Annotated in this window: 52 protein-coding genes (2 of these 52 cut by a window edge); 24 read left to right on the top strand and 28 right to left on the bottom strand. The window is 66.0% G+C overall.

Annotated features, from left to right (window positions below; all coding sequences use genetic code 11):
• A protein-coding gene (locus J8F10_RS00525; protein WP_210651563.1) for a hypothetical protein crosses the window boundary here: on the bottom strand, positions 1-923 show its 5' portion. The gene continues 442 nt to the left of window position 1, outside the view; the window shows 923 of its 1,365 coding nt (coding positions 1-923); its start codon is at positions 921-923; its stop codon lies beyond the left edge, outside the window.
• A 236-nt stretch (positions 924-1,159) separates the two neighbouring features.
• Between J8F10_RS00525 and surE the strand changes: the two genes are divergently transcribed.
• Positions 1,160-1,930, top strand: a complete 771-nt coding sequence (gene surE, locus J8F10_RS00520) for a 5'/3'-nucleotidase SurE (protein ID WP_210651561.1) — start codon at positions 1,160-1,162, stop codon at positions 1,928-1,930.
• Positions 1,931-2,004: 74 nt separating this feature from the next.
• Positions 2,005-2,520 (top strand): hypothetical protein, encoded by a 516-nt coding sequence (locus J8F10_RS00515; protein ID WP_210651560.1) that lies wholly within the window; start codon positions 2,005-2,007, stop codon positions 2,518-2,520.
• A gap of 132 nt (positions 2,521-2,652) precedes the next feature.
• Here the strand turns inward: J8F10_RS00515 and J8F10_RS00510 are convergent, their stop codons facing one another.
• From J8F10_RS00510 to J8F10_RS00455, 12 genes are all read right to left on the bottom strand, one after another.
• The gene (locus J8F10_RS00510) at positions 2,653-4,029 is read right to left on the bottom strand and encodes a sulfatase family protein (protein ID WP_210651559.1); all 1,377 of its coding nucleotides are present in this window, start codon (positions 4,027-4,029) and stop codon (positions 2,653-2,655) included.
• Positions 4,030-4,055: 26 nt separating this feature from the next.
• Positions 4,056-5,114: a selenide, water dikinase SelD gene (gene selD / locus J8F10_RS00505; protein WP_210651558.1), complete on the bottom strand. Its 1,059-nt coding sequence runs from the start codon at positions 5,112-5,114 to the stop codon at positions 4,056-4,058.
• A 46-nt stretch (positions 5,115-5,160) separates the two neighbouring features.
• Entirely contained in the window at positions 5,161-5,769 is a 609-nt protein-coding gene (locus J8F10_RS00500) for an SMI1/KNR4 family protein (protein ID WP_210651556.1), read from the bottom strand.
• A 57-nt stretch (positions 5,770-5,826) separates the two neighbouring features.
• Entirely contained in the window at positions 5,827-8,781 is a 2,955-nt protein-coding gene (locus tag J8F10_RS00495; RefSeq protein ID WP_210651547.1) for an Rne/Rng family ribonuclease, read from the bottom strand.
• A gap of 28 nt (positions 8,782-8,809) precedes the next feature.
• A complete protein-coding gene (locus J8F10_RS00490) occupies positions 8,810-9,661 on the bottom strand; it encodes a TIGR03936 family radical SAM-associated protein (RefSeq protein ID WP_210651546.1) in 852 nt (283 codons plus the stop codon).
• A gap of 365 nt (positions 9,662-10,026) precedes the next feature.
• Positions 10,027-11,817, bottom strand: a complete 1,791-nt coding sequence (gene ptsP, locus J8F10_RS00485) for a phosphoenolpyruvate--protein phosphotransferase (protein WP_210651545.1) — start codon at positions 11,815-11,817, stop codon at positions 10,027-10,029.
• Between the two features lie 82 nt (positions 11,818-11,899).
• Complete coding sequence (locus tag J8F10_RS00480; protein ID WP_210651543.1) at positions 11,900-12,193, bottom strand: HPr family phosphocarrier protein; 294 nt, start codon at positions 12,191-12,193, stop codon at positions 11,900-11,902.
• Positions 12,194-12,356: 163 nt separating this feature from the next.
• Positions 12,357-12,884 carry a PTS sugar transporter subunit IIA gene (locus J8F10_RS00475; RefSeq protein WP_210651541.1) on the bottom strand — a complete coding sequence of 176 codons (528 nt, stop codon included), beginning with the start codon at positions 12,882-12,884 and terminating at the stop codon, positions 12,357-12,359.
• A gap of 79 nt (positions 12,885-12,963) precedes the next feature.
• On the bottom strand, positions 12,964-13,308 hold the full coding sequence (hpf, locus tag J8F10_RS00470) for a ribosome hibernation-promoting factor, HPF/YfiA family (protein WP_210651539.1): 345 nt from the start codon (positions 13,306-13,308) through the stop codon (positions 12,964-12,966).
• Between the two features lie 193 nt (positions 13,309-13,501).
• The gene (locus tag J8F10_RS00465) at positions 13,502-14,554 is read right to left on the bottom strand and encodes an HlyD family secretion protein (RefSeq protein WP_210651537.1); all 1,053 of its coding nucleotides are present in this window, start codon (positions 14,552-14,554) and stop codon (positions 13,502-13,504) included.
• 118 nt (positions 14,555-14,672) lie between these two features.
• Positions 14,673-15,932, bottom strand: a complete 1,260-nt coding sequence (locus J8F10_RS00460; protein WP_210651535.1) for a hypothetical protein — start codon at positions 15,930-15,932, stop codon at positions 14,673-14,675.
• A gap of 144 nt (positions 15,933-16,076) precedes the next feature.
• Positions 16,077-16,346: a hypothetical protein gene (locus J8F10_RS00455; RefSeq protein ID WP_210651532.1), complete on the bottom strand. Its 270-nt coding sequence runs from the start codon at positions 16,344-16,346 to the stop codon at positions 16,077-16,079.
• Positions 16,347-16,473: 127 nt separating this feature from the next.
• Here J8F10_RS00455 and trmB point away from each other — a divergent pair, with 127 nt between their 5' ends.
• Together trmB and J8F10_RS00445 are read left to right on the top strand one after the other, a co-directional pair.
• The gene (gene trmB, locus J8F10_RS00450) at positions 16,474-17,229 is read left to right on the top strand and encodes a tRNA (guanine(46)-N(7))-methyltransferase TrmB (RefSeq protein WP_210651531.1); all 756 of its coding nucleotides are present in this window, start codon (positions 16,474-16,476) and stop codon (positions 17,227-17,229) included.
• Between the two features lie 82 nt (positions 17,230-17,311).
• A complete protein-coding gene (locus J8F10_RS00445) occupies positions 17,312-19,024 on the top strand; it encodes an ABC1 kinase family protein (protein ID WP_315854053.1) in 1,713 nt (570 codons plus the stop codon).
• A gap of 211 nt (positions 19,025-19,235) precedes the next feature.
• Here the strand turns inward: J8F10_RS00445 and J8F10_RS00440 are convergent, their stop codons facing one another.
• Both J8F10_RS00440 and J8F10_RS00435 read right to left on the bottom strand, forming a co-directional pair.
• Positions 19,236-19,748, bottom strand: coding sequence for a hypothetical protein (locus tag J8F10_RS00440; RefSeq protein WP_210651530.1), 513 nt, complete (start codon positions 19,746-19,748; stop codon positions 19,236-19,238).
• Between the two features lie 120 nt (positions 19,749-19,868).
• Positions 19,869-20,090: a hypothetical protein gene (locus tag J8F10_RS00435; RefSeq protein WP_210651527.1), complete on the bottom strand. Its 222-nt coding sequence runs from the start codon at positions 20,088-20,090 to the stop codon at positions 19,869-19,871.
• 66 nt (positions 20,091-20,156) lie between these two features.
• Between J8F10_RS00435 and J8F10_RS00430 the strand changes: the two genes are divergently transcribed.
• Entirely contained in the window at positions 20,157-21,842 is a 1,686-nt protein-coding gene (locus tag J8F10_RS00430; RefSeq protein ID WP_210651525.1) for a recombinase family protein, read from the top strand.
• 238 nt (positions 21,843-22,080) lie between these two features.
• Here J8F10_RS00430 and J8F10_RS00425 read toward each other — a convergent pair whose 3' ends face one another.
• A complete protein-coding gene (locus tag J8F10_RS00425; RefSeq protein ID WP_210651521.1) occupies positions 22,081-22,596 on the bottom strand; it encodes a hypothetical protein in 516 nt (171 codons plus the stop codon).
• Between the two features lie 443 nt (positions 22,597-23,039).
• On the opposite strand from J8F10_RS00425, the gene J8F10_RS00420 reads away from it, so the two are divergent.
• The 8 genes from J8F10_RS00420 (at position 23,040) to J8F10_RS00385 (ending at position 31,204) form a co-directional block, all read left to right on the top strand.
• Positions 23,040-23,624 carry an ECF-type sigma factor gene (locus J8F10_RS00420; RefSeq protein ID WP_210661690.1) on the top strand — a complete coding sequence of 195 codons (585 nt, stop codon included), beginning with the start codon at positions 23,040-23,042 and terminating at the stop codon, positions 23,622-23,624.
• A 100-nt stretch (positions 23,625-23,724) separates the two neighbouring features.
• Complete coding sequence (locus J8F10_RS39680; RefSeq protein WP_210651520.1) at positions 23,725-24,438, top strand: calcium-binding protein; 714 nt, start codon at positions 23,725-23,727, stop codon at positions 24,436-24,438.
• A 249-nt stretch (positions 24,439-24,687) separates the two neighbouring features.
• A complete protein-coding gene (locus J8F10_RS00410) occupies positions 24,688-24,927 on the top strand; it encodes a hypothetical protein (protein WP_210651519.1) in 240 nt (79 codons plus the stop codon).
• 16 nt (positions 24,928-24,943) lie between these two features.
• Positions 24,944-25,789, top strand: a complete 846-nt coding sequence (locus tag J8F10_RS00405; RefSeq protein WP_210651518.1) for a tetratricopeptide repeat protein — start codon at positions 24,944-24,946, stop codon at positions 25,787-25,789.
• Positions 25,790-25,887: 98 nt separating this feature from the next.
• A complete protein-coding gene (locus J8F10_RS40165) occupies positions 25,888-26,721 on the top strand; it encodes a calcium-binding protein (protein ID WP_210651517.1) in 834 nt (277 codons plus the stop codon).
• Positions 26,722-26,884: 163 nt separating this feature from the next.
• Positions 26,885-27,568: a calcium-binding protein gene (locus J8F10_RS40160; RefSeq protein WP_315854051.1), complete on the top strand. Its 684-nt coding sequence runs from the start codon at positions 26,885-26,887 to the stop codon at positions 27,566-27,568.
• 225 nt (positions 27,569-27,793) lie between these two features.
• Positions 27,794-28,183: a hypothetical protein gene (locus J8F10_RS00390; protein WP_210651514.1), complete on the top strand. Its 390-nt coding sequence runs from the start codon at positions 27,794-27,796 to the stop codon at positions 28,181-28,183.
• A 105-nt stretch (positions 28,184-28,288) separates the two neighbouring features.
• Positions 28,289-31,204, top strand: a complete 2,916-nt coding sequence (locus J8F10_RS00385) for a serine/threonine-protein kinase (RefSeq protein ID WP_210651512.1) — start codon at positions 28,289-28,291, stop codon at positions 31,202-31,204.
• A gap of 67 nt (positions 31,205-31,271) precedes the next feature.
• Here the strand turns inward: J8F10_RS00385 and J8F10_RS00380 are convergent, their stop codons facing one another.
• The 5 genes from J8F10_RS00380 to J8F10_RS38185 all read right to left on the bottom strand — a co-directional run bounded on the left by J8F10_RS00380 (position 31,272) and on the right by J8F10_RS38185 (position 36,547).
• Positions 31,272-32,813, bottom strand: a complete 1,542-nt coding sequence (locus J8F10_RS00380) for a serine hydrolase domain-containing protein (RefSeq protein WP_210651510.1) — start codon at positions 32,811-32,813, stop codon at positions 31,272-31,274.
• A gap of 252 nt (positions 32,814-33,065) precedes the next feature.
• Complete coding sequence (locus J8F10_RS00375) at positions 33,066-34,307, bottom strand: hypothetical protein (RefSeq protein ID WP_210651506.1); 1,242 nt, start codon at positions 34,305-34,307, stop codon at positions 33,066-33,068.
• 571 nt (positions 34,308-34,878) lie between these two features.
• Complete coding sequence (locus tag J8F10_RS00370; protein WP_210651504.1) at positions 34,879-35,412, bottom strand: imm11 family protein; 534 nt, start codon at positions 35,410-35,412, stop codon at positions 34,879-34,881.
• Between the two features lie 22 nt (positions 35,413-35,434).
• Positions 35,435-35,725 (bottom strand): hypothetical protein, encoded by a 291-nt coding sequence (locus tag J8F10_RS00365; RefSeq protein WP_210651502.1) that lies wholly within the window; start codon positions 35,723-35,725, stop codon positions 35,435-35,437.
• A gap of 360 nt (positions 35,726-36,085) precedes the next feature.
• Positions 36,086-36,547 (bottom strand): hypothetical protein, encoded by a 462-nt coding sequence (locus J8F10_RS38185; RefSeq protein WP_315854050.1) that lies wholly within the window; start codon positions 36,545-36,547, stop codon positions 36,086-36,088.
• A gap of 1,197 nt (positions 36,548-37,744) precedes the next feature.
• Here J8F10_RS38185 and J8F10_RS00355 point away from each other — a divergent pair.
• From J8F10_RS00355 to J8F10_RS00340, 4 genes are all read left to right on the top strand, one after another.
• Positions 37,745-38,608 carry a helix-turn-helix transcriptional regulator gene (locus J8F10_RS00355; protein ID WP_210651499.1) on the top strand — a complete coding sequence of 288 codons (864 nt, stop codon included), beginning with the start codon at positions 37,745-37,747 and terminating at the stop codon, positions 38,606-38,608.
• A 145-nt stretch (positions 38,609-38,753) separates the two neighbouring features.
• Entirely contained in the window at positions 38,754-40,868 is a 2,115-nt protein-coding gene (locus tag J8F10_RS00350; protein WP_210651497.1) for a G8 domain-containing protein, read from the top strand.
• Positions 40,869-40,919: 51 nt separating this feature from the next.
• Positions 40,920-41,834 carry a DUF1559 domain-containing protein gene (locus J8F10_RS00345; RefSeq protein WP_210651496.1) on the top strand — a complete coding sequence of 305 codons (915 nt, stop codon included), beginning with the start codon at positions 40,920-40,922 and terminating at the stop codon, positions 41,832-41,834.
• A 20-nt stretch (positions 41,835-41,854) separates the two neighbouring features.
• Positions 41,855-42,301: a hypothetical protein gene (locus J8F10_RS00340; RefSeq protein ID WP_210651494.1), complete on the top strand. Its 447-nt coding sequence runs from the start codon at positions 41,855-41,857 to the stop codon at positions 42,299-42,301.
• Positions 42,302-42,477: 176 nt separating this feature from the next.
• Here J8F10_RS00340 and J8F10_RS00335 read toward each other — a convergent pair whose 3' ends face one another.
• Positions 42,478-43,620 carry a CHASE3 domain-containing protein gene (locus J8F10_RS00335; protein ID WP_210651493.1) on the bottom strand — a complete coding sequence of 381 codons (1,143 nt, stop codon included), beginning with the start codon at positions 43,618-43,620 and terminating at the stop codon, positions 42,478-42,480.
• A 726-nt stretch (positions 43,621-44,346) separates the two neighbouring features.
• On the opposite strand from J8F10_RS00335, the gene J8F10_RS00330 reads away from it, so the two are divergent.
• The 6 genes from J8F10_RS00330 to J8F10_RS00305 all read left to right on the top strand — a co-directional run bounded on the left by J8F10_RS00330 (position 44,347) and on the right by J8F10_RS00305 (position 53,078).
• Positions 44,347-45,366 (top strand): DUF1559 domain-containing protein, encoded by a 1,020-nt coding sequence (locus tag J8F10_RS00330; protein ID WP_210661686.1) that lies wholly within the window; start codon positions 44,347-44,349, stop codon positions 45,364-45,366.
• 127 nt (positions 45,367-45,493) lie between these two features.
• Positions 45,494-46,465 (top strand): DUF1559 family PulG-like putative transporter, encoded by a 972-nt coding sequence (locus tag J8F10_RS00325; protein WP_210651489.1) that lies wholly within the window; start codon positions 45,494-45,496, stop codon positions 46,463-46,465.
• Positions 46,449-47,978: a DUF1549 and DUF1553 domain-containing protein gene (locus J8F10_RS00320; protein ID WP_210651487.1), complete on the top strand. Its 1,530-nt coding sequence runs from the start codon at positions 46,449-46,451 to the stop codon at positions 47,976-47,978. Before J8F10_RS00325 ends, J8F10_RS00320 begins: the two co-directional genes overlap by 17 nt.
• Positions 47,979-47,993: 15 nt before the next feature.
• Positions 47,994-49,277, top strand: a complete 1,284-nt coding sequence (locus tag J8F10_RS00315; protein WP_210651485.1) for a DUF1501 domain-containing protein — start codon at positions 47,994-47,996, stop codon at positions 49,275-49,277.
• Complete coding sequence (locus J8F10_RS00310; protein ID WP_210651484.1) at positions 49,274-50,836, top strand: EF-hand domain-containing protein; 1,563 nt, start codon at positions 49,274-49,276, stop codon at positions 50,834-50,836. Before J8F10_RS00315 ends, J8F10_RS00310 begins: the two co-directional genes overlap by 4 nt.
• 1,171 nt (positions 50,837-52,007) lie before the next feature.
• On the top strand, positions 52,008-53,078 hold the full coding sequence (locus J8F10_RS00305; protein ID WP_210651482.1) for a sigma 54-interacting transcriptional regulator: 1,071 nt from the start codon (positions 52,008-52,010) through the stop codon (positions 53,076-53,078).
• Between the two features lie 324 nt (positions 53,079-53,402).
• On the opposite strand, the gene J8F10_RS00300 is transcribed toward J8F10_RS00305, so the two are convergent.
• The 4 genes from J8F10_RS00300 to J8F10_RS00285 form a co-directional block, all read right to left on the bottom strand.
• On the bottom strand, positions 53,403-53,540 hold the full coding sequence (locus J8F10_RS00300; RefSeq protein WP_210651481.1) for a hypothetical protein: 138 nt from the start codon (positions 53,538-53,540) through the stop codon (positions 53,403-53,405).
• Positions 53,528-53,917 carry an IS1 family transposase gene (locus tag J8F10_RS00295; RefSeq protein ID WP_210651479.1) on the bottom strand — a complete coding sequence of 130 codons (390 nt, stop codon included), beginning with the start codon at positions 53,915-53,917 and terminating at the stop codon, positions 53,528-53,530. Before J8F10_RS00295 ends, J8F10_RS00300 begins: the two co-directional genes overlap by 13 nt.
• A gap of 14 nt (positions 53,918-53,931) precedes the next feature.
• A complete protein-coding gene (locus J8F10_RS00290) occupies positions 53,932-54,267 on the bottom strand; it encodes an IS1/IS1595 family N-terminal zinc-binding domain-containing protein (RefSeq protein WP_246522721.1) in 336 nt (111 codons plus the stop codon).
• Between the two features lie 110 nt (positions 54,268-54,377).
• Complete coding sequence (locus J8F10_RS00285) at positions 54,378-55,106, bottom strand: hypothetical protein (RefSeq protein WP_210651475.1); 729 nt, start codon at positions 55,104-55,106, stop codon at positions 54,378-54,380.
• 77 nt (positions 55,107-55,183) lie between these two features.
• On the opposite strand from J8F10_RS00285, the gene J8F10_RS00280 reads away from it, so the two are divergent.
• The gene (locus J8F10_RS00280) at positions 55,184-55,327 is read left to right on the top strand and encodes a hypothetical protein (protein ID WP_210651473.1); all 144 of its coding nucleotides are present in this window, start codon (positions 55,184-55,186) and stop codon (positions 55,325-55,327) included.
• A gap of 621 nt (positions 55,328-55,948) precedes the next feature.
• Here J8F10_RS00280 and J8F10_RS00275 read toward each other — a convergent pair.
• Together J8F10_RS00275 and J8F10_RS00270 are read right to left on the bottom strand one after the other, a co-directional pair.
• Positions 55,949-57,109: a LysR family transcriptional regulator gene (locus J8F10_RS00275; RefSeq protein ID WP_210661683.1), complete on the bottom strand. Its 1,161-nt coding sequence runs from the start codon at positions 57,107-57,109 to the stop codon at positions 55,949-55,951.
• A gap of 88 nt (positions 57,110-57,197) precedes the next feature.
• Positions 57,198-57,527, bottom strand: partial view of a hypothetical protein gene (locus tag J8F10_RS00270; RefSeq protein WP_210651472.1) — the 3' portion only. It continues 51 nt past the right edge of the window; 330 of the gene's 381 nt are visible here — the last part of the coding sequence; its start codon lies beyond the right edge, outside the window — the gene reads right to left on this strand; its stop codon occupies positions 57,198-57,200.

The raw sequence follows: 57,527 nt of genomic DNA, 5'->3' as shown, positions 1-57,527 counted from the left end.
ACGCCGATGCTACTGGCGCTCGCCAAAAGGAACGCTAGGCCGAAGCGCGCGGCCCCGCGCTGGCTGAAGAACCCGAACCAGAGCGGGAACAGCAGTGCGGGGAACACGGCGCTCCCGGCCGCGAGCCCGAGCAGCCAACCCGCCAGCGTCGGGCGCCGGTAACTGAAGATCGCCCACACCAAAAAGGCGGTCGGCCAGACGTGATCGAATTGCCCGATGTGGTACGCGGTGTACGGTACCAGCGTGTACAGTGTCGCGGCGGCCACCCCGGTCGTGATGTCGCCGAAGTGCCGCCACCCGATCATTAACAGCCCGACCAGTACGGCCGCGTGGCAGATCATCGCGAGACCGCGCTCGGCCCAGAACCGCACCGCGACGGCCGGGGCGTGGTGCCCGTTCGTGTTCTGCGCCTGCTGCACAACGGCGGTGGCCGTCTCCTGAACCTGTTCGATGGTCGCGGGGCGCTTCCCGACCTGTTCCTGGTTCGCCTGATCCGGCGTTCGGCGCACCGCCACGGCCGTTAGTCCCACGAACAGTGCGAGACCGAGCCACGCGAGGCCTGGCGTATTAAGGTTGGCAGTTACGGGCGGTCGGCGCACCAGGGCCGTATCAACGATCGCGCGCACGAACCAGTACAGCGAGCCCACGAGCAGCCACGCGTACCCCAGCGCGCGCTCGCGCGCCGCGCGCCGCGCGAAATCGACTCCCGCTTCGCCGCTGGCTCGCGCAGTCGCGTCGAGTGAGGCGGCCTCCTGCAAGATCAGGAACCCCGGCACGAGCAGGAACAGCATCAGGAGGTCGAGGTTGCGAATCGAAAGCAATCGCGTGAACTGGAAGAACAGCGCGATCGTGAGAAAGAGCGAGAAATAGAACCAAGTCGCCGCGTTCGGCAGGTGAAAATCGAGGAAAATGGATGGTTCCACGGCAGTGCCCCCCGGTGGGACCAAGTCGGACAGATTGCGCGAGTCGCAGTGCGGGCAGCACGCTGAATAGCTTGTAGATATGCGCACTCCAAACCCGCGTCAAGCCGCCCCGAATACATCGCCCAAATTAACCCCTCCATTCAATCCATAAATACGTTACACGCGGCCCTCTCGGATGCACCGTCATCGTAGAATTCCCCTTCCGAGGGGTCCGCACTTCCACAGAAGGTCCGTCGATGCGAATTCTGCTCACCAATGATGATGGCATTTATGCACCGGGGTTGCGCGCGTTGCGCGCCGAACTGCTCAAGCTGGGCACCGTTACCGTCGTTGCGCCCGCGACGGAACAGAGTGCGGCGGGGCACTCGGTCACGCTCCTCACGCCGCTCCTGGTGAACGAGGTGTACGAGGACGACGCGACGACGTTCGTGGGGTGGGCCGTCGAGGGGCGCCCGGCCGACTGCGTGAAACTCGCGCTCCTGGAACTGCTCCCGGAACCGCCGGACGTCATCATCAGCGGCATGAACGCGGGCAGCAACGCGGGCATCAACGTGCTTTACTCGGGCACGGTCGCCGCCGCGATCGAGGGCGCGTTCTACCACCACACCGCAATCGCCGTTTCGCTCGAGTACGACAAGAAAATCTACGACTTCCCCGCCGCCGCGAAGTACGCGCGCCAGGTCATCGAGCAGATCCTCGCGCGCAAACCCGCCAGTGGGAGCTTGTTCAATGTGAACTTACCCGTACTGGAACGCGGGCCGATTCGCGGAATCAAGGTGATGCCACAGAACGTGTCGCCGTACACCGAGAAGTTCGACCGGCGCGTGAACCCGCGCGGGCGCACCTACTTCTGGACCAGCCCCGAGTTCAATTGCCCGGACCCGCACCCCGACACGGACGTGACCGCGCTCAACGAGAGTTACATCACCGTAACGCCGCTCCAGTTCGATCTCACCGACCACGCGAAAATGGAGCAGTTGAAGAAGTGGGAATGGAAGGTGGAGTGAGCGCGGGCGTTCGCCCTGAAAGACCGTGACCCAACGGCTGTACCTCCTTGCGGCATCCCCAAGGAGGCGCCCACATGCTCTCCGCCCTCGCCGACGTGCTCGAATCGCTCCCCGCGCTGCTCGACGATCCAGGCGCGTGGGATTCGCTCATCGTGAACCGACGGAAGCCTACAACCTATCGCGTGTTCCGCTACCTTTCTGACGGAGTCCGGGTCAGTCTGCACAAGTTCGACCCGTGCGCCACACACGAAGCGTACCCGCACCCCCATCCGTGGCCAGGTGCGTTCGCGATCCTCGAAGGGTCGTACCGAATGTGGGTCGGGTTCACGCCCGATCTGGAATCGCGCGAGCCGATTACCGTGACCGAAACCGTGCTCACGGCGGGCAGTCGGTATGAGATCACCGAACCGCGGACGTGGCACTCCGTCACGCCGTTGGAAGAGTGTTGGACGGTGATGGTGAACGGGCTGCCGTGGAAGGAGCAAGCGCACGTTCGCGCTCCAACCACGACCGGCAAGGATTTGGACAAGATGCCGCCGGACGAACTGGCGGCACACCTCGCGAAGTTTCGGAGCCTGCTCACGAAGTAGTGTCGGGGCGCGTTAAACGAGCCGCGACCGCCAGGGAGCGGGAGGCACAACCGGTTCCTGGCGGTCGCGGCTCCACACAGGGCGCCACTGCGAACGCTCCCTGGCGGTCGCGGCTCGTTCCACACACTGCAACTACTTCTTGCCTGGGGTGCCGCCCGGAATTGCAGGCGGCAGGCGATTCACTTCTTTCGCGTACAGTGCCTTAATCTCCGTGAGCGCGTCTTTGTGCTTGGCGTTCAACACAAGGTTGTGCTCTTCGAGCGGGTCGTTCTTCAGGTCGAAGAGCTCCGTGTACTCCGGGTTATCCGGGTAGACGGTGTACTTCCAGCGCTCGGTGCGAACACCCTCCGTCCGCGGGATGGTGTTGTTCGGGTCTTTCGAGTGGAAGTAGTGGTGCTCGTAAAAGAAGTGCGTGCGCCAGTCCGGTTTCTCACCCGCAACAAGCGGCTTCAAGCTCAGTCCGTCCACCTCTTTGGGAATCGCAACATCCGCGTAACTCAAAATCGTGGGCGCGATGTCGATGTTCAGCACCATCTCGTTACGCGCTGCGCCGCGCTGAGTTTTCGGTAGGCGCGGATCGGCCACAATCAGCGGCACGCGGATCGACTCCTCGTACATCAGCCACTTGTGATTGAACCCGCGCTCGCCGAGGAAAAAGCCGTTGTCCGACGTGTAAATCAGAACGGTGTTGTCCGCGCGTTTCTTGTCCGCGAGCGCCTTCGTGACGATGCCCACGGAACGATCGACGCCCGCGATACACCGCAGGTACTGCTTCACGAATTCCTGGTACTTGTCCGGCGTGGGGAAGTCACGCACGGCCCGCACGCGGTTGAGGCTCGTTTTGAGGAAGTCGGGGAGTTGGTCGTGGAACTTCGCGTCCGCGGTCTTCGGCGGCACGATTTTCGTGTCCTTAAATAGCTCCGCGTCGCGGGGGTCGGGTTCGTAAGGCTCGTGAGGCGATTTGTACAGCAGGATGAGACAGAACGGCGTGTCGGCCGGCGTGTCCACAATGAACTTCACCGCCCGGCGCGCGAGGTACTCGGAATTGTGGACCTTCTCGCCCTCCACCGTGTGGAAGAACTCGCCCTGCCCGCCCCACGCATCCCACAAGTCGAAGTGTTCCTTCGGGGGCGGTCCGCCGATGCCCCACTTCCCAACGATGCCCACGCGGTAGCCCGCTTGCTTCAACTGAACCGGGAGCGTCGTCGCAAACACCTCTTTGGTGAACGCGGTGCTGAAGTCCGGCACCTTGTGGTTGCGCGCGAGTCGCCCGCTGATGATGCTCGCGCGGCTGATGCAGCAAATGGACGTGGTGACGAAACCGTTCGTGAACCGCGTGCCGTTTGATGCGATGCTGTCAATGTTGGGCGTCTTGAGGAACGGGTGCCCGGAGCAACTGAGGCAGTCGGCGCGCTGATCGTCCGTGACGAACAGCACGAAACTCGGTTTGTCCGCAGCAAACACCGGTGATGCCAGGAGCACGACCGCGAGCGTGACGAAGTACCGCATCGTTCCCTCACATTGACTGCCGTAACTCAGGACCGGCTCGGCGTCACGCGAATGCGCCCCGCGCCCGGCCCCGTAATCTTCCCAACGATCGCACTCGCGAGCACACCCGCGGCAGAAAGTGCCCGCGTCACGTCGTCCGCAATCGCTTCCGGTACGGCCGCGAGCAACCCGCCCGAAGTCTGCGCGTCGCACAGCAGGAGTTGCTGCTCTGGCGACACGCCCGCAGCGTACTCGACCCAATCGGCAAGAAACTTCGCGTTCGCGCGCGTCCCGCCGGGAGCGATGCCCGCGTTCACATATGCGCGCGCGGCATCCAGTACCGGCACGCGGTCGGCCCATACTTCGGCCGTAACCGCACTCGCGGCCGTCACGTTCCGTAAGTGGCCGAGTAGTCCGAAGCCGGTCACGTCCGTGAGCGCGTGGACCTCGAACCGCGTGAGCACCTCGGCCGCGGCGCGGTTCAACGTCGTCATCACGCGAATTGCTTCGGTGATGGCGGATTTCGCGTCCTGGTCATTCTTCGCCGCGGTCGAGATGATGCCGAGTCCGAGCGGCTTCGTGAGAACGAGCACGTCACCCGGCTTCGCGCCCGCGTTGCTCAGCACACGATTCGGGTGAACCGTGCCGACCACCGCCAGCCCAAAGATTGGCTCTTCGCTCTTGATCGTATGCCCACCGACAATGGCGATGCCCGCTTCGGCCGCGATCTCGGCCGCCCCCGCCAAGATCTCCCCGAGCACCGTGGCCGGGAGCGTGTCCGGGAATCCAACGATACTGAGGGCCGAGAGCGGCTTCCCGCCCATCGCGTACACGTCGGACAGGGCGTTCGCCGCGGCGACCCGGCCGAAGTCGCGCGGGTCGTCGACAATCGGCGTGAAGAAGTCCGTCGTGAGGACCAGTGCGAGGTCGTCCGACATCTTGTAGATGGCCGCGTCGTCGGCGGTAGAACTGCCGACGAGCACGTTCGGATCGGTAATCGGCGGCAGCATTCCCAAGAGCGGGAGCAAGAACCCCGGCGGGTGTTTGGCCGCGCACCCGGCCCGCTTCGCTAGCTTCGTCAGTCGGATCGGTTCGGAAGTGTTCACGGGCAACTCCTGGTGGCGCGCAGTCGTAGCACTCGCGGTGCGGCGGTTACAGGTCGCGAACCCGGACCAACCCGGGGCCGTGCGTGTCCGGCGCGGTCGTGAACTCGCCGCGGTCCAGTTCGTGGGAGAACTGCGTGAGCCACTCCGTCAGGCTCTTTGCTAATAAGCCGCGCGCCGGTTCGTCGTGGTACCAGAAGATAACCTGACCGACGTGCCCGCGTTTCAATGGCATCAGGTCCAGGCAGTACAAATCGCCCGCAGAATCCCGCGTTAAGGGAATCCACTTCGCGTGCCACCAGTCCTTACGAATCGGGCCGCGCGGCGCGCCTTTGACCTCCGCGAATTCCCCGCGCAGGTCGTGCAGCGTGTGCCAGTAATCGGTCACGCCGGCCAGGCTGTGCCACCGGTGCCCGTAGAGAAATGATGGGGCACATTTGAGATCGGGCCAGTAGCTCACCGGGGTGGGAATGACCCGCTGCCCGTCGTGAATGCGGTAGCACGCTTTCACGTCGTCCGGCAGCACGACACCCATTTCCGTTTCAGCTCGCTGGAGGTGCTCGTCGGTCGCGGGCGGACCGAGGCTCGCCAGCACGACCGGTGCGTGCGCGGCGAGCCAGCGGTGGATACGGTCCCAGGCAGTTTCGAGATCGCTCATAGCGCAATCTCCGTACAGAACGAGCGGCGCGGAGTGCCGCCGCTCGCCAAGAAAATATCAATCCATCGGGCGCGGGTAGCGCCCGCCGCGGTCGTCACGCCCCCCGCGGCCGCGGTCGTCGCGCGGCGGTACGCGGCCGGCGGTCAATTTCGGCAGCGGCGCGGGCGGGAGGAGCCGCACCTCGTTCCCGTTGTGATCGAAGCACCGCACCGACATCAGGTCCGGGGACACCCCGGGCTGCCCGGTGATCTGCACTTCCATTTTGCCGCGATCTTCCAGCGCGGCGATCTCCTTGCGGCGCTTGTTCAGCAAGTAGTTCGCGGCGTCGGCGTGGACGCCGACCTGCACCACCTGAACCGCCGGGGCGCGGTGCGCGGCGAGGTGCAACAGGCGCATCACCTCGATCGCCAGGCTCTCGCTCGTCTTCACGAACCCGTTCGCGCGGCAGTGCGGGCAGTCCGAGAAGATGCTCCGCTTCAGGCTCGGCCGGATGCGCTGCCGGGTCATCTCGATGAGGCCGAACTGCGAGATGCGCAGGATCTTGGTTCGAGCGCGGTCGCGTCTGAGGGCTTCGCGGAAGGCGTCTTCCACCTTGCGCCGGTGCGACTCGCTCCGCATGTCGATGAAGTCGTTCACGATCACGCCGCCGAGGTCGCGCAGGCGCAGTTGCCGCGCGATCTCCTTCGCCGCGTGCAGGTTCATCTGGAACGCGGTCTCCTCGGCGTTGTTGTCCGCGCGGAAGTTCCCGCTGTTCACGTCGATCGCGACGAGCGCCTCCGTTTGCTCGATGACCAGCGACCCGCCGAGCGGCATCTCGATGCGCTTCTGGTGGATCTTCGCGATCTCGTCCTCGATCGCGTACCGGTGGAACAGCGGCTCCGTGTGGTCGAAGTGCTTGATGCGGCTCGCGAACTTGGGCATCACGATCTGCAAGAACTCGCTCGCGTGCCCGAACGCGGTCGGCTCGTCCACCCAGATCGTGTCGATGTCACTGGTAAATATGTCGCGTATGGTCCGCGTAATCATGTCCGATTCGCGGTAGATCTCGACCGGCCCCGCGACGCGCTTGAGGCGCTTCACCACCACCTGCCACAGCCGCAGCAGGTACGCGAGGTCGTTCTGCAGTTCCTTCGCGTCGCGGTCGACGGCCGCGGTGCGGACGATGAACCCGACGCCCTTGGGCGGGGCGAGCGTGGTCATGATCTCGCGGAGCCGGCGCCGCGCGTCGTGGTCCTCGATCTTGCGCGACACGCCGACGCGGTTCAGGCTCGGCATCAGCACGAGGTAGCGCCCGGCGATGCTGACATACGTGCTCAGCGTCGGCCCCTTCGTGCCGACCGCTTCCTTGATGACCTGAACGATGACTTCCTGGCCGCGCTTGAAAATCTCTTGGATCGGCGGCTTCGGCAGGCCGCGATCGCGCCCGCCCTTCGGCCCGCCCGGACCGCCCTTGAACCCGCCCGGGCCGCGGGGACCGCGATCGGGTCCGCGGTCCCGGTCCCCGCGCGGAGCCCCCCGCCCGCGATCGTCGCGCCCGCCGCGCGGGGCACCCCGCCCGCGGTCGCGGTCCCGATCGCCGCGCCCGCCGCGCCCGCGCTCGTTTTCGCGGCGCGGACCGGAGTCGAAATCGTCGTTGAACCCGCGCCCGGTAACTTCCGGTTCGCCCGGCCCTTCGGTCTCGTGCGCGAAGTCGCGCGCCTCTTGTTCGGCCGCTTCCGCGGGCTCGGGCTCGTCGTTGAACCGCTCGATCTGTTCCGCGCCCTCCGCCTCCCCTTCATCATCGGCCCCGGCCCGGGGCGCGTTTGCGAAGCGGTCGTTGGGCGCGTCCGGGTCGAAATCGGCCGACCCGCCGTCGTCGAAGAACGGCTTGATCTCGCCCTCGTCGTCGCCCGCGGAGGTGCGCCGTTCGGCCCCGCCCATGTACTTCGGCTTGTCGTCCGGGCCTTCGCTCTCGCCCTCGCTCTCGCCTTCCTTTTTCTTGGTGCGGCGGGTCCGCGGTTTCGCCTTGCTCTCGCCCGGCTCCTCGGCGGCCGCGTCTTCGGCCTTCGGCTTCTTGCGCGTCCGCGGCTTCTTCGCCTCGGGCTCCACCACCTCGATCGGGGCGACGGGGTCACCGCCCTCGAGCGCGTCGGTGGCCTCGGCCACGTCGGGCGCCTCCGGCGCAGCGGGTTCGGCCGGGCGCGGGAGCTTCGCGGTCGGTGCCGGGGCCACGTCCACGATACCGGCGCCGAACTCGTCGTCTTCAACCACCGGCGCCTGAGCGACCGGCTTGGGTGCCACGACCCGTGGGGCTTGCGCGCGGGCCGGTTGCGGGGCGGCCTTCGGCGCGGGGGACGGGGCGACCACGTCCTCCAGACCGGCACCGAACCCGTCGTCGTCGTCCGAAGCGAGCGCGGGGGCTTCCGCTTCCACCTCCGCTACTTCAGTCTCGACCGCGTCGTCCTCGAGTTCGTCCGCTTCGGCCACTTCGATCTCGTCCGCTTCCAACTCCGTCACGTCGCCCGCTTCGCCCTCGTCGGGGGCGGCTTCGGCCATCGGCACTTCGTCGATCCCGGAGGCGAACTCGGGTTCCTCAATGAGTTCCTCGCCCCGCGGCGCGCTCGGCGCGGGTTCCAACCACGAGGTCATCTCGCGCGGCGGCTTCGGCCCGCGGTCGCGCCCCCCGCGCCCGCCCCGGTCGCGTGCGCCCGCGCCCGCGCGGTTCCCCCCGCCGCCGTACTCGCGGTCCAGTTCGGCCTCGTACTCGGCGAGGTCGGCCTTCGAGAGCAGGTGCTTGTAGTACGCCGGGTCCACGTCGGACACGTGCAGGAACCCGTTGCGCCCGATGCCGAAGTCCACGAACGCGGCCTGGATGCTCGGTTCGATGTTGACGATCCGGCCCTTATAAATGTTCCCGACGTAGCTCTCCTGGCTCGCCCGCTCGACGTACAGTTCTTCGAGAACCCCGTCCTCCACGATGGCGATCCGGCACTCCTCCTGTTGGAGGACGTTAATCAGCATTTCTTTTTTCATTACAAATCTCGTGTCTCAGAGTGGTTCGTTATTCGACGACCGGGCCGTTGGGCGACGCGCCCCACCCGGCTTCGAGAGATTGTTGGTTCGCTTCTTCGTCCAGCCGCGCGGCGAGCGCGGCCACTTCCGCGCCGGTCAGCGGGACGCTGTCGGCGGGACCGTCCGGGGGCTCGTCCGTGCTCGAACCGGTCGGGAGAGGACCGTCCGCCGGAGCTACTTCGTCGCGGATCTCGACGACGGTTCGTTCGAGAACCGCGCCGTTATCGATCAGGTCTTCGATGTGCAGAAGGTGCAGCAGTTCGTCCGCGCGCGCCGAGCCGGTCTGCGTGACCCACAGGTCGAGGCGGAGGACGTGACCTCCCCCCCCGTCTTCCCGGGAAGCCGGGCGGCTTTCGACACTCACGTTCCGAAGATACGGCTTGATGTTCAGGCGCTTGGGGCTCGGCCGCAGCCGTTCGACCCACACTTTCGGTTCGGCCATGAGCGCGGCGGCGGCGGCTTCGACGTCGGCCACTCGCTCCGCGGGGAGTGGCAACTCGTACACGACGCGCCGAACACGCGCGGTCGCCTTCATCGGGACCGGCGCAACGTGAGTGAAGACGAGACCGGTGGGTGCTTGTGCGTTGAGAGTGGTAAACAGTTGGTCGGAGTCGCGCGGTTCGGTCAGTTCGAGTTCCATGACCTCGTCACAGCCGATCACCCCGAGCGGGAGCGAAAGGGCGAACACCAGTCGCGGGGTGGGGTGAAAGCCGGCGGTGGATTTGAACGGTACAGCCGCCCGACGGAGCATCCGTTCGGAGCACCGCATCAGGTCGTGGTGGCTCACCAGCCGGAGCGTGCCCGACTTGACGAACCGGAAACGGAATTTGTCACCGAGCATCGAAACTGGCTTCGCCGGAAGCTCCGCGCTTCAGGTTCCGAGTTCGAGCTGAAGAGCCGGAGCCCGGTGGCCCGCCCTCACCTCGGTACCCGAACCCTGCAACGCGGAACTCGGCCGAAACCCCTCCCAGCCTCCCTCCGGTGGGCGCGCGGGCCGGGTCGGACGAATCTGTGTAGGCGGTGAAAAGCAACACGGACCGGCGCAAAATGAAAGGCGGAGACGACGTGCGTCCCGCCCTGGCATTTTGCACTGGTCCTTGTTCACGGTTCACTTTCTAACTTCGTCTCGACCCTGCTCGCGGGGGTGATGGAACGGGCCGGTCACGGCGGTTTGAGTGCCCCGCGGTTCGACCGGTAAACCCGTCCTCAATCGGCCCCCTCCGAGGGGAGAATTTTGCGTAAGTAGTCGCGTAAGTAACTGCTGACCTGGCTGGCGGTTTCCATATTCAGGGCGCGGTCCGCGACTTCTTTGACCTCCGCGACCCTCAGTTCGCGGATCACCCGTTTGATCTCGGGGATCTTGCGAGGCGTCGCGCTCAGTTGTCGCATGCCCAGGCCAACCAGGAGCGGGACGTAGAGCGGTTCCCCGCTCATCTCCCCGCACACGTTTACGTCGAACGGGCGCTTGGTCTGTTCCTTTTGGGCCGCCTGCACCACCATGCGTATCAGCCGCAGAACGGCCGGGTCCGTCGGGTTGTACAGGTTGGCCACGTGTTCGTTGTTTCGGTCCGCCGCGAGCGTGTATTGAACCAGGTCGTTCGTTCCGATGGAGAAGAAATCGACCTCGCGAGCGAGCACGTCCGACAACAGTGCGGCGGACGGCACTTCGATCATTGTACCGACCGGCACCTCAGATTTGAAGGGGATTCCGGCGTCCTCTAAATCCTCTTTTACGTCGTTGAGCAGCGCCTTGCACTGGCGCAACTCGTCCACCGTGCTAATCATCGGGAACATGACGCGCACGTCGCCGTGGAGCGCGACGCGCAAGATGGCCCGGAGCTGCGTCTTGAACAGGTCGCGGTCGTGCAGGCACAAGCGGATGCTACGGAGGCCCAGGAACGGGTTCTTCTCGCCCGCAACGGCCCCGGAGACGCTCGAAAACTTGTCGGCCCCGAGGTCGAGCGTGCGGATCACGACCGGGCGGTTCGGCCCGAGTGTGCTCACCACGGACGAGTACGCGGCGAAGTGCTCCTCTTCCGTCGGGTGGGACGATTTGTTGAGGTAGAGGAACTCGGTGCGGTAGAGCCCCACCCCTTCGGCACCGCGGTCCAGACAGTGCGAAGCTTCTTGTGCCAGTTCGATGTTCCCGAGGAGCCGGATCGGGACCGGAACGTCGTCGCGGGTGACGCACGGCTTGTCGCGCAGGCTCTCGTACCGGTCCGGGCGGGAGAGCAGGCGGGCGCGTTTCAGTTCGTACCGGGCGAGAGTTTCCTCGTCCGGGTCGATGATGAGGACGCCCTCGCCGCCGTCCACGATGACCGTATCGCGCCCGGACACGTCGCTGAGGAACCGGCCGATGCCGACGACGGCAGGGATCTCGAGTGCCCCGGCGAGGATCGCAGTGTGGCTGGTGTTGCCGCCGCTCTCGGTGGCGAACGCGCGTACCGTCCGGGGGCCGAACTCGGCCGTGTCCGAGGGCATCAGGTCGTTCGCCAGGACCACGACCGGTTCAGTCAGGTTGCCGAACGGGTTGGTCGGGTGCCCGAGCAGGGCGGCGAGCACTTGGCGCTCGATGTCGATGAACTCGGTGGCCTGGCGCCGGACCACCGCGGCCCCGTGATCGCCGCCCCGCTGACCGGCGGCTTCAAACGCCTTGACGAAGTCGCGGATGACGCGGCTGACCGCGTACTCGGCGGAATACTTCTCCGACCGGATGCGCTCCTCGATCTGCCGGCGGATGTTGGCATCCTCTAGCAGCGACTGTTGTGCCGCGTAGATGTTGCCGAGGTCCGGGCCGAGCCGGGCCGTCATCCGCGCGCGCTCGTCGCGCGCGGCCGCGGCGGTCTCTTCGAGGGCGCGCCCCAGTCGGGCGATCTCCCCGTCGAGCTGTTCCGGCGGCACGGTCCGGTGCGGGATGAGGACGCCCTCGGTATCCAGCACGAGGGCCGGACCGATGGCGACGCCGGGGGAGACTCCGATACCGTACCTGTATTCCATTCGCCGGAACGTCCGGGTGCCCGTTGTTTGAGGGGGCGACGAGCAGTTCGGGCGGAGCCGCTCGTCGAAATCTATCGTACCGTCAGATCGTATAATCTTCGCCGCCGGGCGAAGCCAAAACTTCCACGAGGGGCTCCACCGCTCTGAGGGCGTCCGGGCCGTCCACCTCGAGAACGATTTCGGCGTCCTGCATTGCTACGAGCAGAATGAGGTCCCAAAGGCTCTTGCCGTCGGCCCGCGCGTCACCGTTCCACACGGTAACGGTACAGGCGTACTGGCGGGCCGTCCGCGAGAACCGGTCCGCGACGCGCGGGTGTATGCCGAGCGGGTTCACGATACGAACGACCCGGCGCAGCGGCCCGGTACCGTCGGACATTGTGACCTCCGAACCGGGCGGCGGGTACGTGTCCGGGGGCGGCGCGGGCGCACAGGTGCTTTGCGGGAGCGCGTCCCGCGGTCCTGGCCCGTTCCCACCCACCCGACCGGTCATCGTTGCCCCTCAGTTCGCCCGAAACGCACCACCCATCGAATCCCGCGACCTACCAGCCCGGTGCGGCCGATTCCAAAAGCGCCCAGATCTCTTCCCGCGTCTGGCACCCCCGCAGTTGCTTCACGAAGTCGTCGTTCCGCATGGTCCGCACGACCGCCTCGAGCGCCCGCAGGTGATCGCCGGGCCGGTCTTGAGGGGAGACGAGGAGGATGAACACGTACACCGGCTCGCCGTCGAGACTGTCGAACGGGAGCCCGTCGCGCGAGAGCGCGAGGGTGCCGATGAGCCGGTCCGCGGCCGGGTGCCGGGAGTGGGGGATGGCGATGTGGCGCCCGATGCCGGTGGTGCCGAGGTCCTCGCGCCGGAGCACCGCGCGCACGATGTCGTCCACGTCGGACGCGCGGAAGTGCCCGGCCGCGTGCAGCGCGCCGACCATTTCCCGAACGACCCTCTCCTTCACCGCCCGCACGCCAGTCGCGTCGCGTGCCTCGCCCTGGGGCGCGGGCGCTCCGGGTGCCGCCGGCGCCGCCAGGGACGGGATGATCGCGTCGCGGACGATAAAGTTGCACAGGCGCATGTAGACCTCTCCCTCTTGTCCGCCACCGGTGGGCGCGGCAGGGGCGCAACCGCCACCCGCGCGCCACCGCCCCGCGCCGTTACTGCCCGTCGCGCAAGTTGTTCCCGCCGTAGTCCGGGGCGCGGCGGTGGTCCTGGATCTTTTCCTTGTAGTGCGTGATCTGCTGCTTCGCGTGGGCCGCGGCCTTGTTGAACGCGGTGAGGACGTCCGCGTCCACGTCCGACCCCACGAACTCGTGCGTGTGTTCGGCGGTCGCCAGGAGCTCGACCTTCAGGTTGCCGTTGTGGTCCCGGTGCAGATCCACCGTGATCTCGATCATCGTCAGCCGGTTGAAAAAGTGGAGCAGTTTCTCCCCCTTTTCCTTGAGCTGTTGTTGGATGTCGTCTCCCAAGTGGCCGTGTCGAACGGAAACTGTGACCTGCACGGAATACCTCGCTCTCGTCGGCGGGGCCGCGCGGCGGGCGCTGCCGGCGGTACTGGAAACTTACAGTGTGACTCGGAGTCCCTCGGAACGTCCGGTCGGGAGATTGTATCCCATGAACGGGGAATGTGCCAAATTCCGGGCACCAAGTTCCGGCCCGGGCTCGGAATCGGCCCGTTCTCGCCCCCGGACGGAACTACTCGTTCCCGATGCGCACGCGCACGCGCTGCCCGACGAGAAACCCGTCGGCGGGGCCGTCGAACGTGACGAGGCACTCGACCGTCCGCACATCGTTCACCTCGCCCGGCTCGAACAGCGCCCCGCGCTTGCGCGCGACGAACGCCCCGACGCGCTGAACGCGCCCGGTCCGCGCCGGCGCATCGGCGCGCGTGTCGTCCGTTACGATCGCGCGCATGTTCGGTTTCACCCGACCGAGGAATTCCTGTTCGAGTTCCGCCCGAACCACGAGCGGGCCGTCGGGCCGGAACACGAGCGCGGGCTGCAACCCGCCGGGCGCTGCGGACTCCCCCACGGACACGTTCACGCGGAGCACTGAGCCGTTCGCGGGGGCCACCAGCACGCAGTCGCGAACAGCTTTTTCGGCCTGTTTAAGGGCGATTTGCGCGAGTGTTTTTTTCGCCTCGGCCGCGCGGACGCGCAGGTTCGGGTTCAGAGCCATCAGTTCCGCGAGCCGATCGGTCTCGACCGCTTCGAGGCGCTCGAATTGCCGCACCTCGGCTTCGGCCGCGATCAGTTCGCCCGCGGTCACGGTACCGAACGTTTTCGCGGTCCGGCGCTCTTCGAGCAACTTGCGCGCGGTTGTAATGCGGTCTTGCGCTGCGGCGATCGCGGTTTTCTGAGCGGCGACCCGCGCCGGGTGCAGTTTCACCTCGACCGCACTGGCTTCGATGTCGATGTCGGCGGAACCGAGAGCCGCCCGTGCCTCATCCACACGCAGCTTCAGCGCCTCGTCGTCCAACCGCAGGAGCGGCCGGCCAGCCGCGACCGTTTGGCCCTCGGTCACCATCACCTCGACCACTTTCCCGGGCATCGCGGGATCGAGTGCCGCGGCCGGGAGCAACCCGTCCACGCGCCCGGAACAGACGACGTCGAGTTCTGCGAGCGGCGGACCCGACCGGGAGGAATCGTTTTTGGGACGGGACTGCCACCACGCGACCGCGCCGATCGGCACGAGCAGGAGCAGCGCGGCGACGATCGCGCCGCGAACCGAGAACCGCCGTTCGGACATGGGTCACCCTCGCCACCAAATCGGCCGGTGGATTCGATTGTAACCGGTGAGAAGCGGCTTCGCCCACACCCGACACGCGACTTCCGCAGCGCCGCGTGCCAGAAGCGCGACGCAGTCGCTACCGCCCGCCAATGGGGAGGGTCAGAAGTGGGGCGTTCCCGCCCTTATCGGTCGAGAGCTGGAGCCGCGCCAGTTCGACGAGCAGCGCGAAGGTGGCCTTCGTGTCGCGGTCCCGCTCGTCGATGTAGAACCAGTAGCCCTTGTGTTGAACGGCGACGTGTGCCGATGCGGGGGGTCTTTTTCCTTCCGCCCAACACACTTTGAACAGCCCGCCGAGCACCTGCTGCCAATCGAACGCCCGCCCGTCCGCGCCGGTGGTGATCGGTGCCACTCCACTCGCAATATGCGCGCTCGGCACCTCGACCCCGTTGGCGACGAAGAACAGCACCTGCAACAGCGACCGCGTTTCCAGATCGAGTTTGTCCAGGCCGTCCTTCGGCGCGTCCTTCAGGTACGGGTCCAGTTTCGCGGTGGTGAACTCGAACGAGGTTCGCGCCGGGTTCAGTTTGAAGGCCCGGCATAGGGTCAAGAAGTCCGGGTCGTTCTTCACCGATTCATCGAACCGCAGGGTCGGCTGCTGTTTTTTGCGCACCACGCGCCAGTTGCCGGTCTTGTCCTTGCGGTACTCGAACCCGGCCTGGGCCGCGCGAACCACCGCGTCCGCGGTAATCTTCTCCGGCGGCAATTCGTCGCTCACCGGATCGTCCTGTTCGTCAATGAAAACGGTCGCTAACTTGCGATCGGTTAATCGTTGCAGCGCCTCGACGCCCGCGAGAAAGTCCGCAAATTCCGGGGGCGTTTTCGGCGTCGGGCCGCTCCCGGTCTCGGCGTTCGATACCCAGTTCAGGTTCTCCAACCACAGTCGGAAAACGGTGGAGGTGGGCCACGTCGTTTTGCTCAATGAAGCGGTCGATTCCAGGGACAGGGGCGTGAACAACCGGCGGGTGAATTCCTGGTCGTCCTGCGAAGTGTACGTGAGCGTCGGCCGACTCGCGCTGCTCCAACCGACTTGCGGCAGCACAGCGCCACGATACCCGCCGAGCGCTTGCCCCCCTGCGGCCGCGGTGAAGAACGGCGTCAGCCCAACGTTGCGAGTGAACTCGTACTGGTCCGCGAGAGAACTCACTGCCAAACTGCTGGGCGTGTCGGTGTAGCGGAGGCGCACAATATTCAGAAGGAGCTGCTCTTCGCCGCTGACTTTCACCGCCTCGTTGTACCGGATGCGGTCGGTCGGCAGCGCACGCGGACCGAACGAGCAGCCCCCACAAGTCAGGGCCAACACGCACAGCGCCGTCCTCCGCCACCCAGCGCCGGTCATGCTCGCTCCTCGTCCTCGCACTTCAAGAGAATTATCGGTTATGGCGGCTGTGTAGATGAGGTAAACGAGGCAATTTACACTCGGCGAGCGCGCCCGCTCTCGGCCACTATGTTATGCGTTGCAACAGGCGTGCTTGCTGGTTCACTATAACGAAGTTGAACTACCATCTGTTGCACCAGACATTGCGAGAAGCTCTCGCTTCGCTATTTCGATCAGGCGTTCGGCCTCCGCAAAATCTATCAAACAGGAAGTATATTTTTGATGCGATGGCAACAGCTCAATTTTTAGCTTAAGGTCTTTGTCGTCTACAAACATGGTTATCCATAACCGTTTGTCGTCTACCCAGAGCTCGGCCACAGGCAGATTGCAACCCGGTTTTCCCGCCCAGATCATGCTTATTTTCGACGTAGTCATGACGAGAACGTCCTCGGAATCGCTTGTAGCAGCGATTTTACCCGGCGCGAGTTTATCGCGATGAAATTCATTGGCAAATGCCGCAAGCGTCTAGACAATCACCAACCGTTTCCCCGGGCGCAGCACCATGACTGAACCGAACCGGACCGAGCGCGAGTTCGGGGTGCCCTTCCCCGGCGCCATCCTCGATCAAGGAAAGTGGACGCAGACGGCGCTGAAGGCCATGCCGGACGGCCACCTGAACTGGCCCGAACTCTTCGGTCGGGACGCGCCCGTGGTGCTCGACCTCGGGTGCGGGAACGGGCGCTACCTGATCGGGTCCGCACTCGCGCGGCCCGATCACAACCACTTCGGAACCGACATCCTCCCGGTCGTGATTCGCTACGCGCGTAAACGTGGCAACCAGCGCGGACTCGCGAACCTGAAGTTCGCGGTGCTGGGCGGCTGGGAGCTTCTGGAGAAGCACGTAGCGCCGCACACGGTGGCGGAAATTCACTGCTACCACCCGCAGCCGTATTACGACCCGGCGCAGGTCCACCGCCGACTCATCACGCCCGCGTTTCTCGCGCTCGTCCACCGCGCGCTGCGCCCGGGCGGGCAGTTCGTCATCCAGACCGACAACCCCGGCTACTGGAAGTACATCCGGGCCGTTGTGCCGGTGTTCTTCGACTTCACCGAACTCGGCGGGAAGTGGCCGGATTCCCCGCGGGGGCGCACGCGGCGCGAAATCATTGCCACGCAAAAGAAGCTGCCGGTGTTTCGCGCGGAAGCGGAGGCGAAACCGGACCTGAGCGAAGCCGACGCACTCCGTTTGGCCGAATCGCTCCCGCCGCCGACGTTCGACGCCGACCGCCGACTGCGCGAGCTGGACAAACTCGCGTAGGGTCAACAAATAAGCACGAAATACGAAGTTTGGTTTTCGCCCCGGAGGGGCCGACTTTCGTAGCACAGGGCGGAAGCCCTGTGTGCTCTTCGTTGTCTCTGGGGCGCTCGTGATTAACCTGACCGACATTCCGCGGCTGGCACGAAGCGCGGGCCGGCTCGCCGAGATCACCCGCGTGCTCGCGAAGTACGGGCTGGCGGATGCGCTCGCGCGCCTTGATTACCGGTTCGTGCGCCGCTGGACCCAGGACACCGGGTTGGGCCGGATCTCGTCCCAGTCGCGCGAGGTCCGCATCCGGCTCGTACTCACCGAACTCGGCACCACGTTTATCAAATTCGGACAAGTGCTCAGTACGCGGCGCGACCTCATCGGCCCGGCCCTGGGCGACGAACTGGCCCAACTTCAATCGCACGTCCCGGGTGACTCGTTCGAGGTCACGCGCGCCACAATCGAGGCAGAACTGGGCAAGCCACTCGAAGAACTGTTCAAGACGTTCGAGCCGGAACCGCTCGCGTCCGCGAGCATTGGGCAGGTCCACAAAGCGACGCTACATGACGGCCGGAAAGTGGCCGTGAAAGTACAGCACCCGGACATTCACCGGCGGGTCGCCGACGACCTCGCGATCCTCGCCGAACTCGCGGCCCTCGCGGAGATGTACCTGTCAGAGTTCCGCGTGTACCGACCGGTCGCGGTGGTCGCGGAATTCGAGCGCGTGCTCCTGCGGGAACTCGACTTCCGGCGCGAACTGCGGCACCTGCAGCTCTTTCGGCAAGCGTTCGCGAGCGACACCGGCGTGCGGTTCCCCGAGCCGTTTCCGGACCACTCGCGGTCGCGCGTTTTAACGATGGAACTCTTCGAGGGCCTCCCGTTCAGCAAGCCGGACGCGATCCGGGCCGCGGGCGGGAACTTCGCGGACCTTGCCCGGCGCGGAGCGAAAGCGTTCCTCGACATGATCTTCCGCGACGGTCTGTTCCACGCGGACCCGCACCCCGGCAACGTGTTCTTCTTGCCGCCGACGGAGGCGTGCCCCACGGGAGCGATCGGGTTACTCGATGTGGGCATGGTCGGCCGGATCGACGACCGGCTGCGGGAGCGGATCGACCGCGGCGTGAGCGCGGTGCTGATGAAGGACTCCGCGACGATTACCGAAATCATCGTGCAGGTCGGTGACGTGCCGAGCACGTTCGACGAGGGCGCGCTGGAGTGTGAAGTCGCGGAGCAACTCGCGTTCTACCACGGCATGCCGCTCGAACAGTTCCAACTCGGTACCGCACTCAACGAACTGACGGACGCGATCCGCCGGTACCACGTCATGCTGCCGGCGCCGATCGCGCTGCTGCTCCGCGTGCTAGTGATGCTCGAAGGCACCGGTCGGTTGCTCGCCCCCGGCTTCAATCTGGTGGAATCGCTGGAGCCGTACAAGAAATCGGGTGTATTGAAAAAGCTCTCACCGAAACGCGCACTGCGCCGGCTCGTGGGCACGGTCACGGACTGGGACGAACTGGTTCGCGCCTTCCCGCGCCAAGTCCGCGGCATCGTGCGCATGCTTCAGCGGCGCGAGATCGGCGTAGAGCTGAGCCACCGACACCTGGAGCCGTCGGTGAACCGGCTCGTGTTCGGGCTGATGGTCAGTTCACTTTTCGTCGGCTCGGCGATGATGTGGGCAGCGAAGTCGGAACCACTGGTGTACGGCGTGTCGCTGTTCGGCGTATTGGGGTGCCTCACGAGCGCGGTATTGGGGTACCGCCTCTTCCGCGCGATTCAGCACTCCGGCAGACTCGAGGAGCGCGATTAGAAGAAAAACTCGGGAAAATACGGGCGCGTGCCGGGACGAACGCGGTTGCGAGCAGTGCGTCGTCCCGCCCGGAGGAAACGGAGAGGTGAATAATCGGGGAGAGTTGTCAACGAGATCGCCCGGCACTTTAAACGGTCCACCCAGCGCACATCGATTTCGTGTCTCGATGTGCCTGTTTGTGGTAGCGTTTTAGGCACAGATCCCTCACAACTCAGCCCGATTTCGGCCGCGGGAAGTTGCTCAGGCTCGGCTTCGCGGACGGCGGTGGCGGCTTGGGGGCCGGGTGCTTTGAAGCCGAGGCCGCTACGGGTTGAGGAGCGGCCGGCTTCTCACCCTCTTCGAGGGGAGCCGCGATACCGTTCGCCGCCAACCACGCACGCGCCAGCGCCAGCGTGAGCCCGTGCGGGCCGTCGCCGGTGGCTTCGACCGTTTTCCCCTCGGCCGCCAACGTACCGGTCCACGTCGTGTCCGACTTCCGCGTAAGAGAAAACTGCGCCGCGGTGGGGAGGAGCTTGAACGCCTCGCCTTTCTTCGGCACGGTGGCAGCGGCTTGGCGCTGCTCCTCGTTGAGTTTCGCGACGCACACCTCGCAGCGCGTCTTCTGGAACTTCGCCAGTCGCTGCGCCCGGTAACGGTCTACTGCATAGTGCTGGAACTCGCGCAGGCACCCACACGCGCGTGCGACCATCGGTCGCGCGACGACTTCACCCGTCGGCACACCCATCTGACAACCTCCGATCGCTGGGCAAGCGTATTTACATCATACAACATATCCCCGGTGCCTCAGCAAGTGGGTGCTGACGGAAAAGCCGACTGCCGACCAACCGTGCGGCGGACGAATCGATCAAATCGGCCTGGTTGTGACGGCCCGACTGACGCTGCGGAAGACGAGGATTGGAACAGCAATTCCCGGCACAAAAATTCCCGCCAGGAGCCAGGCATCGTGACCAATTCCCGGGTGCTCACCCACCACCTTCCAGACCGTGCTCCAGACGATCCAGAACCCGAGGAGCCCGGAACCGATGCCCGCGAGAAGAGCGATCGCGGCCCGTGAAACGAACGACATGGGTGACATATTCTGGAAGCCTCCGGTAGATGGTGTATACTGACGGCAATCCACTGAGGTTGTTGCATGGTCCGCCCGAAAGCCACGTCGTCCGAACCGCCCGTCGCCTACAGCTACATCCGCTTCTCAACCCCGGACCAAGAGGCCGGCGACAGTATCCGTCGCCAGGAAGCCTTACGCGATGAGTGGTGCGCACGGAACGGCGTGCGCTTGATGGAGACGCTTCGCGACTACGGCATCTCCGCGTTCAAGGGGAAGCACCGGGCCGACGACAAGGTAGCGTTGGGGCGGTTTCTTTCGCTCGTCAAGGCCGGCACTGTGAGGCCTGGCTCTTACCTCGTCGTCGAGCAGTTCGACCGCCTCTCTCGCGAACAGATCCGGCCCGCGCTCACCCTGCTTCTGAACCTGATCGAAGCTGGCGTCCGTGTCGTTCAGTTGATGCCGGTCGAGAAGGTGTACGGTGAGGATGTCGAGCCGATGGCGCTGATGATGGCCATCATGGAATTGTCACGCGGGCATTCGGAGAGCATGGCGAAAAGCGGGCGCTGCGGGCAGGCGTGGGCTAACAAGCGCAAGGAAGCTGCACAGAAGCCGCTCACGCGGAACGTTCCCGCCTGGTGTAAGCTCGTGGGCGAGAAGATCGTTCTTGACGAAGCTAAGGCCGAAGTCGTGCGGCGCATCTACAACATGGCGCTTGCGGGCCGCGGAATGCCTACGATCGCGAAGACGCTGAATCTCGAGGGTGTGGCTCCACTGAGCGGCCGCTCGAAGCGCTGGGCACCGTCCTCGCTCGACCACATCCTTTCCAGCCGGACCTCGATCGGCGAGTATCAGCCCCACACCTGGCACGGGCGCGAGCGGCGCGAACCGGATGGGCCGCCGGTTACGGGCTACTACCCGGCCGTGGTGACGGAACAGACGTTCGATGCAGTGAGGGTCGCGATGAGCCGACGGAACAAGAAGGGCAGCGGGCGTGGCGACAAGACGCTCTCGATCTTCAGCGGGCTCCTCTTCGATGCGCGGAGCGGTGAGAAGTTCCACGTCACCAACAACACCGTACACGGGCGGCGTATCTCGCCCTACGAGTCGTCGCGCACCCTCCCGGATTTTAAGTGGATCTCGTTCTCGGCCGACACGTTCGAGTCCGCGGTGCTCTCGAAGTTCCGGGAGATCGATGCGCGAGAGATCGTTGGCAACCGCCCTGACCCCACAGCAAGTTTTGCAAATCGGCTCGACGAGATCGAACGGCGCATCACGAGCATCAAGTCGCAGCTCGTGAGCGGTGACGAGGATGTCGGGCCGGTCATGGAAGCGCTCCGCAACCTCGAGGCGGAACGCAAAACCGCTGCGGAACAACTCCGGGTCGCGCGCCAGGAAGCCGCATCGACCCTGGCGGACGCCTGGGCAGACTGTCATTCACTGGCGGACCTGCTCGCCTCAACCCCGGCCCCGGCCGATACGCGCGCCCGGTTGCGGGCCTCGATTCAACGTGTCGTGAAGCAGGTGTACTGTTTGTTCGTTGCTAAATCGAAAACGCGGATCGCGGCCGTTCAGGTGTGGTTCGAGGGTGGGGAATCACACCGTGACTACCTGATCGTTCACCGCTGTAGGATCGGGAGCCAGGCCGCGGAATGGTTCGTGCGCTCGCTCGTGCTGCCCACGAGCGCCGAGGGCCTCGACCTGAGGAAGCGGGAAGACGCTGCGGTATTGGAGCCGATCCTCGAATCGTTGGATTTGGCTACGAAGGAGTGACACCAGTTCCCCCGGTTAGACTCGCGTAGCTCAGTGGTAGAGCAGCGGTTTTGTAAAACTCGAAGACGTCTCAAAACCCCGGAAATTCCGGGGTTATTGCATTTCCCACTGGCACCAGGTGCCCCTCGTCACCCCCGCGCGCGGGTGTCAACGGGTGTCAGTTCTCAGCGGGGACAAACTACGCGGCCGGGCCCGATGCAGCAATCGGTTCGATCGGCCATCCGACGAAGGCTCGCGGCTATTTCTTCCCGAACGTGAACGGCTCTAGCCGGTAGCCGACGGGCTGCTTCTTATCGTCCTCGAACCGCGTCGGCCGTTCGGGCACCTTCCCTTTTGCCGTTTCCCACTTGGCGAGTTTGACCCACTCCTTGTTCAGGACCCACCGCGGCCGGTCGTCCTCGAAGCGAATGATTCCGACCCACACGTACTCACCGGCCCCGTCCTTGAACCGGAAGTCGAGCCACATCGGGTTCGCGTCGGCGTTCAGAACCAGCACCCCGTCCGTCTGAGTCGATTCGTTGTCGTGGTCGGTGAACCAGGCCTGGTTCTGTGGCACGGTACGGTCCGCGGGCTTGTACATGGTCCACTGGATGCCGAAGCTCGCGCGCAGTTGCTTCTCCCTGGGGACGCGAACATCGAACTCTCGCCAATCTCCCTTGAGCTTCGCCCGCACCGTTTTCGCGTCCACCCCCTTGGGTGGGTCCGCGGTCACGGTCGCTGTTGTGACGAGGAGCAGGGACAACCCAATTCGCATGGAAAGCCCTCCGTTGGTCGAGCAAAAAACTCACCGGCCGCGGGTGCTGCGGACCGGCCTTCGGAACCCGCCAGATCATCATAACTCGGTAATCATCGGGGGTTTTGCATTTCTCAATGACGCCGGTTACCCCTAATCGCACCCGCGCGGGTGTAAACGGGCGTCAACGTCCGCGTGAACACGGGGCGCGAGATGTGGCAGGAGCCGACGAGTCGGGCAGCGTATGCGTTAAGCCACCCGCCGATGAATCAGAGCCATCCCTGAAGATAGAGAGGTGTGTCGGGCCGACGCACTCAAGACAACATTCGTTCGCGGCACACGTGCTCGGGTGCACTGCGCCGTGCGATTGGGCCGCCGCCAAGGGGGCGCCTGCGGGCACGCGGGAGAAGAATTGTGGCCGGTTGCTCGTGCCGCCGGCCGCGCCGGGGGGTACACTCGGAAGCATGTCCGACGTTACCCGCCTCCTCGACGCGGCCGCCGGCGGTGACCGCCGGGCCGCCACCGACCTGCTCCCCCTCGTGTACGACGAGTTGCGGAAGCTCGCCGCCGCCCGCATGGCCGCGGAGGACCCTGGGCACACGCTGGACGCCACGGCCCTGGTGCACGAGGCGTACCTGCGGCTGGTCGGCCCTACCGACGATCACCGGTGGGACTCACGCGGCCACTTCTTCGCCGCCGCGGCCGAGGCCATCCGCCGCATCCTGGTCGATTCGGCCCGCCGCAAGGCGGCCGTCAAGCGCGGGGGCGGGCGGCGGCGGGTAGAGGCCGACCTGGACGCCGTGCGGGTCGGCGACTCGGACGACAATCTCCTCGCCCTGCACGACGCCCTGGAGCGGTTCACCGCCCACGACCCGGTGAAGGCCAAACTGGTCGAGCTGAAGTTCTTCGCCGGTCTCACCCTGGAGCAGGCCGCCGACTACCTGGGCGTCTCCCTGTCCACCGCCGACCGGGGCTGGAAGTACGCCCGCGCCTGGTTGTACTCCGCTATGGCCGGAACCGATTCCGAAGAAAACGATCCATCGACCTGATGTGCTAGCCGCTCCGAATCCGCATTGGGGGTGAACAGGAGCCTCGGGCGGTCGGCCCGACGCCCACTCCGAACCCCTCCACGCTGTACCGGGGCGAGTCATGTTCCAGACCCTCAAATCGTGGCTGACCGCCGCCCGCTCCGCCAAGTCCGCGCCCCACCCCCGCCGGTTCGCCCCTCAGGTCGAGGCGCTGCACGACCGACTGACGCCGTCGTTCAGCGTGTCCGGCAACAACTTGAACATTGTCGGCACCAACCACGCCGACACGGTGTACGTGTCCGTGGTCCAGAAAGGCACTTTCTACGAGATCCGGGAAATCAACAGCCAGAACCCGTTGCAACCGCAAGTGACATACATCCCCGTCGGGTACGTGCCCGGGATCATCACGTTCCGGGGCTACGACGGCGACGACAGCTTCAGCAACTTCACCACCAAGGCGAGCTTCGCGACGGGCGGCAACGGCAACGACTCCTTCTTCGGCGGGTCCGACGAGGACGAGTTCCACGGGGAGGCCGGTAACGACCGGCTGGAGGGGAAGGGTGGCCGGGATAGGCTGTACGGCGGCAACGGCAACGACACCCTGCACGGTGGCGACGGCGACGACTACCTCTACGGCCAATCGGGCCGGGACGCGTTGTACGGCGGCGCGGGGAGCGACCGGCTCGACGGCGGGGCGGGCGACGGGCAGGCCGACTACCTGAACGGCGGGGCCGGGGCGGACGTGTTCGTGTTCGATCCCGCCTACTTCAGAGTGTTCAACCGCGACGCGCCGGCCGACTTCAACTCGAGCAAAGACGGATACGTGCAGAGTTAACGACACCCGGCTTCTTAAGACGGTCGCGACGGTAAGCCCCCCGCCGAATTCAGCGGGGGCACCCTCGTTTCCTTCCCGCCATGTCCGGCAGCGATTCTGGGAAAAATCGCAATCCGCTGACGTGTTCCAACTCGCTCCTCCGCATTGAGGGCGGCGGGCGCCTGTCCGGGCGCCTTAACCGGCCGGTTCGTCCGCGCGGCCGGAACGCCGTTCCTCGCTTCCCCGCGGACCCCGGAAAGGAAGGGCCCCGTGAAGTCTCTCAAACTCGAACTGCGGCCTCTGGAGGATCGCAGCGTCCCGGCGATCCTCACCACCCGCGCCCTGGCGTCGCCGCCGCCCGATGCGCCGGCCATCGTCGCACCGGCCGCCCCGCTGCCGGCCCTCGCCCTCACCGCCGCGTCGCACAATCCCCCTCCCGGCAGACTCGCCGCCAACCACAACCAGACGCTCGTGCGCGACCGGCGGGCCCGGAAATCACGCCGCCGGTGAGACGGAGGATCCGGTTATGACCCGTGACCGCGTTAGCGCCTGGAACGAGCGGGCGGACGGCCGGTTCGCCGCGGGCGACTACCGGGGGGCCGAGCGGCTGTACCGTTCGGCCCTCGCCGCAGCGGACCGCGGCGGCCGTACCTCCCGCGTTACGGCCGTACTACTCAACAGCCTGGGCGTGGTGTGCAAGCACCTGGGGAAGTTCCGCGAGGCCGAGCGGTGCTACCGCCGTGCCCTCGGCGTCCTGACGGAACGGGACGACACCGGCCCGGCCGACCTGGCCGCCTTGTACCACAACCTCGGCGGCCTGGAACACGCCCGCCGCCGGTTCGCCCGCGGGGAGCCGTTCGCCCGCCGCTCCGTGCAGCTGCGCGAGCAGGCGGTCGGCGCGCACCACCCCGATCTCGCCGCCGACCTGACCGCCCTGGCGGCACTGCTGGATCAGCAGGGCAAGTACGCCGAAGCCGAACACCTCTACCGCCGCGCGCTGGCCATCTTCCGCCGCGCTTACGGCCCCGAACATTCCGAAATCGCTTCTGCCCTGAACAACTTGGCGGCCCTGCACCAGGCCCGCGGCGACGACGCACGGGCACTCCGGACCTACCGCCGGGTGTTCGCACTCCAGGAGCGGCTGGTCGGCCCGGCCCACCCGGACGTGGCGTTCACGTGCAACAACCTGGCCACCCTGTACACGGCCACCGGCAAACCACACCTGGCCCGGCCGCTGTACCAGCGGGCTCTCGCCATCTTCGAGAGCTCGCTCGGCGAAGCCCACCCGCACACCGCCGTCTGCCGGGAGAACCTCCGCCGCCTGACCGAACGCACCCGCCGACGAATCCGAAAAAAATCGTCCCGTGTCTGACGTGTTCCCACCCCCCGCTGCGCATTGGGGGGTGACACGCATCGCCGGGCCTGTCGCCCGGCGACCTTCCGGACCACCACCCGCACAAGGAGACGACCGTGTTCCAGGCCCTGAAATCGTGGCTGCCCCCCACCCGCGCCGCCGACGCCCCGGCCGCCCGCCGGTTCGCCCCACAACTCGAGAGCCTCCACGACCGGATCACGCCGGCGGCCTACGTGAACAGTACCGGCGACCTGACGGTCCTCGGCACCCCCTTCAACGACGAGGTGTTCGTCAATCAGGTCGGGAGCGATTACGAGGTTTCGGAACGCGACAACCGGTACGTCCCCACCCCGTCTTCCAGAGGCCCGGCCGGTCCGCGGGTCACGAAAATCCCCGTCGCGAGCGTCACCGGGGACATCATCTTCTACGGCCGAGAGGGCAACGACCTCCTGACCAACAACACCGCCGTGCGGACCATCGCCTACGGTGGCAGCGGGAACGACATCCTGGTCGGTGGCGCCGGGGCCGCCAACGACCTGCTCTACGGGGAGGCCGGGAACGACATCCTGTACGGCCGGTACGGGAACGACTTCCTGGATGGGGGGAGCGAGAACGACATTCTGGACGGCTCGGTCGGGAACGACTTCCTGGACGGCGGGTTCGGGAACGACGATCTGCTCGGCGGGGACGGGACCGACAACCTGTACGGGGGCGATGGGAGCGACAACCTGTACGGGGGAACCGGGAAGGACTACCTGTTCGGCGGGAACGGGACCGACCGGCTCGACGGCGGCGTGGGCGACGGGGAAGCGGATTTTCTGAACGGCGGCATCGGGGCGGACTGGTTCCGCAGAGACCTGGTGTCGTCCGGCTCCGGCGGCGGTTACGTGCCGGCGTACAACCGCGACCGCCCGGTTGATTTCTTCAACGATGACTCGTTCTACAACTGACCGGGCCCGTCCACTCGCCCCCCCCGACGGCTCGCCCGGCCCGACGAATAAGAATCCCACCCGCCTGACGTGTTCCCGCCCGCCGCCCCGCATTGGGGGTGACACGCATCGCCGGGCCTGTCGCCCGGCGACCCTTCTAGACCACCCGCACAAGGAGACGACCGTGTTCCAGGCCCTGAAATCGTGGCTGACCCGCACCCGCACCTCCGACGCACCGACCCGGCCGAACCCCCACCGGTTCGCCCCCCAGGTGGAACCACTCCAGGACCGGCTGACGCCGTCGGTCACCCCGTTCAACGGCAGCAGCCTGATCGTCACCGGCCCCATCGTCGGCACCGTCACCGGCGACCCGGTAACGGTGAGCGTGAGCAGCGGCGGCAACCTGGTCATCACCGGCACCAACACCGCTGACGCGGTGACCGTCAGCCAGGTCGGCAACCTCTACAAGGTCTCGGTCGCCAACAAGGTGGATCGGTCGCTGCCGCCGGACGTCACCTCCGTCCCGGTCGCCAGCGTCACCGGGGTCATCGCCTTCGACGGGAAAGACGGCAACGACCGGTTCACCAACAATACCTCCCGGGCGTGTGTCGCTTTCGGCGGCAACGGCGACGACACCCTGATCGGCGGGACCGGGGGCGACCTCCTGCGAGGCGGGGCGGGTGTGGACCGGCTGTACGGCAACAACGGGAACGACGACCTCGACGGCGGGGTGGGCGACAGTGCGAACGACTACCTGAACGGCGGCCCCGGGAACGACCGCTTCCGACGCGACGAGTACTGGGACACCTCCGTGATCGCGCTCGACATTCCCGTCGATTTTGAACCGGGCGACGTGTTCTACCGCTGACCGGCCCTACCCGTTCGCCCTCGCCGTCGGACGTCCGACGGCGGCTTTCCTCGTATCCCCACCTGGAGGTCGCCATACCCGGCAAGCTGTGCATTGACGACACCTACGACGAGGGCAACGCGGACCAGGCCGAGGGCCGGTTCTCCGGGTCCACCGACGTGACCACGATCGCCATCGACAGCATCGAAGACCTACCGGAGCAACTGAACGGGCTTCTGAGGCGGGATGAGGTTCGACCGCGTCCTGTTCCAGACGCACGGCGTGCCCGAGACTATCTGGGCCGGCTCACGAGGCATTGGTGACATCGACCCCTCCACCTGGCTGTCCCGATTCGCGGGTTGGAGGTTCCACCGGCCGTTCCCGTTCGACACCCTCGTGTACTTCGGCGGGTGCGGGGCGGGTGCCGCGGACAGCGGTACGCAACTCCTGGTCGAGGCGGGTAAGATGTTCACCCGTTCGGATAGTGGCGAGGTGTTCGTGTTCACCAACTCGGTACGGGTTCCCGGGGTGGATGCCGTTCACCGGCGGCAAAACCTCCCACCCCGGCGCCCCGCTGAAGAGGCTGCAATTCTTGGTCGGCGGCATCGTGGTCGGCTCGATTGCCCCGCACCTTGATCGTTCCGTCATTGCTTGACAGCCGCCGGGAACCGGTTCTGAGCGGCGGCAGGCGGAATACCGCGGTATCCTATAGCCACCTTCGCGTCACCCGAGGTCACCGCCATGACCGACGAAACTCTGTTCATCGCCGCTCTGGAGAAGCCGACCCCTGCTGAGCGGCGGGCTTTCCTGGACCAGGCGTGCGGCGGGGATGCCGCACTCCGGGAACGGGTCGCCCGGCTGCTCGCCGGCCACGACCGGGCCACCGGCATCCTCGACCACTCGCTGGCCCCGCCGGACACGGAGGAGCCGTCGGACCGAGCCGACCCGCCAACGGAGCGGGCCGGGGCCGTGCTGGACGGCCGGTACAAACTGCTCGAAGAGGTCGGAGCGGGCGGGATGGGGGCCGTCTGGGTGGCCGAGCAGACCCAGCCGGTCCGCCGCAAGGTGGCGATAAAGCTGGTCAAGGCGGGGATGGACTCGAAGTCGGTACTGGCGCGGTTCGAGGCGGAACGGCAGGCCCTGGCGGTGATGAACCACCCGAACATCGCCAAGGTGTTCGACGGCGGGACGACCGACGCCGGGCGCCCGTACTTCGTCATGGAGTACGTCAAGGGCGTCCCGCTCACGGCGTACTGCGACGACGCCCGGCTGAGCGTCGCCGACCGGCTGGCCCTGTTCGTCCCGGTGTGCCAGGCGGTGCAGCACGCGCACCAGAAGGGGATCGTCCACCGCGACCTGAAGCCGTCGAACATCCTGGTGTGCCTGTACGACGGGGTGCCGGTGCCGAAGGTGATCGACTTCGGGCTGGCCAAGGCGCTGCACGAACCGCTTACCGAGCACACGCTGCACACGGCCCACGGCCAGATGCTCGGCACCCCGCTGTACATGAGCCCGGAGCAGGCCGAGTTCAACAACCTGGACGTGGACACCCGGGCGGACGTGTACGCCCTGGGGGTGATCCTGTACGAATTGCTCACCGGGACGACCCCGCTGGAGCGAGACCGGCTCCGGCGGACGCCCTGGGACGAAATGCTCCGGCTCATCCGGGAGGAGGAGCCGCCCCGGCCGAGCGTTCGACTGAGCGGCGGCGGGTCGCTCCCGGGCGTGGCCGCCAAGCGGCGGCTGGAACCCGTCCGGCTGACGAAACTGGTCCGCGGGGAGCTGGACTGGATCGTCATGAAGTGCTTGGAGAAGGAGCGCGGGCGGCGGTACGAGACGGCCAACGGTCTGGCCCGGGACGTCGAGCGGTACCTGGCCGACGAGCCGGTGGAGGCGTGCCCCCCGAGTGCCGCCTACCGGCTGCGGAAGATGGCCCGCAAGTATCGGAAGGCGCTGGCGACGCTCGGGACGTTCGCGGTGCTGCTGCTCGCGGCGACGGGGGTCAGCGTCGGGCTGGCGTCGTGGGCGATCCGGGAGCGGAACCACGCCGACCAGCAGAAGCAGACGGCACAGGACCAGAAGCGGGTCGCCGAGGTGAACTTCAACCGGGCGGTCGAAGCCGTGGACCGGATGCTCACGCACGTCGGCGAGGACAAGCTGGCCCGCGTGCCGCAGGCGGAGTCGATCCGCCGCGATTTGCTCCGGGACGCCCTCCGCTTCTACCGCCAGTTCCTCGCCGAGAGGGCGGACGATCCGGTGTTGCGAATCGAGACGGCGCACGCCTACGAGCGGGTGGCGCTGATCCTGTTCGAGCTCGGGCCGCGGGACGAGTGCGAGGAGGTCTGTCGGCAAGCCCTGGACTTGTTGGAGAAGTTGTCGGCCGGCGCCCCGGACGACCCGGAGTTGACCCACAAGCGGGCCGGCGTCCACGCCCTGTTCGGCCTGCTGCACAACGAACTCGAGCGCTTCCCGCAAGCCGAGCGGTCGTACCGCCAGGCCGTGAGCCTGTGGGAAGAACTGGGGCGACGCCACCCGGAGCACCGGAAGGCCCGCGCCGCGCTGTCAACCGCACTGAGCAACCTGATCGCCGTGTACCGGAACACGGGGGCGTTGGACGACGCCGTGGCGGCGTTCGAGAAGTGCCGGGCGACGCTGGACGACCTCCTGACCACGGACCCGGAGAATGCGGCGGGGTACCGGGAACACCTGGCCATGTGCCACCACAACGTGGCCCTGGTCTACGCCGCCCAAGACAAGGGTTCCCTGGCCGAGGAGGCGCACCGGAAGGCGCTGGGGATTTACCAGCAGTTCCTCCGCGACCAGCCGGATTCGGTGAAGTTTCAGAAGCAGGTGGCCCGGGCGTCCAACAACCTCGCACTGTTCTACTCGCGCAACAACCACCACGAGAAGGCCGACCCGCTGTACCGGCAGTCCCTCGACGCCCACGAGGCCCTGGCCCGCGACTACCCCAGTGTGGTCGGGTTCGCCTACGAGGCGGCCGGCAGCTACGGGAACATGGCCACGCACGTGCGCAAGACCCGCTCCGCCGGGGAGTCGCTGGAGTGGTCGGACAAGGCGATCCGCACGGCGGAGTCGGTCCTGGAGCGGAACTCGACGAGCGCACCCGCCCGGCTGACCTTGTTCAACGCTCTCTTCGAGCGGGCCCTGGCGTATGACAAATTGGAGCGGGCCGAGGATGCGACGAAAGACCGGAAGCGGATGCTCGGAGTCAGTGAGGGCCAGTCGCACATCACCATGCGGCTGTTCCGCCCGTCGCCCCTCGCCCGGCTGGGGGAACACGCTAAAGCGGCGGCGGAGATCAACGCGCTGGTGACGGAGGGCCACACTCAGGGGCGGAACCTGTACATCTTCAGCTACGTCCTGTCGGTCTGTTCCGCCGCGGCCGGTACGGACGATCGACTCCCCGCGGGGGAGCGGGGGCAATTGGCCGAGGAGTACGGGGGCCGGGCGGTCGAGTTGCTTCGCCAGTACGCGGCGGCGGGTAACTTCAAGGACCCCGACCGGCTGGCCCGCGTGAAGGCGAACAAAGACTTCGCCCCGATCAGCTCCCGTGACGATTTCAAAACGCTATTGGCCGAGTGGGATAAGAACCTGCCGAAACCGGAGGTGTTGCCCGCCCCGCGGACGGGGAAGTGAGCGTCCACCTGTATTCCCCGCCGTGCGTGCGGCGATTCCCCCGCCGCGGACGCCAGTTTCCTAGCGCTCACTTCTTCGGTTCCTTGGCGTCATCCGGTTTGTCCCGCGGCAGCTCGTACGTCGTCTTAGTTTTGTGCAGGAGAAGTGCCGACACCTTGCCCTCGCCGTCTTTCTTGAATGAGACGCCGGTCGAATCGCTGCTTGCAAGTTGCCGCCGCCCCTCCTTGTCGGGCTCCCTCAGTTCGTACACCAGCTCGCCCGGAATATCCAGGGCCAGTTTTCCGCAGCGGAACACCACCTGGAACGGGGTGTTTTTGAACGGCCCGAAGGTCGCGTAATATGTGCCGACCAGCGGCTTCATCTCATCGGGCACTTTCCCGGTGCCCTCGCGCGGGAGCAGCGCATCCTGAATAGTCGTCTCCAACCGGATCGTGCTGACCTGGCCCCGCGATTGCGTGAAGTAACAGACGATCAGGTTCTCCGCGGGAAAGGCCCACGCGCCCGTACCATCCGAGCCGCCGTGACCAAAGGCCCTCACCTCCGTCCGGGCAGGACTGTCGCCGGGTGCGTAGAGCATGGACATCTGCCCGTAGTGCGGCTTCAACCCGAAGAACCCGCACGGGTACGGTTTGTCGGTTCCGAGCGCTTTCATCGGCGATACGGGAGCCAGGATGCGGGCGATTGCCTCGTTCGAGAGCAGCCGTTTGCCGCCGCCCATGCCGCCGTCCATCCACAGCGCGAGGAAGCGGGCGTAATCGGCGGGCGTGGAGTAGAGCGTCTGCGAGCCCCACGCGAACGGATAGAAGGGCGCGCCGTCCGGCTTCCAGAACCGGGTCCACTCCCCCGGCTTGCCGAGGTACAGACTCGCGACGCGCTTCTTGCGCGGGTCGTCGGCCTTCGAGAGGTAGAACGAATCGGCCATCCCCAGGGGCTGCAAGATCCGCTCCGCGACGAAGCGGTCGATCGTCGTGCCGCTGATCCGTTCGACGACGGCCGCCGCGGCGTCGCTGCCCGCGTCCGAGTACCAGAACTTTTCCCCCGGCTTGAATCGGGGCCCGTTTTCCCCGATGGCCTTCGCTTGGGCTTGCAGGTCGGGGTGCTCATCGATTTTGACCTTCAGGATCGTCAGCGGTAATCCGCTCCGGTGCTGCAAGAGTTGCCCGATCGTGATGGCCTTCGATTTGTCGTTGTCGAATCCGGGGAGGTGTTTCGCCACGGGGTCGTCCAGGCTCAGTTTCCCCTCGTCGGCCAGCATCTGCACGGCGACGCCCGTCAGCGGCTTGGTCATCGAGCGGACGTTGAAGACCGTGCCCCGCTCCATGGCCCGTTTGTCCTCGCGATCGCGGTCTCCGTACACCTCGTGCAAGATGGTCTTGCGGTTCTTGATGATCAGCAGCTCGCCCCCGACGATCGTGCCGTTCTTCACGTACTCTTCCACCTCGCTGGCCACCCGGCGCACGGCCGCAGCCGAGACGCCCTGGCTCTCGGGTGTGGCGGCCGGGAAGGCGGCCTTCTCCTCGGCCGCGACCGATACACTCATCGGGACGAACCACACGGCCGCGACCCAGACCGCGGTCCGCTGGCAGAATCGCGCTCGAGTGCTTGTCATTGGTATTCTCGCTTGAGTGACTATTGACTGCCTGAAGTGAGACCAGTCGGGGCCGCTCCCATTGTACCGCCGGTGGCCCTTTCCGGTCGGTCGCCATGTTCGCCTGCTCGATCTCCACCGGGGTAAGATACCCGAGGGCCGAGTGGATCCGCTTCCGGTTGTACACGGCGTCCAGGAACCGGCCCAACCGCCGCCGGGCGTCGGCGTAGTCCCGGTACTCGGTCAGACCGACCTCGTCCTTGATCGTCCGCATCAGGTGCTCGGGTACCCGTTCTCCTCCGGCTCGCCCACCGCCGCCATGCGGACCGCCGCCCCAACCGCCGTCAGGCGCTTGACGTAGGCAGCGGCGGCGTACCGCGCGCCCTGGTCCGAGTGGTGGATCTCGGACCGACCACGCCGCACGGCCCAGACCAACGCCGAGAGGGCCGGCCTAAATCCAGGGAGCGGCCCAGCCACGGACCGCCCGGGTGAACACGTCCATGAGGACGGCCAAGTACACGCACTCGGACGCAAGTGATGTCGGCGGCCCAGACTTGATCCGGGCGACAGGAACCGGTCGAACAGGTCGTTGGGGTAAATGACGGTGCACAGCATGACCGCGGCCATGTTCACGTCCGGGCCAGCGAGCCCGAGCACGTCCCCGGTCACGATGGACTCGCGCTCGGTCGTTTGGATCGGACTCTTGGCCCTGTCCCGGGTCTGCGCGTCGTCAATGACGGCCAGGTCGGGGCGCAGCGGTTCGCCGTCCGGCCCGGACACGTTCAGCCCGCGGATCGCCCCTTCCATGCCCGCGACCTGGAGAATGGCGCCCGAGCACGCGCACCCGGGAACCGTGGGGAGAACCACGCCCTCTTTGGTCATTTCCATGCGCGTGGGCTTCCCGCCGAGCGTTTGGCCCTTCGCACGGTTGTGAATGCGGTTTAAAGAGCGAATCGGGTAACACGCTTCCGGGAAGTCCGCCAGGAGCAGGTCGTTGGTCTCCAGCTCCCGCATGATTTGCCTGAGCCGGCGCTCGGCCAGGCGGCCGGTAGCGCACACCAGGACGACGAACCGGCGGAACCCGTACAGCACGGCCCGGAGCACCGCACACTTGGCCATCGTGGTTTTGCCGAACCCGCGGGGCATGGCGCACGCGAACAGCTCCCCGGAATCGGTACACGATTCCATGCGGTCGATCGCGATCAGGTGCGCGGAGCTGAACGACAGGCGGAACCGGCGCGGGAAGTATTGCTGGAGGAACGCCCGGAGCGACTTGCGCCCCTTCTCGCGGCGCGCCGGGTCCACGACTTTGGGTAGCGGGCCGATCTCCCGGACCGATTTGGCCCGGTCGCGCGACTGCCCGGCCTTGCGCTCGCGCTCGTCGTCGCCCGGAGACGCCAACGCCACGGCCCCAGGCGGTGGGGGCGGGGGTGGAGGGGGCGGTACCGGCGGGGGAGCGGGCTTGCTCCGGGCCGGGCGCTTCGGCTTTTTCGCCGGTCGCTTCTTCTTGGCCATAGCTCCCCGGCTCCTCACGCACTGCGCGCAGGCACCATTCTAATCAATAGTCATTTCCAATTAGACATCAGAAATTGATCGTTAATACCAATTGATTGAGAACGGAAGTGCTCGGATCGGTTTCGGCCGGTAGAATGTGCGGAGTTTCCGTGGACGTGTTTAGCTCGTCGCTCTGCGACAGGCTGATGTTGCGTCAGCCGAGCACATTCCACCACACCCCGCGCGGGGACCGCTGTTCCAGCACCGCTTTCGGGCTGCGCGCACCGTGGCGCGGAACGGCCTGGAACAACCTCGCGAGTCGCGGCTCCGTTCCGCGCCACGGTGCGCGCAGCCCGGCGTTGCCGCGAGCGTTCCGCGCTTCAGGTCGGGAAGTAGACACCACGGGAACAGAGCGGGCCAGGGAGCAATCCCTGGCCCGTGTCGTTTCATGATTTAGAGTGATCGGTACGGCCGCTATTCCTTGTCGAGCACCAGGTCCACAACCCCGCACCCGCGCACGTGCGGCTTAACGCTATCGCGGGCGAGAGGCGGGTCTTCTGAAAGGCACTAGGGCAGTGATTCCAGCCACTCGTTACGGAACCGTTTGCAGCACGGTGGCGTCAAATCCGTCGAGCGGCGAGAGCTGTCGCCACAGATGCTCCGACGCGATCCAGTGGGACGGTGCTTCGGCTAGTCGGAACAGGTGGACGCCGTGGGGAATGCTTGCGTCTTTTACAACTATTTGGTGAGCGTAAATGATCCGGTTTCCGGCTTCGTAGCCCAGTGCGGGAACCAACCGCAGACAATTGATGAGATAGTAACCGGGGACCGGGCGATTCGTTACGGCGTTCAGTACCGGTAGGGGGAAAATCTGGAGATCGTGCTGCGGGGCGGAGGCCGAGATGATGGCGAGCGCCTCCTCGGACATGATTTTCCAGCCGAACCCGTTCCCGAGGGCGTGCGTGCGGCTCTCGTTTGAAACGAAGAATCGTGCGTTTGGTGGTAACCCCTCGATCGGTGTACCGCGCGCGAGTCGGGTCGTGTCAAATCCATCGAGTTCGGCGTCTTCTATGGCTTGGAGATCATCTCGGCTCGGGTCGAGGCCGAGCACGTAGAACGCTCTCATGCGCACTCCTTCTTATTTTCGTTCACCTCTTCCCCAGGACCAAATCCACGACCCAACACCCGCGCACGTGCGGCCCCGGACCGCGGCAGTGGTCGAGCACATCGGCGCTGTCACAGCCGGCGTCCTGGAGCGCGTCCGCCAGGATCGGCATCGCGCCGAAGTCACGCGACTCGTACATCTGGGACGCGAGCGCGACCGCGGTGGAAGTGCGCCACGAGGGGGAGAAGGTGACGGGGCGGAATGGGTTGCCGAAGATGTCTCTTGTTAACCAAGTTTGTGCAACCGCTTCATCGTTTCCGCCGACCTTTCGCATCAATCTCACCACCTCACAAGCAGGTATGCAAAAGTCTAGATGCGCCTCCACGGTACTCCACATCGCAGCGACCGCAGTTTGGTAGCGCGGATCAGATTGCGCGTTTCGGAATGAATCGGCTGCCCGGACCGCTGTTGCTCGGATCGTGACTAATCTTTGGAGCGATTCTGCGCCATCGGCAAATCGTTCTGCGGACTCTACGGCACGCTCGCATGGCGCATTGAAGCACTCGGGATGGCGACGACAGCAAGCCACCACAAACAGACGGAATTTTCGCTCGCTCGTCTTCCGCCGAAGGAACTCCAGTATCGGCGTCGGGTCGGTCGCAACAAGCCATTCCGCTTCAGTCATCGGTCGCCCTCACTCCTTGCCGAGCACTAGGTCCACGACCCAGCACCCGCGCACGTGCGGCCCCGGACTGCGGCAGTGGTCGAGCACGTTGGCGTTGTCACAGCCTGCGTCCTGGAGCGCGTCCGCCAGGATCGGCATCGCGCTGAAGTCACGCGACTCGTACATCTGGGACGCGATCGCGATCGCGGTGGAAGTGCGCCACGAAGGGGAGAAAGCGACGGGGCGGAACGGGTTACCGAAGATGTCGCGGATGATCGTGGCGACGACCTCGGCCCGTGCAAAATGTAGATTCGCAAGCTCGGCTGTGGCCGGAACGTGCTTGGCCGCGCCCCATGCTGCAGCCGCTGCATCATCGAGCGGGAGTTGGTTCACTACAGTTGAAACACTGTAAGCTGCAAAGAAGGCCTTTTCCTTAGCGGCGGTCATCTCGGGTAGGCACTGCCGCCAATACGCGGCACACGCGTGGCTCACGCCCTGAAGCTCCTCCGGGAGAGCCGAGCCGTCAGCGTACCGTTCCGCGACCTCGACAGATCGTTGGCACACCTCGTCCGGGAATTGATCCCAGATGAGGCGGCAGCATGCACAAGCGCATAAACGAAATTTCCGCTCGCTCAGCGTGTCTTCAGGCAGTTTCCGAAGGTATTTAATCATCGCTGCCGGTTTGGTCGCCACCAGCCATTTTGCCTCGGTCATCAGTCTCCCCTGCAACCACTCTTAGCATCACCGATCCGACGCCCGGTGCAAGCCCAGTGGCCGCAAGTCGCTTGCGCGGCCCTTCAGTAAGCCTCCATCCGCTATTCTGTGTGCGAGCCCGACTGTTCCCCGTAGGGTGCCCGCGGATCGGACCGGGGAAGGACCCGTAATGGACATCGGGCGTTCCTTTCGCGCCATCGAGTCCTGATTCAACCTGATGCGTTGTACTCACCGAGGGAGGATTTCGCACATAGTTGCGGCGTTCGGCCCTCAAAATAGTCCGCCGGTGGTGACAGGTACTGCTTGCTCCCCCTTTTCCAAGCCGCATCTCTTCGCCAGTCATCGCCGCCTAAATCGGAATCGTCCTCATCCTCGAGAGCCTTCGACCCAGATGCTCGAGCACGTCCCACGAGCGCACTACAATTCCTCAAGAAATGTTTGCGGGTCAGTGATGGCTGATCAGGCAGCGACCACTACTGGCCATGCCATGATCAAATGCTGCACGTTCTGCGGGAATACTTGTCACGCCGCGATGATAATCCGGCATTTATTATCGCTAACTCGCTACTTGCGTGCGGAGTGTTTCTGGCTGCCGCAGCTGGCATCAAAATTGCCTAACAGCCTATCCTCCTACGAAACGGTTCGCTCCGCCGGCGCCAAATTACACCGGAGCCTGCCACGCGATTTATCGCCTGACTACCCCCGGAGCGCGTCGTGCCACACGTCACACGTATCGCCTCTCCGCGAGGCAATTGATTGGCAGATGTATGCGAGTACAATTTGTTGATTTGTTTTTTGGTGCTTTTTGAAACTATGGGGTGAAGCCTTCGGCGCATTCAGTGGGTTATGACGGAGCTTAAGGATGGCTTCGCTCCGGGATTAGCCGCATTCGCCGTGATCGTCCCCCTCCCTACTACTCGTACGGCAGCGTTAGCGGTTGTGAAACTACTTTTTCGCTGAACGATGGAAACGATTGTGCCCCAGCACCCGAGCGCGCCCGCGGACGTGACGAGCATGGGTCGGAGCGACGCCAGCGGCGGGCTCGATCTGATGCTGGCGATCCACCGTACCCACACCTTCCCGCGGCACTTCCACGAAACCTATGTCGTCCAGGTCGTCGAATCGGGGGTGGACAAGTTCTACTGCCGCGGGGCGCTTCACGAGGCCGGGGCCGGGTCGGTGGTCTGCCTCAACCCCAGCGAAGTTCACACCGGCGGGCCGGCACACGGACAGGTGCTCCGCTACCGGAGCTTCTATCTGCAAACGCGCTACCTCGCCGAAGTCGCGTCGGACCTCGGCGGCTCTGGGCAGCGCGCCCCGGAGTTCCACCACTGCGTGATTTCGGATCCGACCCTGGCCGCGCGCCTAGCACAGGTCCACGCGGCCATCCAACCCCCGACCCTGCGGATCGAGGCCGAGGAGCGTCTCCTGGACGGCGCCACCGCGCTGCTCGCCGCAGTGGGGTACGGTCGGCGCGTCGGGGCGCTCCGGCGCGAGGACGGCGCGGTGCGGGTGGCGTGTGAGTACCTGCGGGCGAACGTCTCCGGGCAGCCGTCGCTGGACGACCTCGCCGCGCAGACCCGGCTCAGCCGGTTCCACCTGCTCCGGGTGTTCCGCCGGGCCACCGGGTTGCCGCCGCACCAGTACCTGTTGAACCTGCGGATCGAGCAGGCCCGCGTGCTGCTGCGTCGGGGAGTTCCGCCGGCGCAGGTCGCCGCGAGCGTCGGGTTCGCGGACCAGAGCCACCTCAACCGGTACTTCAAGCGGCACATCGGGATCACCCCGGGCCGTTACGCCCAGAGCAATATCGTTCAAGACCGCGTGCCGGCGTCCCAATAGTTTGGGGTAGAATGAGCTTCTACCGGAAGTGGCTCCGCCAGTGCCGCCTGCACGCACCTCGCAACGCACTTCCCCTCCCCGACCCACACGAAGCCAGCCCCGCGCACCGAAATGGAGCACTCGAATGCCTTTTCGCGGATCTGTCGTGAGCGCAGCACTGTTGCTCGCACTGACCGTCACCTTGCTCAAGACCGGCCCTTCCCAATCGGCTGTTGGTGCCGACACAAAGCCGGCCGCGCCCCTCGTTCGGACGGCCGCGTCGGGTGCGTGGTCGGATGGGAAGACGTGGGAGGGCGGGAAGGTTCCCGGGGCCGGAGCACGGGTGCAAATCCGCACCGGGCACGCGGTCACGTTCGACGTGAAGGCCGACGCGGTGATCCGGTCGATCCACGTGGCCGGCACGCTCACGTTCGCGCGCGACCGGGACACCGTGCTGAACGTTGGGCTCATCAAGATTCAGCCCGGTGACGACGCGAGCGAAGACGGGTTCGACTGCGACGCCCACGCACCGAATCCGGACCCGTCGAAGCCCAAACCGGCGCTGGAAATCGGTACTGCGGCCGAGCCGATCCCGGCCATGTTCAAGGCGACGATCCGGTTGCACCACGTCGAGGGGCTGGACAAGGAAACGTGCCCCGCGGTCATCTGCTGCGCGGGCCGCATGGACCTGCACGGCGCGCCGCTGGCCCACACGTGGGTGAAGCTCGCCACTCACGCCAAAGCGGGCGAGAACACGGTGACGGTTCCGGGCGACCTGAGCGGGTGGCGCGCCGGCGACCGAGTGATCCTGACCGGCACCTTCCACCCGGACGGGAACGAGAAGACGCCCGCCCTAACCACAACCGCGCAGACCGAGGAACGGGTGCTCGTCTCGGTGCGCGGGCGCGAGGAACGCGGGGCGACGCTGAAGCTCGACAAGCCGCTCGCGTTCGAGCACTTCGCCGAGGGTGAGTTCCGGGGCGAGGTCGCGAACCTGAGCCGCAACGTGGTCGTTGAAAGTGCCGACCCGAACGGGGTGCGTGGGCACACGATGTACCACAAGCACAGCGCTGGGAGCATCTCCTACGCGGAGTTCCGGCACCTGGGCAAGCGCGACGTGCTGGGCAAGTACCCGATCCACTTCCACCTGTGCCGGGACACGATGCGCGGTAGTTCGGTCGTCGGCGCGAGCATCTGGGACAGCCACAACCGCTGGCTCACGATCCACGGCACCGAGTCGCTCGTGGTGCGCGACTGCGTCGGGTACAAGTCCGTCGGTCACGGGTTCTTCCTCGAAGACGGCACCGAGACGCACAACGTCCTCGACAACAACCTCGCCGCGCTGGTCCTGCCGGGCAAGGCGCTCCCCAAGCAGATGCTCTCGTTCGACGACAACATGGGCGCCGGGTTCTGGTGGGCCAACTGCAAGAACTCGTTCACCCGTAACGTGGCCGCGGAGTGCTCCGAGTACGGGTTCGCGTTCGAGTGCCGGCGCGCGGCCGATTTCGACCCGGTGCAGCCGGTGCTCCAGGCCGACGGGTCGCGCAAGAAGCAGGACGTCCGCACCCTCCCGTTCATCCGGTTCGAGGACAACGAGTGCCACGCGATGCCGTTCTTCGGCATGAACCTGCGCGGGCTCACGCGGCCGGTCGGGAAGATCATGCAGTTCGCGGAGCAGAACAAGGCCCTGGCGAAAGAGGCGATGGAGGCGATCCCGGACGTGGACCACCCGTTCCACATCACCCGGCTGAAGGTCTGGGACACGCGCTGGCCGTTCCACGCGGGCACCACCGGCGTGTACATCGACGGGCTCAACGTGTACCGCTCGACCTACGGCATGTGGCGCTCGGTGACGGACCGGCACTCGTACCGGAACTTGAAGTTCTCCGAAACTTCAAATCGCGACATCCACATGCCGCTGAGCATCGGGATGCCCGAAGAGGAAGTAAATAAGGGACCGGCGCAGGGCGCGTACTACACCGGGATCGGCGGGATGCTGGACGACCAGCCGCCGCACACCGTCGTCACGGACGTCCACCCCGAGGGCAACCTGCTCATCGTTCGGGGCGTCACCGCGGACAGCGGCCCGGTCAAGCGCGTCACCGTGAACGGGCGCCGCGCGTACTCGCTGCGGGGCGAGTTCGCGGAGTGGGAAACCGTTCTGGAACGCCCCGCGCCGGGCACGTCCGTAACAATCTCCGCCGCGGCCGAGGACGCCGGGGGGCGGGCCGAACGGAACCCGCACAAGTTCGAGTACCGCTCCCCGGGCGCCGCCCGTTAATTCGGCAAGCACCGCCGTTTTCGTTCCCCTATTTACTCCACGAGAAACATCATGCGTGCCCGTCGCGGGTTCACCCTGATCGAACTATTGGTCGTGATTGCGATTATTGCGATCCTCATCGGGCTGCTCCTGCCCGCCGTGCAAAAGGTGCGGGCCGCGGCTGCCCGAATGAAGTGTCAGAACAACCTCAAACAGTTGGCGCTGGCGCTACACAACTACGAGAACGCCTACCAAAAGCTCCCTCGACCGTTCACCACAGCCACCGCCGCCGCCGGGCACACGTACTACACCCAGAACTGGCAGATCGACATCATGCCGTACATCGAGCAGACGACGCTGGGCGCTCAGTGGAACCGCGCGATCGCGAACAACGAGGGATCGAACCTGCCCCTCATGGCGTCCCCGGTCGCGATCCTGAAGTGCCCGTCAGCGCCGGGTAGCCCAGTGGAGACGTTCAACCAGACGAACAACACGTTCTACGGCAACCCGGCGGTGCCCTCCTATCAGGCCGGTGTGAGCGACTACTTCTGCTCGTCCGTCTCGCAGGTGCTGGCCACCGACTTCCAGGGGATCATGCCGTACTCGACGCCGGGCGCCAGTACGTTCGGGGCCGTCAGTGACGGGCTGAGTAACACCGTGATGGTGGTGGAAATGGCCGGCGGGCCGGTCCGGTACCTGAGCAAGCAGCGCGTGGCGTCGGGCGAGCGCTCGCACTTCTTCGGCAACTGGGGCGAGAACAATCGCTTGGCCCTGCGCCCGTACAACGACGCTGGTACCACGGCCTACGGCGGCAACTGTGTGGTCAACTGCTCGAACGTCGGGTCCAACCTGTACGGCTTCCACGAGGGCGGGTCGAACGCCGCGTTCGGCGACGGCTCGGTGCGAATGATCCGCGAGAACGTGGACACGACCGTGCTGAACTACCAGGTGGGCCGGGACGACGGCCAAGTGCTCCCCGCCGACTGACCAACACAGGACTTCGTACTATGAACCGCTTGTTGTCTGCCGCCGTCTTCTGCACCGCTCTGACCACACTCATCGGGTGCGGCGGGCGGGAAGGCCCGCCCCTGTACCCGGTCTCCGGAATCGTCCGCGTGAACGGTCAACCGGCCGAACGGGTGACCGTGAACTTCCAGCGCACTGACCCGGCGGCCACCGGGAACGCGGCCCACCCGAGTGGCGTAACCGACGCCGACGGGCGCTTCCGGATGTCCACCAACAAGGAGGGCGACGGGGCCGCGGAGGGGGAGTACGTGGTCACGTTCACATGGCAGTCCGACCCCGACTCGGAAAAAGCCGCGGACCTGTTCAGCGGCAAATATCGCGCGCCGAAGACGTCCAAGTTCCGTGCGAAAGTGGGTACCGGGCCGACCGAACTGGAACCGTTCGAGCTGGTCGCCGAGCCGACTCAGGCTAAGAAATTCGTGAAGTAGCGGACAACCACCTCGGTTGTCATTACCGGAACGCCCGCGCGTCTTGACTCTCTGGAGCACGATTCGCGGGCGTCGCTGTTGTCTCGTCTCGGCAGCCCGATCATCTCTTGGTCGTCGGCCACTGGCCACCACTTCTTTGCAATGAGACGCAGATCATTTGCCAGAATGAATTCACGTCAACCCGTTCCTGTGACTGACGTCGGCCGCTTCCGGCCTCGCGGCCGCATCAGCATTGCCAAAATGTGGGAACGCCCGGTCAGTTCGGTCACGGTCCTGAGTGTTTGCTCGAAACTAGTGCTCGAATCCCTCGCGGATTGTGCCACACCGACGAGCGCGACACTCACTCGTTCCCCTGCCGACACTTGATGCTTCGCGCTTCGCTCGATTCCTTTCACCGCCTCGTTGGTGGACTCCAGCAATTGGACGACCTGATGAAATGCGGCGGGCATCTCGCACGCTTGCCCCATATCGGCGCGAGCGCTCAGGGTGGTTACGTCAGCAGCCTCCGAGATCCGGTGGGCGCGATCGGCGATGTGGTGTGAGGTGGCCACCAACTCTGCTGCCGCGGTGGCGATCGCACTCATCGAGGCGGCTTGTTCCCGCGAAACAGTTGATTGTTGGTGGAGCGTTCTTTGAAGTTCGCCGGATGAAGTCTGAATGTGTTGGACGGTCGAGCCGATCTGACGGCCGAGTGACGAACTGATGTACCACCCGACGAGGGCGACCACGAACAGGCCGGTCCCGGTAGCGCCCCAAATATTAATCCGCGCCCGTGACAACATGAATTCTGCTTCCGCGGTCCGGGACCGGAGCAGCGCTTGCTCCTGACGGTCCAGGTCCGCGATCAGAACCCGGATCTCGTCCATGATTTTCTTTCCCGCCCCGGCAGAGACCACTTTTGCGGCCGGATCGAAACCGTTCCTCTTCCGTATCTCAACGGTTTGTTTCAGTTCGGCAAGTTTGGCCTCGATGTGGTCATCGACCCGATCGAGCCCCCGGATCTGTTCGGATGTGTCCGCCATGAGCACCCGCAGTTGAGCGGTGAGTACCTTGATCTGCTCCAATCCAGTCACATAGGGGGCCAGGAAACGCTCGTCCCCGGTGATAACGTACCCGCGCTGGCCGGTCTCCGCGTCCGTGAGACGGGCCTGGAGTTCGGACAACTCGCGTCGGACCTGATGGGTCCGGCTCACCTTTCGACCGGTTTCGATCAAGCGAGCGACGCTCGAGTACCCAATGATTCCCACGAAAAGTACCGCCAGTGCGGCAAACCCGAACCCCGCAGTCAGTAATCTTCCGAACGTCCATTTGGCGTGCATACGAGATCTTTCTTGCTACCGGGACGTTAGTGCTTCCTCGAAAACCATGACTTACTCACCGGCGCGGCGTCGTGGATTCGATCTCGGCGCTGCAAATCAGGTCTGCGATATCGTTGTACTACAGCAGCACTTCCGGTCAGAGTCCTTGCGGGCGGAGCGCCACCCTTACCGTTCTGGAAATCGATCCGGACGGCTAGCTCGGAACCTTCGCCGCTCTTCCCGCGCGGTGCGTCGCCAAGAACGAGAGGCCGACGCTCGCCTGGATTTAATCGACATCGATTGCGGTAGTCTTCAGACGCAGTTCTGCTCACACATAATCATCCTTGAAGGATTGCATTGCAGCCTTGCCAGGGCGCGAAGTGGCCACCACTGGGCGCAAAGCGCCCAGTGGTGGCCATCCCACTTCACGATTCCCACTGAAAAATTGCACGTTCGCAAAAAATTCAATTGACGGCACAGATAATGCAACCTGGACGCAAAGCTCTCATTGTGGCAGCTTGCAGACCAGTGAATCGATCAGGGCACAATCCTGCTGATCGTTTTGAAGCCAAGCAATATCACCACGCTCAGGACTCAAACACACGAATGCCCACCAATCGCCCCCCGCTGACGCCACCCTTCGGACCGTTCCAGTCCGTCAAGGGTTTCACCCCGCCACAGCACCCGCACACCGCTCGCGCCACTCTCCGCCGGGCCCGGGGTGCGAACACACCAAAGGATTATCCCATGCCGTTACGCCGTCATGCGTTCACCCTTATCGAGTTGCTAGTAGTAATTGCGATCATCGCGGTCCTCATCGGCCTGCTCTTGCCCGCCGTTCAGAAGGTGCGCGAGGCCGCGGCCCGGATGAGTTGTCAGAACAATCTCAAGCAGATCGGGCTCGCCACCCACAGCTTCGAGGGCGCTCAGAACCGGCTCCCGTGGGGCACCCGGCACGGGCACGCGGATACCGGCCAGTCCACAAACGGGCTCAACCAGTTCTACGGCAGCTTCCTCGAGATCCTTCCCTACATCGAGCAGGACAACGTCTCGAAGCTTTACGACCCGGCCAAGAGCTACTCGGACACGACCGTGAACGCCTCCGGGGTGTCCAACACCCAGGTCCTTAGCGCGCCGCTGAAGGTGTACTCGTGCCCGTCCGACGGCAAGGACAAGGGCACCGTGGCCGGGTGGGGCAGTTACTCGTGGAGCGGCGGCAACAACGGTTCCGACAGCTACCCCGATACGTCGTCCGAGTACTACGGCTACCCGGTCGAGGGCAACACCGGGCGCAACAGTTACGTCCCGACCAAGAACTGGGAGGGCGGGTACCACGACGGGGCGATCATCAACTCGCGCGAGGGGAAGGTGACGTGGCTCGGCATCACCGACGGCACGTCCAACACACTGCTCGCCGGTGAAACCGCCTGGGTGTTGGAGGGATGGACCGCCAACGGCAACACGGTATGGGGCGCGGCCCACTACCCGCGGTCGCACGTCTCCACCAACGTCCGACTCAACACCAAGAAGTCGCCCAACGGGTGCAACCCGAACACCGGGTCAGGCCCGATGCGGACCGTGGTCTCGCTCGACGACCCCAAGAACTGGATCAACAACGGGTGCTTCGCGTTCCGCAGCGCGCACACCGGGGGCGTCAACTTCGCGTTCTGCGACGGGTCCGTGAAGTTCCTCCGGGAATCGATCGCGCTCCGCACCTACATGGCCCTCGGGAGCCGCGCCAAGGGCGACCTCCCGGGCGACTACTGATACCAAATCGGACCGACCTGTTGTGCAACCATGTTGCTGCAAGTGATTGCAGCAACATGGTTGCGACTCGGTCGATAGTTGCGGATCAGTTCGATTTGGTACAACCCACTCCAACCGGAACTCACACATGACACGGATGAACCGCCCGGGACTCACCCGGGCCGAGTTGCTGGTCGTGATCCTCGTCGCGTTCGTCGCGACGGGACTCGTGCTGCCGGCCGTGCAAGCCGCCCGCACCGAGGCCGCACTCAAGGCGTCCCAAGACAACCTGCGCAAGATCGGCATGGGCGTGGCAGAACACGTCAAGGATCACGGCCGGCTGCCCTACGGCACGTTCCACGACAACACTCAGCCCAAAGGCACCGCGGACCCGCGGTTCCACACGTTCTACAGCGGGTTCGTAGCCATCCTCCCCTACGTCGGGGAGGGCGAACTGTTCAAGAAATACGACCCGGCCCTGTCCCCGGACGACGACACCGACGCGGACAAGGACGGGTGGAGCAACAAGCGCGTCACCGAGACGCGCCCGAAGGTGTTCCTCTCGCCCGCGATGCCCGCGCCCGAGGCCCCGCCCGGACCGGGCTGGTCGAGCTATGCCTGGAGCGGCGGGAACAACGACCGGGACAAGGAGAACGGGGGCAACCTGACCGGCGGGTCCGGCGGGTGGCACGACGGCCCGATCGTCAACGCCAAGCAGGGCGCGGTCACGTTCGCCCACGTCACCGACGGCACCGCGCAGACGATCCTCGCGGGCGACGCCCACTACTGTCTGAAGGGTATGATCCATTCCGACAAGGACAAGCAGTTCGCCGGCAAGCCGCTGACCGGCAACACCGTGTGGGGGCGCGGGCACTACCCTCGCGGGTTTATCTCCACGAACACAGCGCCCAACACGTTCGACTCCAAGCACTCGAACCCGAACAACGCGGACTGGTACGAGCAGGGCGCGTTCGGGTTCCGCAGCGTCCACCCGGGCGGGGTGAATTTCGTGTTCTGCGACGGGTCGGTAAAGTTCGTGAAGGACACGATCCCGCTCACGCTGTACAAGGCGCTCGGTAGTCGGGCCGGAGGCGAGGTACTCGATGCCAACGACTTCTGACGTGCGGCGGATCGCGCTCGTACTGATTCTGATCGCATGCTCAGTACCCGCGGCCGGTGCCGATTCGCGACCGGACCCGGGAGCGCTCGCCGCGAAGATCGACGCGCGCCTCGCCGCCGGCTGGGAGCGGGCCAAGGTTGCCCCCGCGCCCGTGATCGACGACGCGACGTTTGCGCGTCGGGCCTATCTCGACCTCGTCGGCCGTATCCCCACGGCTGCCGAGGCGAGGGGGTTCGTCGCGGACCGCGCGCCCAACAAGCGGGCCGAGTTGGTGCGCCAACTGGTCGGCACCGGCGCGCACACCCGGCACGCGGCCGCGTTCTGGCGGCGCACGTGGGTTCCCCAGTCGGAAACGGGCGAGTATTCACGGTTGGCCGAGGAGATCGAGGACTGGCTCGCCGAGCGGCTCCGCTCGAACACACCCTACGACAAACTCGCGATCGAGCTGCTCGCGCCGCCGGAACGGGCCGAGCGCACCGGGCCGTGGCGGTTCTTCTATTCGGCGTCCGAGTACCTGCCCGAGAACCTCGCGGCCAGCACCACGCGCGCGTTCCTCGGGGTGAACCTGGACTGTGCCCAGTGCCACGACCACCCGTTCGCACGCTGGACCCGGGACCAGTTCTGGCAGACCGCCGCGTTCTTCGCCAAGCCCACCGAGGAGGGGCCGCTCGAGCTGGCGGTCCCGAACACGAAACGGACCGCGACCCCGGTGTTCCTTTCGGACGAGGAACCCAAGTGGCCGGAGCGCGTGGCCCCTTCGACCGGACCGCGAGCGCTGGCCGCGTGGGTGACGGCGCGGGACAACCCGTACTTCGCCAAGAACGCGGCGAACCGGCTCTGGGCCGAGTTCTTCGGTACCGGCCTGATCGAGCCGCTCGACGACCTGAGCGGGCAGAACCCGGCCAGCCACCCGGAGCTACTCGACGAACTGGCGCGGGCGTTCGCGGACAGCGGGTTCGACCTGAAGTACCTGACGACCGCACTCGCGACGACCCACGCGTACCAACTGGCGTCCACTGCACCCAGGGGCAAAGCGCCGAGCGACCCGCGCTTGTTTGCCCGGGCACCGGTGCGCGGACTGACCGGGGTGCAACTGTACGACAGCCTCCGGGTCGCCGCGGGGTACCCGCCCGAGCGATCCGACCTGGACCCGGCCGAGGCCGCGCGGGAGCGCCGCCGGTTCGCCGGGCGGTTCCGGATCGACCGGCCCGCCGAGGCCGAGCGCTCGGTGACACAATCCCTGGCCCTCATCAACGGTCAGGTCGCGGCCGACCTGACCGATCCGGCCCGCAGCCCCGCTCTCGTGGCCGCGGCGGACGCGCCGTTCCTCGACGCGCGGGGCCGGGTCGAAACCCTGTTCTTCGCGGCCCTCGGGCGCCCGCCCGCGGCTGAGGAACTCGCGCAACTGGTCCGGCACGTCGAGTCGGGCGGGGCACACAAAGATCCGAAGGGGGCGCTTGGGGACGTGTTCTGGGCGCTCCTGAACAGCAGCGAGTTCAACACCAACCACTGACCCACGAGGTTCCCGTTGAACGTTTCATTCACGCCCTCGCGCCGCGATCTGCTGCGGGCGGCCTCGTGCGCCGGTGCGGTCGGTGCGTCCGGTTGGCTCGCCCCGCTCGCGTCGGCCGCCGCCAGCGACCCGCGGCGCACGAAGTCCGTCATCCTACTGTGGATGAACGGCGGCCCCGCGACCATCGATCTGTGGGACCTGAAACCCGGGCACGACAACGGCGGGGAGTTCAAGGACACCAAAACGACCGTGCCGGGCCTGCGGATCTCCGAGCACCTGCCGAAGCTCGCGGGCCGGGGTCGGGATCTGGCCGTCGTCCGCTCGCTCACGAGCAAAGAGGGGGACCACGGGCGGGCCACCGTATTCGCGAAGACCGGGTACGCCCCGGTAGGGCCGATCCAGTTCCCGCACGTCGGGGCCGCGGTCGCGCGTGAACTGGTGAACGAGTCGCTCGACCTGCCCGCGTTCGTTTCGGTCGCCCCGGGGCGCACTGCGGCCATCGGGGGCGGGTTCCTCGGACCCAAGTTCGCGCCCCTGGCGATCGGTGAAACGGCGACCGGGCCGGGCGAACTGACGGTGCCCGACCTGGACCGGGCGAAGGGAGTTACAGCCGCGGCGCTCGACGACCGGGTGGAACTGCTCGCGGGGCTGGAGAAGCGGTTCGAGACGGGCCGCGCGTCCCCGGTGGTGGACGCGCTCCAGGCGGCCACCGCCAAGGCCGTGCGGCTGATGCGGCCCGAGGCCGCGGCCGCGTTCGAGCTGGACAAGGAACCGGACCGGGTTCGCGACGCTTACGGGCGCACGCTTTTCGGCCAGGGGTGCTTACTCGCGCGGCGGCTGGTCGAACGGGGCGTGCCGTTCGTCGAAGTCACGCTCGGCGGCTGGGACACCCACAACAACAACTTCCAGCAGGTGAAGCCCCTGTCCGCGGCACTCGACGCCGGGTTCGCCGCGCTGCTCGCGGACCTCCAGAGCCGCGGGCTGCTCGACTCGACGGTGGTGGTGTGCATGGGCGAGTTCGGGCGCACCCCGCGGATCAACGCCCGGAGCGGGCGCGACCACTGGCCCGCGTCGTGGGCCGCGGTGCTGGCGGGCGGCGGGATCAAGGGCGGGCGGGCCGTCGGCAAGACGAGCGCAGACGGTACCACGGTCGAGGAGACCCCGGTCAAGGTGCCGGACCTCGTGGCGACCGTGTGCAAGGCGATCGGGATCGACCCGCAGAAGCAAAACATGTCCAACGTCGGGCGCCCGATCCGCATCGCCGATCCGTCCGCAAAACCGATCGAGGAGCTACTGTGATCCGGGTTCTTGCAACGATGGTTTTGGTCGGGGCCGGTGCGCCCCTTTTCGCGGTGGATTCGCCCGCGCCAGTCGAACTCGTACTGCTGGCGGGTGACCGCCCGGTACGCATCGAATTGTTCGCAGAGGTGGACGGCCGCTCGGTCGGGGCGGCGTGGGACGCGGCCTTTGACCGGCTGTTGGCGTTCTACGACGCGAATGGCGATGCCGCACTGTCCGAGGTCGAGGCCGCGCGCCTGCCGTCCGCGTTCGGGGTGCGCCAGGTTCTCTGGGGTCAAGTGAGCCCCCAGGCGGGCGGTCCGCCCCCGTTCCGCGAACTCGACGCGAACGGCGACAAGAAGGTGACACCGGACGAACTGGCTGCGTGGTACCGGCGGGCCGGGGCCGGGGTCACGGTCGGCGCCGGGACCGCACCGGGTACCGACAAACTCACCGCGGCACTGGTGAAGGCACTCGACGCCGACGGGGACGGACGGGTGACCGAAAAGGAATTCAAGAACGCACCCTCGGCTCTGCGCAAAATCGACGCCAACGACGACGAACTCGTAACCCCGGGCGAGTTAGTGGCGCGGGCCGCCTACCCTGGCGCGGCCGGGACGACTCGCTTGGCCCCGCCCGGTGCGGAACCGGCTCCCGCCCCGGTGTTCCCGGCATTGGTATTGTCGGCGAATGCTTCCAATGCACACTGGGCGAGCGAACTAATTCGCCGCCGGGACGCGAACGCGGACGGCGCACTCGATGCGAAGGAGAGCGACTTCGAGTCGGCGGCGTTCGCGAAACTCGACACCGACGGGAACGGGAAACTGTCCGCGACGGAACTTGCGGGCTGGCGGAAGCTCCCGGCCGACGCCACATGGCACCTCCGGCTCGGCGCGTCCACGGGCGTTAAGAGTGGTGAAGGGGTGCGGTGGGAAAAGGGGCACGTCCGGCTCGACCTGCGCGCCGACGGGGGGCGGGTGGGGGAGCAAGTGGGCGCGGCCCGTAAGCGGTTCCTCGCTCAGTTCGCCGCCGCGGACGCGGACCGTGACGGGGTCCTCACCGCGGACGAGGCCGCCAAACCCAAGCCGTCGCCGATGAGGGCCGTGCTGGCGACCGCGGACCGCGACGGCGACGGCCGGCTCTCGGAAAAAGAACTGGTCGCGTGGCTCGACCTCCAAGACGCTTTCGCCGCAGCGCACGTCCTGGTCTCGGTCCTCGATCTCGGTCCCGGGCTGTTCGAGATCTTGGACGCGGACCACGACGGTGCGCTCGCGTTCCGCGAACTGCGGGCCGGGTGGGACCGGCTCACAGCGGCGGGGTGTGTTACCAACGGTGCTCTCGATCGAACCAAATTGCCCCGCCAGTTCGTCGCGGTGGTTAGTCGTGGGCAACCCGCGGCCCCGCTCGGTCGCGCGCCGCGACCGGGGCCGGCGTGGTTCAAGGCGATGGACCGGAACGGCGACGGGGACGTGTCCCGGCGCGAGTTCACCGGCCCGGCCGACGTGTTCGACAAGCTCGACCTCGATAAGGACGGCCTGCTCAGCGCCGAAGAAGCGAGTAAAACTGACCCGAAGAAGTGAACGGCACCGCGCGCTTGAGCTTCTTCCCCGCTACCCGAGCGGCCCGCATGCACTGGACGGTGCTCTCGTTTGCCATGCGCTCGTAGCCTTCTTGCGACCCGGCCGGCGATCGTACCGTTGTCAAATGCGCCGCCAACGATCCGCGAGATCGCGGGCTTCCGAACGCTGCTCGTGGCGGCTGAGTGCCAACTCTCGTTGGAACAAGAAGCCGTGGCGTATGAAGCCGATTACTTCTGAAATTAAGGCCGACCTGTTTCACGCCACGGCTTCTTGGTGTCTTGTATTCGCGCGATCGGCCGTTTACGCCAGGTGGACTTCTGAGAGCGAGGATTCTGTCACCGCGGACGGCAAGGGCTTCCGAGAAAAGTAGGGGTGCGCGTGCCTGATTATCGCACACTCGCTGTCGGGGTTGGCGGCGTGGTTCTGTTCACCGCCTGGTGCCACTTGATCGAGACTAAAGCGGGGCCGTGCGTTGCCGTGAGTGGAAGGGTTTTCTTGCGCGGAGAACCGGCCGCCGGTGCTCACATTGTGTTCCACCCACGAACGGACGGTGGTCCGCGCAATGTCTCTACGGCCGTTGTCGAACCCGACGGCACGTTCCGATTGACGACCTTTGAGCGGCACGATGGGGCACCGGTCGGTAACTACGTCGTTACTGTGTTCTGGCCGGATGGGTCGAAGGGCTCGAGCTATCCAGAAAAGGCCCCTGATGTACTCGAGGGGCGGTACCGGGACGCTACAACGACGCCACTGAGAGTCACCATTGAAAGGGCAACCGAGTTGGAGCCGTTTGAGCTTTGGTAGCATTTTGAGCACGAGAGAAGTCGCAGGATGACCGCCCCGTTGTCGGGGCACCCGTAAGCACTGCGCTGGGCGGCCCCCCTGCTTGATGTGCGCCGCGGGGTGGTAAAGACAGCGAAGATCGGGGGTGGATGGGCCGCAGTCGGCCCCGGTTGTCGTACCCAATCCCGTAACGTTCGTGAACTGGCCCACGGTGATCGACCAGCTCACGAACGCAAGGCCCGATCGTCCAGTTGCCGGTCGGCCTCGTGGTGCGAGCCGGTGCCCACTAAAGGCACCGCGTACTGTGCGGGGAAAGCCGTTTGATTTGTCCGCCCTTGCTGCCCCTTCGCCTGCCCCGAGCGAGTCGGTGCCCCACACCGGTTAGCGCATGGCCGCACTCCGAACACCGCCCATTGAGCCCCACGCGCACCCACCGCGCGGGAACGAGCACACGGTTCCGCGCCCCGGATTGGGCGCGAGTGAGACCGAACCCGTGCCCGGCGCCCTCGTCGGCACCAGCCCCGCGATGCAAGCGGTGTACAAGAGGATCGCGCTCCTCGCGCACGCGCGCGCGTGTGTCCTCGTCCTCGGGGAACCGGGTACCGAAACGGAACTTGCGGCCCGCGCGATCCACGCGAACGGGGCGCAGTGCGATCGCTCGTTCGTGTCATACCTCGACACCTCGGAACTGACGGATAGCGGGGAGCAGCTTTTCGGGGCTGTTGACGGGCCGCGCGGGCGACTCTCGGAGGCCGACGGGGGCACCCTGTTCGTGGGCGACCTCGAATCGCTTCCGCTTTCCTGGCAAATCCAACTGCTCCGCGTCCTCGAGCGCCGCGAGGTGTGGCCGGTCGGAAGCTCGGCGCCACGCCCGACGGACCCGCGACTCATCGCCGCGGTCGGTCCCGATCCCAGGGCCGCGGTTCGGGCCGGTCGGTTGCACCGCGGTCTGTTCGAGCGGTTGAGCGTCGCGTCCCTGTGGCTTCCCCCGCTCCGGGACCGGGTCGAGGACATCCCGGACCTGGCCGAACGCTTCCTATTGATCTTCTCGAATGGGGTACCGGGTGGTCACCTCACACCCGGCGCGCTGTCCGCACTTCAGTCGCGCCCGTGGCCCGGGAACGTGCTCGAATTACGGAACACTTTGCTGCGCGCGTTTGCCCGCGCGGACGGTGGCCCGATTGCCCCCGAGCACCTCCCTCTCCAAGTCCAGACCATTCAGGTGCTCGGAGAATTGAGGGCACTGATTGTGGAATGGGTGCGCGAACGCTGTCCCCCGCAAGAACCCGGGTCGGGCGACCTCTTTCGAGAGCTGATGCAGGTGCTCGAACCGGCGCTGCTCGCCGAAGTGCTCCGCCAACTCCGTGGGCGCCAGATCCACGCGGCCCGTTGGCTGGGAATGACCCGGGCGACCGTGCGCAAGATGCTTCACACCTACACTCCCGAATCCGAGCCGTGAGAAATATTCTCGTGAGGGGCCCACCAGGTTGCTTCTCCCATGTATCGATGCTGCGATAGACTCCTCTGCACGGATGATCGCGCTCGTGAAGGCGTCACGATAACCGGCCTTCCGCTACTGTGTGTGCGAGCCCGACTGTTCCCCGTGGGGTGCCCCGCGGATCGGGTCAGGGAGGGACCCATAGACCTGCGTTGGAGCGTCCAGCGAGGGAAGCTCTGGCGTTAGCCATTGGGTTGCCGTTCACGCTGGTCTGGTTGCAATTGCTGTTGATGGAACAGGTTGTGTCGGGCCGCGTTACGGCTGCCGATCGGCCGGGAGCGCGAGCTAGTCGCCGTTCCTGCGCCCGCCGGTGCCGATCAGTGCCCACGCCTCGCGCTCGGTACCGACGTGCGCGACCATCTCCCACGGCCGGCCGCGGCGCTGGCGGAACCACAGAACGGGTAGTGGCTTTACTGATGGCACAGGTTATAGAGCCGGATAAAGTACCAAAGTGCCCCGAGATGATTCCTCTCGCACTTGGAGAACGAGAGGGTCTTTCGCACGAACCGGGCGCATCGCTGGCGGAGGGTGAGCCAGAAGCGCTCGACATGGGCGGTGAGGCCCGTGTCCTTGCCCACGGCCCGGTGCCGGGCGCGTGGGATCGCTTGGCGGTACGAGGCGAGGAAGTCGGTGTACACGGTGACCCCGGTCCGGTACCCACGGGGCAATGCGCCCCAGAGGCGCTGGGCGGTTGCGGCGGACCGATCCCCGACGACCATCGCCAGAACCCGACGGGTGCCCTCGTCCAGGGCCACCCAAACCCACCGCACCTGATCCTTGGACCCTACGAAGCTCCACAACTCATCGGCCTCGATCACGACCGGACCGGACTTTTTGGGGGCGGTCCCGGGTCGCGCGGGGTGTCGTCCCGGTACAGGGCGTTGACGAACCCTTGGATCCAAGACCGGGACCGGCCGGTGATCCGGGCGATGGCTCGGATCCCGACCCGCTCGCCCAGCAACCGGAGCACCAGGGCTTGGTCGGACGCGCCGACCGGACCCTTCTTGGGAGCGGCCACGAACCGCCGGCGGCACGCCTGGCAGCGGAACACCGGAGTGCCAGAAGCGTTGGCCCCGTTCCGGACCACGTGAGTTCCCGAGCACCGGGGGCACGGCGGGATCGGGGCCAGGGCGGTAGCCGATTTGCTCATCCGGTCAGAGTAGGACCATGACACCGTTCAAGCCACTACCACAGAACGAACTCGGACGGTACGGTCAGGACGGCGGGCATGGTGTCGGTCCCCGTGGTGGTTCTGGTCAATCACCCGTGCCGGCGCGACTGGCCGGTGAGCTCGAACACGGTGCCGCACACGATGCGATCCGCGATGCGGTCGTCGAACAGTCGAACCAGTTCCGGGACGCCACCGCCGGGTGGGTCCCACGGATCGACGTTGCTGGTAATCACCAGCGGGCGCGCCACGCGGTCGTCGAGGATGCGCTTGAACAGGCCGTAGTGATCGTCCCCCAGGCGCTGCTCCCGGTCGCTCGGTTTCCGCATGTCGTCGAGCACGAAAATCGGAGCGCGTCGCACGACACTCCACAGGTCCGACGCCCAAACCGTTACGCAGCCGTGAGGCGTCGAGCGGTAGTGCCGCCCCTTATCGGCGCTCCGGAACACATCGGGCAGGGCGGCGAAGTCCGCGAAGTAGTTCATGAACTCGCTCACGTCCGGGGAGTACCCGCTGTGCGAGCTGCCGTAGTGGTCAAGCAGCGTCAGCGCGGCCGACGTTTTCCCGGTCCCGGGGCCGGGGCTCCACAGGTACAACGGCCACGGGCGGATTCCCTTCGTCAGCTCCCTGACCACCGTGAGTAACTCCGGCAGGAGCCCCTCCCGGCCCCGCGGGTGGTTCGGGCGCACGGATCGCACCGGGTACGATCGGCCGTCGAGTTTGCAGGCCAGGGGCGGCAGGTCGGGGGTACTTGCCCGGTTGAGACTCGACGCGATGGCCGCCGAGAGCGGAACCGGGTCCGGGTCGCGCGTGGGGTGCATGGGTGGTGGTCGCGGTGTGTGGTGGGGATTCGAACTCTTCCCAGCGCCGCTGGTTCAGCCACGACGCGGGGTGCGGAATGTACTGGCTGTTGTCCCTCAGCCAGTCCGCGGACCGGGCGAACCGCGCGATCGCGGCGAGCATCGCCTCGAGAAGTTCGATCGTGGGCTTGGTTTTGGCGAACGCGGCGGCCGCCTGGGGCTTCTTGACCCGGCGCGGGTAGGCCGCCCAGAATCGCAGGAACAGCGGATCGGCCTCAGGGTCGGGTTTGGTCTTCCGGGAACGCTCGCTCGGGGCCGAGTCCAACCCTCCCCCCGGGTGCGGGGGGTTAGGGGGGTCTTTGTCTTTATTCTTCTTCTGTTCTTTCTGTACTGGTGTCGTAGTGACACCTTTTCCGTGCTCTGGTGACGACTTTTCCGGAACAATAGGTGTCGTGGTGACACCTTTTGCGGAGCGGCTTAAAGGTGTCGTGGTGACACCTTTTCCGGCCGAAGAAAGGTGCTCCGGTGACACCTTTTCTGGGACGGCAACGAGGCGGTAAACCGCGCACGAGCCCCGCCCGGCCCTACCCGGTTCGAGGGTCACGAGGTAGCCGCGCTCTTCGAGCTGTCCGAGCATCCGGGCGACGTTCCGCTTGTCCGTGCCGTAGCACTCGGCGAGCGTTGAGAGCGCGACCCGTGCCGAATCCGCGTTCAGGTTCTCGAAGCGCCAGATGGTGAGCCACAGTCGGGCCGCCGCAGCACATCCGAATTCAACAAGGTGGGCCTGGCCGTGGTCAACGAAGGCGTTCAACTTGTCGAATCGCGTGACGGTGCGGACCGGTTCGGTAAGAACCTGGCTGAGGTCACGCCGCGGTTTGCGTGTTTGGGGTGTCGTCTTTCTCCACTGGCTGCCGTTTCCGGAACGGGCTTCCGGATCGGTCAGTGAAGTACCGACTCAAGCGATCGTCCTCGCTCAGAACGGCCGCCCGGAGTTGCAGGATGGATTCGGCCCCGTCCGGGCGGTTCCAGTGCTTCTGCTTCCCTTTCACACGAGCGCTGAACTCACCCACCAGCGACTCCACCAGGCTGCTCGTCGTCGGCAACCCCTCACGCCGGTATCTCGGGTAGTCCATCCGCTTCTCGTTGTTCCTCAGGTAGCACCTCGCCTCGGCCACCAACCGACGTGGGTCACGGCGGTCCTCCGCCGTCCTTGCCTCACCCGCCGGCGACTCTCCCAGGCGTTCGTGCCACCCGTCCAACTCCACCAGCACCTCGGCGACCCGGCCCTTCCAACACGAACGCATCCACGCCTCGTACTGTCGCCACCCGCCCGACTCGTCCCCGCCCACCGCACGCGCCGACGAGTACACGTAGCACAGCACGTGCAACAGGTCCACGACCGGCTCGAAGTCCCGGAAGTACCCCTCGTGGATCGACCAGTTGTACGCCGCCCCGTCGGCCACGAACGCCCGGCGCCTCGCCTCGTAGAAGTGCCGCTCTTGGGCCTCCGCCGCCACCAACGGGCCGAACGAACAACTCGATCCCAGGCTCGCCACACACGTCCGCACCAACTTCTCCGGTGACCACCGCCCGGCCGACCCGGTCGCGATCGGCTCGACTCCGGCCGTGGTCGATTCGTCCGGGGTTTCTTGGGTATCGTCCCGACCCGAGTGCCCCTTCATCTGGCTCACCAGACGTTGCACCCGGCGGGGGCAGAGGAACGACTCCGGCGGTTCGGGGCACGGGTCGGCGGCGAACGTCGGACCCTTCAACGTGGCCAGACCGGCGATCTTGTCCTCCTTGTTCTGGGCTTCGTGGACACCAGGGGCCGCCCCCGCCGCGCGGGTACGGATGCGCCCCCCATCGACCTCCACCACGACGACCTCGGGAACCACCCCCGTCCGCGAGGCCAGTTGCCGGCGGCGGTGCTCGACCGCCTTCCGGTCCCGTTCGGCGACCAGTTCCGCCCCGACCTTGTGGGCCAGCCGGCGGACCTGGCTCTCGCTGATGCCGACCCGCGACATCTGCACGGCGAAGGTGGCATCGCGGAACGACGCGAACCGGGCGGCGGCGGTGACGATACGCTCGAGGACGGAGGAACTGTACCCGTGCTCATCCAGGCCCAGAGCCGTCCGCAGGGGGGAAAAAGTCCCGGCGGCAGTCGGGACAGTGGGCCTTGCGTTCCGTCTGCTCGACCTCGGCTCCGTCCGCGGTGAGCGGTCGGGTGTGCGGCGTCGTGGGACAGAGCGTGCCGCACGCCGGACACGGCTGTTCGGTGGAGAGCTTGTCGGCCTGCTGTTGGAGCAGCAGTTCGAGTGTGCCCTCGGTGAGTCCCCGGGCCGCGGCGGTGGCGATCTGCTCCATGGCTCGGAAGTCCACGTCGAGTCCGGGGCCGTCGTCGCCGAAGGCCCGCTTGGAGACGATCTTGGCCCACTGCCGGGC

Origin of the sequence: Gemmata palustris (assembly GCF_017939745.1) — a bacterium.
In the GTDB taxonomy this organism is placed as follows: Bacteria; Planctomycetota; Planctomycetia; order Gemmatales; family Gemmataceae; genus Gemmata; species Gemmata palustris.
This window is presented reverse-complemented; position numbering and strand designations above follow the sequence as displayed.

Coding starts and splice junctions, on each gene's coding strand:
- J8F10_RS00405 (WP_210651518.1), top strand. CDS start 24,944: ATGACCCGTGACCGCGTTAGCGCCTGGAACGAGCGGGCGGACGGCCGG.
- ptsP (WP_210651545.1), bottom strand. CDS start 11,817: ATGGAATACAGGTACGGTATCGGAGTCTCCCCCGGCGTCGCCATCGGT.
- J8F10_RS00335 (WP_210651493.1), bottom strand. CDS start 43,620: ATGCACGCCAAATGGACGTTCGGAAGATTACTGACTGCGGGGTTCGGG.
- J8F10_RS00370 (WP_210651504.1), bottom strand. CDS start 35,412: ATGAGAGCGTTCTACGTGCTCGGCCTCGACCCGAGCCGAGATGATCTC.
- J8F10_RS00510 (WP_210651559.1), bottom strand. CDS start 4,029: ATGCGGTACTTCGTCACGCTCGCGGTCGTGCTCCTGGCATCACCGGTG.
- J8F10_RS00385 (WP_210651512.1), top strand. CDS start 28,289: ATGACCGACGAAACTCTGTTCATCGCCGCTCTGGAGAAGCCGACCCCT.
- J8F10_RS00380 (WP_210651510.1), bottom strand. CDS start 32,813: ATGACAAGCACTCGAGCGCGATTCTGCCAGCGGACCGCGGTCTGGGTC.
- J8F10_RS00495 (WP_210651547.1), bottom strand. CDS start 8,781: ATGAAAAAAGAAATGCTGATTAACGTCCTCCAACAGGAGGAGTGCCGG.
- J8F10_RS00455 (WP_210651532.1), bottom strand. CDS start 16,346: ATGACTACGTCGAAAATAAGCATGATCTGGGCGGGAAAACCGGGTTGC.
- J8F10_RS00490 (WP_210651546.1), bottom strand. CDS start 9,661: ATGCTCGGTGACAAATTCCGTTTCCGGTTCGTCAAGTCGGGCACGCTC.
- J8F10_RS39680 (WP_210651520.1), top strand. CDS start 23,725: ATGTTCCAGACCCTCAAATCGTGGCTGACCGCCGCCCGCTCCGCCAAG.
- J8F10_RS00515 (WP_210651560.1), top strand. CDS start 2,005: ATGCTCTCCGCCCTCGCCGACGTGCTCGAATCGCTCCCCGCGCTGCTC.
- J8F10_RS00440 (WP_210651530.1), bottom strand. CDS start 19,748: ATGGGTGTGCCGACGGGTGAAGTCGTCGCGCGACCGATGGTCGCACGC.
- J8F10_RS00475 (WP_210651541.1), bottom strand. CDS start 12,884: ATGCGCCTGTGCAACTTTATCGTCCGCGACGCGATCATCCCGTCCCTG.
- J8F10_RS00390 (WP_210651514.1), top strand. CDS start 27,794: ATGAGGTTCGACCGCGTCCTGTTCCAGACGCACGGCGTGCCCGAGACT.
- J8F10_RS00430 (WP_210651525.1), top strand. CDS start 20,157: ATGGTCCGCCCGAAAGCCACGTCGTCCGAACCGCCCGTCGCCTACAGC.
- J8F10_RS00435 (WP_210651527.1), bottom strand. CDS start 20,090: ATGTCGTTCGTTTCACGGGCCGCGATCGCTCTTCTCGCGGGCATCGGT.
- J8F10_RS00275 (WP_210661683.1), bottom strand. CDS start 57,109: ATGTCGCGGGTCGGCATCAGCGAGAGCCAGGTCCGCCGGCTGGCCCAC.
- J8F10_RS00305 (WP_210651482.1), top strand. CDS start 52,008: ATGGCCGCACTCCGAACACCGCCCATTGAGCCCCACGCGCACCCACCG.
- J8F10_RS00460 (WP_210651535.1), bottom strand. CDS start 15,932: ATGACCGGCGCTGGGTGGCGGAGGACGGCGCTGTGCGTGTTGGCCCTG.
- J8F10_RS00285 (WP_210651475.1), bottom strand. CDS start 55,106: ATGCACCCCACGCGCGACCCGGACCCGGTTCCGCTCTCGGCGGCCATC.
- J8F10_RS00425 (WP_210651521.1), bottom strand. CDS start 22,596: ATGCGAATTGGGTTGTCCCTGCTCCTCGTCACAACAGCGACCGTGACC.
- surE (WP_210651561.1), top strand. CDS start 1,160: ATGCGAATTCTGCTCACCAATGATGATGGCATTTATGCACCGGGGTTG.
- J8F10_RS00365 (WP_210651502.1), bottom strand. CDS start 35,725: ATGCGAAAGGTCGGCGGAAACGATGAAGCGGTTGCACAAACTTGGTTA.
- J8F10_RS00290 (WP_246522721.1), bottom strand. CDS start 54,267: ATGAGCAAATCGGCTACCGCCCTGGCCCCGATCCCGCCGTGCCCCCGG.
- J8F10_RS00320 (WP_210651487.1), top strand. CDS start 46,449: ATGCCAACGACTTCTGACGTGCGGCGGATCGCGCTCGTACTGATTCTG.
- J8F10_RS00340 (WP_210651494.1), top strand. CDS start 41,855: ATGAACCGCTTGTTGTCTGCCGCCGTCTTCTGCACCGCTCTGACCACA.
- J8F10_RS00480 (WP_210651543.1), bottom strand. CDS start 12,193: ATGTCCGACGGTACCGGGCCGCTGCGCCGGGTCGTTCGTATCGTGAAC.
- J8F10_RS00500 (WP_210651556.1), bottom strand. CDS start 5,769: ATGAGCGATCTCGAAACTGCCTGGGACCGTATCCACCGCTGGCTCGCC.
- J8F10_RS00375 (WP_210651506.1), bottom strand. CDS start 34,307: ATGGCCAAGAAGAAGCGACCGGCGAAAAAGCCGAAGCGCCCGGCCCGG.
- trmB (WP_210651531.1), top strand. CDS start 16,474: ATGACTGAACCGAACCGGACCGAGCGCGAGTTCGGGGTGCCCTTCCCC.
- J8F10_RS00345 (WP_210651496.1), top strand. CDS start 40,920: ATGCGTGCCCGTCGCGGGTTCACCCTGATCGAACTATTGGTCGTGATT.
- J8F10_RS00330 (WP_210661686.1), top strand. CDS start 44,347: ATGCCGTTACGCCGTCATGCGTTCACCCTTATCGAGTTGCTAGTAGTA.
- J8F10_RS00420 (WP_210661690.1), top strand. CDS start 23,040: ATGTCCGACGTTACCCGCCTCCTCGACGCGGCCGCCGGCGGTGACCGC.
- J8F10_RS00325 (WP_210651489.1), top strand. CDS start 45,494: ATGACACGGATGAACCGCCCGGGACTCACCCGGGCCGAGTTGCTGGTC.
- J8F10_RS00465 (WP_210651537.1), bottom strand. CDS start 14,554: ATGTCCGAACGGCGGTTCTCGGTTCGCGGCGCGATCGTCGCCGCGCTG.
- J8F10_RS00280 (WP_210651473.1), top strand. CDS start 55,184: ATGTACTGGCTGTTGTCCCTCAGCCAGTCCGCGGACCGGGCGAACCGC.